Below are 49138 nucleotides of genomic sequence, written 5' to 3'. Positions count from 1 at the left end.
TCTTCGTCTTCTTTATGGAGTTTCCCGCTGCCGACAAAAGGCTGCTCGGGATGCTTCATGTACCGCTGCTTCCAGGTATAAAGCGAATTTACATTTATATCCAGCTCACGAGCTACTTGACTGGCAGGAATGCCACTCATTACACGCTTGACTGCTTCTTCCTTAAATTCATTGCTATAGGTCTTTTGTTTCGTGGACACTATCTCATCACCTCATGGTCTTATTTTACCATTCGTTTATAGTGTCCATCAAACGGGGTATAGGCCAATATTCCTGCACCCCACGCTCAGGCACGGCGTGCTCACATGGGATGAGGGGAATATCGACATCGCCCCGGAATATGTCTACGAACACAGCTATGCGTATGATGGGGTCGTGATCTGACGGCGGACCCTTGCACTGACCTCATGGCCGTTGTCACCTTCCACGTGACCGGCATGATGCTTGCCGATCTGGGATGGAACTGGCACGGAGCGCAGGCGCCTTTCGCGTTTGCGCTCCGTGCCATTCTTGTGTCGATCGGTCCGCGTGCCGGAGAAATACCTATCCAATAGGGAAATCCTATGATAGAATATAGAGAACCTAAGTAGGAGAGAGCAGGAGGACGTCATGACACTCACACAAATGCGCTATTTCTATGCGGTCTGTCAATGGCAGAACATCACGAAGGCGGCGGAGCATCTGCATGTCTCGCAGCCGACGGTCTCCGTCGCCATGCAGGCGATGGAGACGGAGACGGGGCTGAATCTCTTCCACCGCGAGGGGCGCAAGCTCCTGCTGACGCATGACGGCAGCAAGCTGCTTGGCAAGATCTCGCATATCCTCGACCAGGTGGAGCAGCTCGAGGCGGAGATCAGCGACCTCTCGCACAACCGCAACCATATCCGCATGGCGCTGCCGCTGCAGATCGGCACGCGCTTCCTGCCGCGCATCCTCGGCGAGTTCCGCGCGGCGCATCCGGAGATCGTGCTCGAGATCATCGAGACGGGCGGCATCAGCGCGCTGCACATGGTCGAGGATGAAAAGCTCGATCTCGCCATGACGAACTACGAGACGGGCTTCAGCAATAATCTCGTCTACCGGAAGCTCTTCTCCTGCGAGTGCTGCTTCGTGACGTATCCCGCACATCCGCTCGCAAAGCGGCAGAGCGTGAGCGTGGCAGAGCTCGCAGAGGAGCCGCTCGCGCTGCTCGACAGCAGCTTCTTCGTCTACCGCCTCGTGCACAGCGCCTACGCGGCGCTCAGCTGCAAGCCGCAGGTCATCCACTACTCGCCCTACCTCCACACGATCAAGAACCTCGTCAAGTCAGAGATCTGCTCCACGTTCCTCGCCGCGCCCGCCGTGCTGCCGGACGACGGCCTCGTCGCCATCCCGCTCGCGGAGCCCCTCCGTCTGAACTCCGGCCTCGTGACGAAGAAGGGGCGGCAGGTCTATGACGATGAGAAAAAGCTCATGCAGTTCCTGCGCAGGATCACCGAGGAGGAGCTGGCGGGGATACAGCGATAAAGACGAATGTCCCTGCGTGAAGGCTCTTTCTTGACGTAGGGAGAAAATATTTACCGTTTTTTATGGGAGAACTTGACAAGTTTACACCGATGCCCTATAATAAAGACAAGCAAAGGGAAAAGCAAGGCGGACAACCCGCCAGCGGAGATTGCAGTTCCCCGCGCCGCCGACATGAGACTGCTAAAGAAGGAGGGCGAGTCCGATGGGCTAGCGTAAGCACCCCATGGGAAACTACATGGAAAACATCATATCGAAGAAATGACCGCATTGGTGACGAGAAAGCCGATGCGGTCATTTACATTGCGCCCCCAAGAACCAAGCCCGCAGGGCGCAGGTGATTGGCATGGGCGCAAGTACGCCTAGTCGCGCAAGCGACCGGCGCCGAGGCGCAGCAAATCTATCCGAAGGGGTCAGTTGCCATCGCCGCAGGGCGCAGCGTGATTGGCATGGGCGCAAGTACGCCTGGTCGCGCCCGGTGCTGAGGAGCGGTACACGCAGTGTGAAGAGAGTGTTGCATGTGAGATATGCGCAGGCTCGCAGCAAGACGGGGCGGCGAGCGCCGGACGACGCACTCCGCGGTTCGTTCTCGTCGGCAATGTGGGGCGTGGTAGAGTGGAGGCTCATCGAGCCTCCAAATAGGCGGACCGCTGCGTTCACTGCCCGACACCCGCCGCCCCCCCTAGTCGCGCCTTGCGGATCCTGCGCACGTCGTTCCGCTCACCGAAAAATTCACCCGCAATTAATGAAATTCCTCTCGCAAACGCCTATGATAAAATTAAGGAACCACTGATTAATTCAGCACTCCGTCTTCACGCGTCTGCGCTGTCCTCTCGTCGTCGACAAATCTCAGCGTAGCTTCGGCTACGCCTGCGGTTTGTCTCCTAGTGAGATACAGCGCATCCACGTAAATCCGGAGCACTTCATTTAATCAGCGGTTCCTTAAGGAACCGCCTGGAGAGGCTGCTCGGTATCATTGACAGAGAGGATGTTTGCATGAGTCCAAGGATGAGACTTTATCTTACGGTGTTTCTCGGCGTGATGAGCGCGATGGCGCCGCTCGCGACGGATATGTATCTGCCGGCGCTGCCTGTCTTGCAGGCGGATTTCGGCGTCTCGGCATCGGTGGCGCAGCTCACGCTCACGATGACGATGCTCGGCATGGCGGCGGGGCAGATGCTCATGGGGCCGCTCTCCGACCGCTATGGGAGGAAACGGCCGCTCTTGCTCGGCATGCTGGGGTTCACGGCCGCGGCGGTCGGCTGCGCGGCGGCGGAGAGCGTGCCGCTCTTCCTGGCGTTCCGTTTCCTCATGGGCTTTGCCGGCGCGAGCGGCATCGTGATCTCGCGGGCGATCGCGCGCGACGTCTGCAAGGGGCCGGAGCTCACGCGTTTCTTTGCGATCCTCATGATGGTGAACGGGCTCGCGCCCGTCATCGCGCCGGTCATCGGCGGGCAGATCCTGCTCTTCAGCTCGTGGCGCGGTGTTTTCGTGCTGCTGATCGCCATCGGCCTCGTGCAGGCGGGGGCGACGCTCGTCTATCGTGAGACGCTTGCGCCGGAGCAGCGCATCGACGGGCTCGCGGCGTCCTTTCGGAAATTCCCCGAGCTGCTGCGGGACCGCTATATCGTCGGCCATTGTCTCGTGCAGTGCTTCGTCTTCGGCGCGTTCTTCGCCTATCTCGCGGGCTCGTCGTTCCTGTTCCAGAATATCTATCATGTGAGCCCGCAGACGTATAGCTATATTTTCGGCGGCATCGGCATCGGTCTGCTCATCGTCGGCATGGTGCCCGCACGGCTCGCGGGGCGCGTGCCGGACATTTCGCTGCTGCGCTGGTCGCTGACGATTCCCTTGGCGGGGGCGGTGCTCCTGCTCGCGGGCTTTCTCGCCGCGGCGCCCATCTGGTACACGATCCCCGTGCTGCTCGTGACCATCGTGCCGCTCTCCGTCATGGGCACGGCGAGCTTCTCGCTCGCGCTCTCGCGCCAGGGGAGGAACGCCGGCAGCACGAGCGCGCTCATCGGCTGTGCGCAGATGATCCTCGGCGGCGCCATGATGCCCGTCGTCGGCATCGCAGGCGACCAGACCGCCGTGCCCATGGGCATCATCATGCTCACCGGCTACCTGCTCGCGAACATCGTCTTCCGGAAGCTCATTGCCCCGGCGCACGTGGGAGAGAAACGGCGGCGGTGAGGGGGAAGATTGAAAGGATTGCACATCTGCTGGGAATCCGCTATAATACGAATAGAAAGAGGCATACCTGTCAGCGGTTCGCCCCGATTTCAAGCGATTTAAGAAAACCGTCTATCGTTGGAAGCGCCCAGGCGGTTTCCTTATGCCTTGATTGCAACGATGCATAAAAGTATGACAATCAGAAATGCAAGCAAATCGTATCTCGTCATAAGCATCGCCCCCGTTTCTGGGGTTTGATTGAACCGCCTACCGTTTGGTATGCCTCGTTTCTTATTCTAGCATGGATTGAAAACGTTGAGAAGGGCTGCTGTGCCGTGTGGTACAGCAGCCCTTCGTCATTCCTTTTCCTCCCCGTTTGACCCCGCCCCTTCCCTGCCGGTATAATGGACGCGCGGGCGCTTTGCGTCTGCGTGTGGTTTCGACGGTACGCGCCAGGAGGGCGCGACTGTACGGGGAGGTTTTTCTATGACAAGAGAAGAGAAGTATCGACAGGTGCGGCGGGAGGCTGGCGCGACGGGCGTGCTGCTCGCGCTGATCATTCTTTTCTGGTGCGCGGCGGGGTTCGGCCTCGCGGGGGTGCCGGTGTTCGTTTTTGGGCTGCCGCTCTGGGCGGTCATGGGGACGGTAGGTGTCTGGCTGTTCGCGATCGTGGGCGTCTACGTGCTCGTGCATGGCTGGTTTGCCGATATGAGCCTCGAGGATGAGGAGCAGACGAGGGGAGGCGATGCGCGATGATGCCGCAGACGGAGGGGAATCTTTTCGCGCTCGTGCCGCTCTTGCTCTTCATGGCGCTCATGCTCGCGATCGGCGTCTGGGTGCGGCGCGGCCGCGGCTTCGGCGAGGATTTCGTGCAGCAGTATTTCATCGGCAACCGGCGGCTCGGCGGCTTCGTGCTCGCGATGACGACGGTCGCGACGTACAGCTCCGTGAGCTCGTTCGTCGGCGGGCCGGGCATGGCGTGGAAGGTCGGCTTCGGCTGGATCTATATGGCGGTCGTGCAGGTGACGGCGATCTTCCTCGTGCTGGGGATTTTCGGCAAGCGCGTGGCGATGCTCTCGCGCCGCTTCGACGCGGTGACGGTCGTCGATATCATCCGCGAGCGGTTCGAGTCGAACGGGCTCGCGATGCTCGCGGCGCTCGTCATCGTGCTGTTTTTCTGCGGGACGATGACGGCGCAGTTCGTGGGCGGCGCGCGGCTGTTCGCGGCGGCGACGGGGTACAGCTATGAGATGGGGCTGTTGCTTTTCGGGCTCGTGGTCGTGCTCTATACGAGCATCGGCGGGTTCCGCGCGGTGGCGCTGACGGATACATGCTGCGCGCTCATGATGATGGTGGGCATCGTCGTGCTGCTCTACTATGTGCTCGCGGCGGGCGGCGGCTATCAGGCGATCCTCTCGGGGCTGCACGCGGAGCATCCGGAGCTTTTCGAGCCGCTCTCGGCGGGCAAGATGCCCCTGGGGCTTTATTTCACGCAGTGGCTCCTCGTGGGCATCTGCACGATCGCGCTGCCGCAGTCGGTCGTGCGCGGCATCAGCTACAAGGATACGCACAGCCTGCACCGCGCGATGCTCATCGGCACGGTGGTCGTCGGCTTCATGAACATCGGCGTGAATTTCACGGGCATCCTCGCGCACGGCGTGCTCGACGGGCCGGAGGCGAGCTACGGGAGCGTCGACAACATCATCCCGCTGACGATCGCGCGCGCCGTGCCGCCGGAGCTCGTGGGGCTCGCAATCATCGGGCCGCTCGCGGCGTCGATCTCGACGATCTCCGGCCTGCTCATCGTCGCGTCCTCGGCCATCGTGAAGGACGTCTATCTCGCGCACATGCGCGCGCAGGGGCGGACGGTGAAGGCCGTGCATCTCTCGCGTCTCTCCGTCGTCACGACGGCGGCGCTCGGCGTGCTCGTGTTCGCGCTCGCGCTCACGCCGCCGAGCCTCATCTGGATCATCAATATGTTCGCGTTCGGCGGGCTCGAGACGGCGTTCTTCTGGATGCTGCTTTTGGGCCTCTACTGGCGCGGCGCGAACCGGCTCGGCGCGCTGCTCTCGATGGCGGGCGGCACGGTCGCCTACTGCGCCGCGCAGGCCGCGGGCTTCAAACTCATGGGCCTGCACCAGATTACCATCGGCATCACGGTTTCGCTCGTGCTCTTCCTCCTCGGCGCGCGCCTCGGGCGGCCGACGAGCGCCGCGGTGCTCCAGGTGTTCTTCCCGGGGGCGCGGGGAGAGGAAAAAGGCTGAGGCATCTGTCCCTATCGCCTGAGGGATGGCCGCGTCTTTCGGCAAATGGCTGCCCGGGGCTTCCTCTGGCGGTTGCGCCCGCGCGCTGCCGCTCTCGGCAGGGCGCCGGATGAATCATTCCTCTGTGCAAAACGCCCCGGCGGCTCATTTGGCGAGCCGCCGGGGCGTTTTTGTCTGGCTTCTTATTTTTTCTCGTCTGTGTCCGCGGCGAAGGTCAGCGCCGACGTCATGAGCTCGAGGGAGGCGACGAGCACCTCCTCGCTCGTCGGCGGGTTGTCGAGATGGCCGATGGCCTCGCAGATGGCCTTGAGCTGGTTCGGATGCGGCTCGAGGATCGGATAGATGCTCGCGAAATACGGGATGAGCGTGAACGTGAGCGTGTCGAATGTCTCATCGCTCGACGCGGGGCACTGGCGGCGCAGGATGTGCTTGACCGTCGGGAAGACCTGCAGCATGATGCGGTTGAACGCGACGAGGTTCTCATAGCGCACGTTCTCCTCGAGCACCGTATGGCGGAGGGAGAAGAGCCGCAGCGTCTCGCGGTGCTCGATGAAATGATGGGCGAGCCGCTGGCAGAACGGCCTGCGCCTGAGCAGCTCGTCCCCGGGGAACATCGCCTCGAGCGACTGGTAGAAATGCTCGAGCCGCTGGCCGAGCAGATCGAGCAGCACCTCCTCGCGCGTCTGATAATAAGTATAGATCGTCTGCCGCGTGAAGGAGACCTGCTTGGCGATGTGCGAGAATGTCACATTGTCGAGCCCTCCTTCATGGAAAAGCTGCTCCGCGGCGCAGAGAATCTCCTGCCGCCGGCTTTCAATCTGCTCCTTTTTTCGTGCACGCTGGAATCTCATGGCGCCCTCCCGCTTCCTTTCATTTGCTTTTAGTATAATATGCCTAGAGATTCTCCGCAAGAGGGGAGATGGCGCGCAGGGAAACTTGTTCCTTTTTGAGGAATTTCTTCCAGGAAACTAATTTTTATAACGCCAATTATTAATCGACGTATTGCAAATTGTTAATTGACATAGCGCAAATAAAAGGCTATACTGTGAACTGTCAAGAGGCTTGAGGGACAACAAGGAAACGTGGACACTTGCAAAACATCCGACAAGCCTCCGACAGAATGGTTTTTCGTTTTGAAGGAGGAGTTCATCATGAAGAAGACTCTCGTATCCGCACTCACGACGGCCATCGTCGTCGGCGCTGCATCCACGACGTTTGCAGCAGCCAATCCGTTCTCCGATGTTCCGGCAGATCACTGGGCATATGATGCGGTATCCCAGCTCGCAGCCGACGGCGTCATCGACGGCTACGGCGACTCGACGTTCCAGGGCGACAAGAACATCACGCGCTATGAGATGGCGCAGATGGTCGCAAAGGCCATGGCGAAGACGGACGTCTCCGCGCAGGACAAGGCGCTCATCGACAAGCTCGCTGCTGAGTTCTCCGACGAGCTCAACAACCTCGGCGTCCGCGTCTCGAACCTTGAGCGCAATGCTGATAAGGTGAAGTGGAACGGCAAGATGGAGTACACCTACAAGAGCAACCGCATCGAGAACGAGGCGAAGAGCGGCAAGAACAAGACGAACAGCGACGAGCTCCTGTTCCGCCTCGAGCCGAGCGCTGAGGTCAACGACCACTGGCGTGTGAACGCACGCCTCGATGCGACGACGTACCTCGACAAGGACAGCGGCGAGGGAGATGACAAGGTCACGCTCAAGCGCATCTACGCGCAGGGCGACTACAAGAACTTCTCCACGCAGCTCGGTAAGTTCGAGCTCTACACGCCGGAGGAGGGCCTCGTCTTCGATGATGAGATGTCCGGTGCGAAGGTCACGTTCGGCAAGGATCTCAAGGCGAGCCTCTACGCTGGCCGCCTCGACCTCGGCGAATCCGCGATTGATGACAACACGGTGAAGACGGCTCTGAGCCAGACGTTCAATCAGGATAAGGCGAACATCCAGGGCATCACGCTCCAGTATGACAGCCCGGCGAGCAAGCTTTCGGGCGGCGCTGCCTACTACCATCTGAACAGCGAGGGCTTCAAGGATCTCACGGGCAGTAACTCCCGCGACAGCCTGAATCCTGGTGTTGTTTACCGCAACGGTGCCAACGACAGCGACGAGGCCAACATCTGGTCGCTGAACCTCGGCTACAACTTCGACGGCACGAGCCGCATCTCCGGCGCGTATGCGCAGAACACAGAGGCGGACAACCTCGACCACAGCTGGCAGGCCTTCTACAACTACAAAGGCGCGCAGGCTGAGAACAAGAACACCTGGGGCGCATACGCCGGCTACCGTTACCTCGGCACCTACACGAGCCTCTTCGGTACGCAGGATGCACAGATCGTCGGTGCGAAAGGCTGGGAGGTCGGCGCAGACTACACGCCGTTCAAGAACGTCGTGGCTTCCGCGAAGTACTTCAACGGCAAGGGCATCGAGTCCGACCGCGACGCGCAGACGCTCTGGGGTCGTGTCGACTTCCTCTTCTAATCTAGCTTCCTATCCTTTTATGAATCCCCAAATCATAAAATCCATATAGGTTGACCCTCGTGGGGGTGATGGCTATCATCCCCACGAGGGTTCTTTTTCTTGCTTTTCCACAGGCTTCTTTGTAAACTAAAAGCAAAGGAGGAGATTCCGCGAGACTTCGGAGACGGCGCACATATCATCTACGTGAATGGTGATTGCAGAGACGATACGCCCGCACGACGGCACGAAAGAGGCAGCGCCTCGATCCCTTGGTATCCGATTGGTACCTTGGCATCGAGGCGCTGCCTCTTTTCGTCGACGCGATTTGCGCGTCTTCAGACATACTGATTCTTGTCCGTCTTCTGCGGCTGACTGCGATAGTCCATATATTTCTTCGTCTCCGCGACGATGACGCCCGAGAGCGCGATGAGCGCGATGAGGTTCGGGATGGCCATGAGGCCGTTGACGATATCCGCGAGGATCCAGATGGCCTCGAGCTTGAGGAACGCGCCGGACGCGACGAGCACGATGAAGATGAGCCGGTAGGGCAGCACGCCCTTCGTGCCGAAGAGATAGATGCAGGCGCGCTCGCCGTAGTAGTTCCAGCCGAGGATCGTCGTGAACGCGAAGAGCACGAGCGAGAGCGTGAGCAGGCTGCCGCCGATGCTGCCATACGTCGTCATGAACGCGCTGTTCGTCATCGCCGCGCCCGCGGCATCGCCCTGCCAGACGCCCGTGAGCACGAGCGCGAGGCCCGTCATCGTGCAGATGATGATCGTATCGATGAACGTGCCCGTCATCGAGATGAGGCCCTGCTCTGCCGGCCACTTCGTCTTCGCGGCCGCCGCGGCGATCGGCGCGGAGCCGAGGCCGGACTCATTGGAGAATACGCCGCGCGCGATGCCGTTCTGCATCGCCATCATGATCGTCGAGCCGGCGAAGCCGCCGACGGCCGCCTGTCCCGTGAACGCGTCCTCGAGGATGAGCGCGATGGCCGCTGGCAGCTGGTCGATGTAGACGACGATGAGTCCGATGCAGATCGCGACGTAGAAGAGCGCCATGAACGGGATGATCTTCGACGCGACACGCGCGATGGACTGCAGGCCGCCGATCGTGATCGCCGCGATGAAGAACGTCAGGATCGCGTCCGTCGCCGCCTTCGGGAAGCCGAACGAGAGCTCCACGCTGTCGACGATGGCGTTGACCTGCGGGAACGTGCCGATGCCGAAAAACGCCACGCCGATGCACGCGAGCGCGAAGAACGTCGCGAGCGGCTTCCATTTCTCGCCCATGCCGTTTTTGATATAGAACATCGGGCCGCCGGCGATCTCGCCTTTCTCATCGACCGAGCGGTACTTGATCGCGAGCAGGCCCTCGGAATACTTCGTCGCCATGCCGAAGAACGCCGCCATCCACATCCAGAAGATCGCGCCTGGGCCGCCGACCTTCACTGCCGTCGCGACGCCGACGATATTGCCCGTGCCGACCGTCGCCGCGAGCGCCACGCAGAGCGCCTTGAAGCTCGAGACGTCGCCCTCGCCCTTGTTCTGCGCGCGGAAGATCAGCTTGAGCGCGAGCGGCAGGCGGAACACCTGCAAGAGATGCAGCCGCACCGTCAGAAAGATGCCCGTGCCGACGAGCAGCGTGATGAGCGGCGGGCCCCACATGAACGTGTCAATCGCGTTGAGCACCGGGATGAGAGATTCCATAGAAACAGCCTCCTGATAAGATTTGTCTTTACATAAAAGACAAACGTATGTAAAAAATAAAGACAGTTCCTATTGTAGCACATCTGTGGACATTTGTCTTGTTGTTCGGGAGAATTTTCTGCGCGCGTGCGGAGGTGGGGCGTCTCCGCCTCTGATGTCCGCGCTCGGCGGGCGGGGCACCCCTGCCGTCACGTCGGTTCCTCGTCCACGATCCCGACGAGCCGCAGCAGGTACACGGCATTCGTCGTCTCGCAGCGCCCTGCGCGCAGGCGGTAGTCGAACGCGATCTTCCCATCCTCGTAATGCTCCTCGAAATGGGCGTTCTCTATGGCAGCGCCGGGCACGGTGAGGTCGCAGAGCTCGAAGTCATGCGTCGAGACGAGCGTGATCGAGCGGTCGTTCGTGAGGTGGCGGAGCGCGGCGCGCGCGCCCGTGATGCGGTCGGCGCTGTTCGTCCCCTTGAAGATCTCATCGATGAGCAGGAGCAGCGGGCGCCCCGTCTTTTCCGCCTCGACCATCTCCTTGATGCGCAGCAGCTCCGCGTAGAACGTCGACACCCCGGCGGCGAGACTGTCATCCACGCGGATCGACGTATAGAGCGCGAGCGGCGAGAGGGAGAAGGAAGCCGCGCAGACCGGCGCGCCCGTCCAGGCAAGCAGCACATTCATGCCGATCGTCCGCAGCCACGTCGTCTTGCCGCTCATGTTCGAGCCCGTGATGATCGTCGTCCCCGCAGTGAGCGCGGCATCGTTCGGCACGGCTGCCTCCTCAGGCAGCAGCGGATTCTGGAGCGCCGTCGCGGTGAGGCGCGGCGCGCCCTCGAGGAACGTGGGGAACACCGTCTGCTCGCGCGCTGCCGCGAGCGTTGAGAGCGAGAGCAACACCTCCCACTCGTGCCAGACCGCGAGCTCCGCTGCGAGCCGCGCGCCCTCCCGGCGGCACCAGCGGCGAAAGAGCAGTCCCGCCGTGAAATCGAAAAGGAATATCCCGTTCGCGAGAACGTAAAAGAAGAAATTCCGCCGCCAGCTCACCGCTGCTGCGAGACGCGCGAGATGGCGAAGACTTTCGCTGGCCGTTCGGCAGGACGCGTCGGCCTGCCGCGCCTGTGCCGCGTCGGATGCGTTTCCTTGAACAGGCGCCTCCTCACGCCTGTCCTCCGGTGCGGCTGCGCCTTCGCGCAGCACGCGCTGGAGTGCCACGAGATGCGGACTCACGAAGGACGCGCGCTCCAGCGTGCGGAAGATCTCCCGGTACGCGCCGAGCGCCTGTGCGAGCGGCATGAGCAGGGCGAGCGCCTCCTCGCTCGCCCGCTCCGTTCCCCAGGTCAGCAGGAACGAGCCGCCGATGAGTGCGCCGGGAACGAGCCAGGGGACCGCGCCGCATCCCGCAGCGGCCAGCGCGAGGACATTGAGCGCCGGCAGCAGGAGCGAGGCGGCGAGACGCGGGCGTGAGAGGCGCTCCGGCTCCCGCGCGAGCGCTGCGAGCAGCGGCGAGAGATCCTGCCCCTCCGGCAGCAGCGCGCCGTATGACTCCAGTGACAACGCGAGCTGGGGATGCCGCAGCAGCTCCTCGATTGCCGCATGCCGCGCGGAGACGCGCGCGCGCGCCGCTCCGGCAGGCGCCTCCGTGCGGAACGCCGCCGCGAGCCGGTCGCGTCCCGCCCGCGTGCGCGCCCGGCAGAGATACTGATAGAGCGACGACGGCCCGAACACCTGCAGATCGACAAGCTGCGCGCCCGCCCCCGCGCGCCGCTCGGCCCCGTCCTCCGGGAGCGTCCGCCAGCGCCCGTCCAAGCGCGTCAGCACGCCGTCGAGCACCGCGAGTCGCGCCTCGAGCAAGAGAAGCTGCCGCACCGCGCGGCGGTACCGCATGACGAGACGCGCGAACACGAAAAGCAGCGCCGCGCCGAGCGCCCCCGCCGCCGCGTTCCCGTCATAGCCGCCCGCGAGCGCCAGCACCGCGAGAACAAACGTCGCGCCGCGCGCGATGACGAGCCAGTGCGCGCGCCGCAAGCAAGCCGTCTTTTCCGCGAGCGCCGACTCGCGGGCCGTCAGATAAAATTTCTTTAGCATAGAGACTCCTTTCTGCGAGAACCTTTTCCTCTATTATCGTATAGCCTCTCTCCGATGGCAATCCCCGGATCGCTCCATACCTGCCACTCCCGCTGCCGGACACCCTGCGCGCAGCATTGCACTGCAAAAGAAAAGATGATATAATCATCCATAAAGTCAATTTGAGTTTAATATAAAGGAGGTTCCCATGAATCACGACGAAGCCAAGATCCTGCCAGACGCACACCTCACTGCCGCGCGGCACACCTGCTGCGAGTCCGCCGCCCTCTGGGCATCGGACGCGGCGCCCGTATCGCTGCCCGCTGTCCCGGGCTGCATGGCCGCGCCCGATGCGCAGCCCTGCGCCCGCGCCGCCGCGGCGCCAGTGGCTGCCATCCCGTCTGTTGCGCCGCCGAGCACTCCCGCCGCACAGCCGTCCTGCGCCTACGCCGTTCCCACATCTGCCGCGCCCTGCGCCCGCGCCGCCGCCGTACCGTCCTGCGCCCCGGTGCGCAGCGCGCGCGCCGGCACCCTCGCGCCCGACGAACACATCGCCGCCATCCTGCCCATCTACGACGAGCACGGCCGCGGCGTTGCCGTCTATACGAGCGACGGCGGCTGCTGCGTCTACGGCCTGCGCCTGCGCACCATCCTCGCGCACCTCGCCGAGCGCAACTGCCGCACCCTGCCCCTGATCCGCCGCCGCATGCGCCTGCTCCTCGGCGGCCGCCAGGAACACCCGCTCCCCATCAGCCCGCAGCTCGTCCTCGTCCCCTGCAAAGTTCTCACCCCGCGTGTCCGGGGCGACGAAACCATCGGCTACTTCAGCCTCGCCCAGGTCGTCCGCCTGATCGCGCCGCCAGCTGCGCATGGCAACCCACCCGCACGGCGGCACGCGAAACAAGCGCGGGGCAAAGGCCGTCCCGTCCGCCACGGCGCGCCCTCCGCGCCAACTCGCGCCGCCCGCCATGCCGCGCCTTCCACACCGTCCCGTCTCGCCCTGCATGCCGCGCCCTCCGCGCCGCCCCGCCCCGCGGATGCCTACCCCGCCTACGAACTCGCCGACGGCCGCCGCATCCCCCTCCTCGCCACCCTCGCCACCGCCCGCATCCGCCTCGCCCTCGCCGCCTACGCGAAAGAACATATGTTCCCGCAGACGCGTGCGCGCGAGCGGTGAAGCCCTGACCTCCCCATATTGACACGATTACAGAGCTATCCAAAGCGCCGCGCACATCCGCGCTCCCGGGATAGCTCTTTTTGCATGTAAAAATTGCCACACAGATGAGTAATCATATTCGCACTTCAAATATAGGTGCAAATATGATATTATTATTTCAATAATAATATCATGAACCGGAATGGGGCGATGCTTGATGGCTTGTCAAAAGCCTCCTGCAAGACAAACTTTGACTGCCATACATAACAGCGAACATGCACGCAATATAAAAATTGTCGTCGCCACGCATAAACCCTATTGGATGCCGCGTGATGACATCTATATCCCGCTGGAAGTCGGAGCATCCATGAGACGTGATTATACTGACTATCTGCGTGATAATATCGGTGCGAATATCAGCTGCAAAAATGATACCTACTGCGAACTCACCGGCCTCTATTGGGCTTGGAAGAATCTGCATGCAGACTACAAGGGCATCGTCCACTATCGTCGTCATTTCGTGTCTGGATTTCCCAGGCGGGTCGCCAGTAAACGGTCAGCCATCCTGCGGCAGGAAGACTATGAGAAGATTTTCGCGCGCAGCGATATCCTCCTGCCGAGAAAACGTCATTACTATATCGAGACGAATGCATCTCACTATATCCATGCGCACCACAAAAAAGATCTCGCCACACTGGAGAACGTGATCCGTGAGCACGCACCGGACTATCTGCCTTGTTTTCAGCGTCAGATGCACCGCACATATGCACACATGTTCAATATGATGGTCATGCGCGCCGACCTGTTTGACCAGTATGCGGAATGGCTCTTTGCCATCCTCGGAGAAGTCGAGCGCTGCACGGATCTCACGGGTTACACCACCTACGAACGACGTGTCTACGGATTCCTCAGCGAGCTCTTGCCGGATGTCTGGATCGAGCGTCATGGCTACCCCTATCAGGAAGCGGAGGTCGCATTCATGGAGCATCAGAACTGGTTGAAAAAAGGCGCGAAATTCCTCATGAGAAAAGTCAAAGGAGAAATGAAATGAAAGCAGTCATCCTGGCAGGCGGTCTCGGCACGCGTATCAGTGAAGAATCTCAGTATAAGCCCAAACCCATGATCGAGATCGGCGGCAGGCCCATCCTCTGGCACATCATGAAAGAATACTCTCACTATGGCGTGCGGGATTTCGTCATATGTGCCGGCTACAAACAGCAGATGATCAAGGAATGGTTCAACAACTATTTCCTCTATACGAGTGATGTGACATTCGACTATTGCAACGGGAAGCAAGTCGTCCTGCACGAACAGCATTCCGAGCCATGGCGCGTGACCGTCGTCGATACCGGCCTCAGCACCATGACCGGCGGACGCATCCGCCGCATACAAAAATACATCGGCAACGAGACCTTCCTCATGACCTACGGAGACGGTGTCTGTGACGTCGACATCCGGAAACTCATCGCATTCCACCGCAGCCACGGAAAGATCGCGACACTCACCGCCGTCCACCTCGACCAGTCCAAAGGCGTCCTCGACATCGGCATCGAGGGTGCTGTCCGCGCGTTCCGCGAGAAATCCGCACAGGACAGCGCGCCCATCAATGCGGGCTATATGGTTCTCGAGCCGGAAGTCTTCCGCTACCTTGACGGGGACGATTGCATCTTCGAGCAGGCACCGCTCAAACAGCTCGCAGAAGACGGGCAGCTCATGAGCTACCAGCACAAAGGCTTCTGGCAATGTATGGATACGATGAGAGAGAAAAAGAAGCTCGAGGAAATGTGGAAAATGGGCAACGCTCCTTGGAAAGTGTGGGATGAATGAGAGAAGAAAGGAACTTTTGGCGCGGGAAACGCGTCTTCGTCACAGGACATACAGGATTCAAGGGCACATGGCTTGCGAAAATGCTCACTCTGCTCGGAGCGGAGGTAACAGGATATGCGCTGCGCCCGCTGACAGAGGAAGGACAACGTGTCTATGAGCAACTGGAGCTCGGCACTCTCTCTGATATCGATGGGGACATTCGCGACTTCGAGAAACTCTCGCAGGCAGTCCGGGCAGCACGCCCCGAGATTGTCCTGCACCTTGCGGCACAGCCGCTCGTCCTGGAAAGCTACCGCAGCCCGCGCATGACCTACGAGACCAATGTCATGGGAACCGTGAATATCCTCGAGAGCATCCGGCGAAGCGGAGGCGTGCGCTCGTTCCTCAACGTGACAACTGACAAAGTCTACCATAATCGGGAATGGTGCTGGGGCTATCGTGAAAACGAACCCCTTGACGGATTCGATCCCTACTCGAACAGCAAAAGCTGCTCGGAGCTCGTGACTCACAGCTATCAGAGTAGCTTTTTCTCGGATGGAGAGACCGCCATCTCCACCGCGCGCGCCGGCAACGTCATCGGCGGGGGAGACTTCTCCGCCAACCGCATCCTCCCGGACTGCATCCGCGCGGCCAGCCGCGGGGAACGCATCGAAGTACGAAACCCAAACTCCACCCGACCCTACCAGCATGTACTGGAGCCATTGGCCGCCTACCTCATGATCGCGCGGCGTCAGTATGAGGATCACAGCTATGCAGGCTGGTACAACGTCGGCCCTGACGACTGCGACTGCGTGACGACAGGAGATCTGGCGACGCTCTTCTGCAAGGCATGGGGGGATGGCGCGTCATGGGAGACAAAGCACTTGGACGCCCCGCACGAAGCCAATTTCCTCAAGCTCGACAGTACAAAACTCAAGACGACCTTTGGGTGGCAGCCCAGATGGCACATCGGGACAGCCATCGAGAAAACAGTCGAATGGGCAAAGGCATGGCAGCAGGGTATCCCTGCAGGAAAGATTATGGAGCGGCAGATCAAAGAGTTTTTAGAGAGGGAGACAACCGATGACGAAACAGGAAATGCATGATCAGATTCTCGCGCTGGTACGGGAATACTGTGAGCAATATCATCAGGAAAAACCTTGGCACAAGGGAGACCGCATCCCTTACGCGTCCCGCGTCTATGACCACGAAGAAATGGAAAATCTCGTTGACAGCGCGCTGGAATTCTGGCTGACATCGGGGCGCTACGTCAACGCGTTTGAAACACAACTGGCGAATTACCTGGGAGTACGGTTCGCGAGTGTCGTCAACTCCGGTTCGTCTGCGAACCTCCTCGCATTTATGACACTCACCTCGCCGCTCCTCGGCGAACGGCGCATCCGGCGCGGCGATGAGATCATCACCGTAGCGGCAGGCTTTCCAACGACAGTTTCTCCTATCGTGAACTACGGTGCTGTGCCGGTATTCGTCGATGTCACGATTCCGCAGTACAACATTGATGTCACACAGCTCGAGGCAGCATACTCGCCGCGGACGAAGGCCGTCATGCTCGCGCATACGCTCGGCAATCCGTTCGATCTCAAGGCAGTCAAAGCATTCTGCAACAAGCATAACCTCTGGCTCATTGAGGACAACTGCGATGCGCTCGGCTCAACCTATACAATTGACGGCAAGGAGTATTTCACAGGAACCATCGGCGACCTCGGCACGTCGAGCTTCTACCCGCCGCATCACATGACGATGGGGCAGGGCGGTGCGGTCTATACAGACAACCCTCTTCTGAACAAAATCCTTCGCTCCTTCCGGGATTGGGGACGCGATTGTGTCTGTGCCTCTGGTGAGGATAACCACTGCGGGCATCGTTTTGACGGACAGTATGGAGAACTTCCGAAAGGCTACGACCATAAATACGTCTACTCACATTTCGGGCTCAATCTCAACATCACGGACATGCAGGCTGCCGTCGGCTGCGCGCAGCTGAAGAAATTCCCGGGATTCGTCAAAAGGCGTCGCGAGAACTTCGACCGGCTGAAAAATGCACTCTCTGACATACAGGATAAACTCATCCTGCCGGAGACGGAAAAGAACAGTAAACCGAGCTGGTTCGGGTTCCTCATGACTTGCCAGGAAGGAATTGACCGCAAAAAAATCGTTCCCTATATCGAGAGCAAAGGCGTTCAGACACGCATGCTCTTTGCGGGGAATCTCATCAAGCATCCATGCTTTGACGAAATGCGCAAGAGCGGTACCGGCTACCGTGTTGTGGGGAGTCTCGCCAATACCGACCGCATCATGAAAGATACTTTCTGGGTGGGGGTCTATCCGGGGATGACAGAAGAAAAGCTGGACTATATGGTGCAGGTAATTCATGAATCTGTGAGGCAGTGAGTTTTCGGAGATGCGATTAAATGAAAAAGCTTTTACTTACCGGCCGGACGGGGTTTATCGGACGGAATATACTAGCTACATTAAAAGAATCTTTTGATGTTATTGCTCCCGTAAGACAAGACGTAGATTTGCTGGATGATAGCGCGGTAGTCCATTATTTGAACCGGGAGCAGTTTGATTTAGTTCTGCATTGTGCCAATCCAAATCCAGTAAAAAATCCAACTAGTGATGGGAAAATCGATATGCTGGAAGGTAGTTTGCGTCTTTTTATGAATTTTTATCAACATCAAGATTTGTTTGGTAAAATGATTTTCCTTGGATCGGGTGCCGAGTTTGATAAATCGCTGGATATGGTTCAGATAAAAGAGGATGATCTTGGACGATCCATTCCGCATGATGGATATGGATTTGCTAAATTCATTATGACATCGTTGGCACGGCAAAGTAGCAATATTTATAATGCTCGTATATTTGCCTGCTTTGGGCCATATGACCACGCATCAAAGTTTATCACTCATGTAATTCGCTGCTGTTTGCTCCAACAGCTGATAACGATTCGGCAGGACTGCTACTTTGATTATATTTATGTATCTGATCTAGGGAAAATATTGGTGCGCCTATTGCAGATGAATCTTAAATATCATGATTATAATGTATGCTCTGGTCAACGGAATGCCCTGCGAACGATTGCGGAAATCGTATGTGATCAGATGGGGTATGATAAAGGTAAAATTGTAATAAATCACGCCGGATGGAATAAGGAATATACCGGTAGCAATGAAAGGTTCATGCAGGAAAATCCTGATTTTACTTATTTGCCCTTAGAGGAAGGAATCAGTCGTCAGATTGCCTGGGAAAGGGGTCATCAATCGTTGTGGAAATGATAGTAGCGTGGGGTGTTGGATATGAATGATATTTGCATTTCGCCTTCTGTATCGGTGCGCGATGCGATTGATGCAGTCGATCGGGGTGGGCAGAAGACGGTTTTTGTTGTCGATAAGGAACGCCATCTGCTGGGACTATTTACAGATGGAGATATGCGGCGGTTCATTCTACATAATGGAGATATGCAGCAGCCCGTTGCTGTGGCGATGAATCCTCACCCAGTTGTTTTTCATACGAGAGAGGCTGCGTTAGAGGCTCGCGACCGAGAACGGATGGTTGTCTATCCGATTGTAAATGATGAGCATATCCTGTTAGATGCAGTATTCTGGGCAAAAAATAAAGGAAAGAATGTTATCAGTACTGCTTTAGTTGATGTACCGCTTGTCATGATGGCCGGTGGAAAGGGAACGCGCCTTTATCCCTATACGAAAGTTTTGCCAAAGCCGCTGATCCCGATTGGCGATATCACAATCAGTGAAAGAATCATTAATAATTTTGTTCGATATGGATGTCGGGATGTCTGGATGGTTCTGAATTACAAGGGTAACATGATCAAATCTTATTATGATGATCTCCACCCGGCCTATTCGATTCACTATGTAAAAGAAAAAGAATTTCTAGGAACCGGCGGCGGACTTAGTTTGCTGAAAGGGAAGGTTGCTTCTACAGTATTTGTGTCTAACTGCGATATTTTGGTCGATGCGGATCTAGAATGTATTTATAAGGTTCATAAGAAAAATCACAATAAAATCACGCTAGTATCCGTCATGAAGAACATGCAGATTCCCTATGGAGTAATCAATCTCGATGCTCAGGGGAATATCGAAAGTATGACGGAAAAACCGAAATTCTCCTTCTTGACAAATACAGGAGTATACGTGTTAGAGCCAGAGGTAATTGAAAGCATTCCCGATAACCATTTTATTCATCTTCCTGATATTGTACAGCGATATTTAGATGCGGGAGAACGTGTAGGAATTTTCCCTGTTTCAGAAAATATGTGGCTGGATATGGGACAGCTCAGTGAAATGGAAGACATGATAAAGAAACTCGGTTTATGAGGAAATAGGGGAAAGAAATGAAACAGAGAGTAGCGGATTATATTGCGGATTTTTTAGTCTCTAAGGGGATCGTTACCGTTTTTTCTGTCGTCGGTGGTGGTGCGATGCATCTCAATGACGCTTTTGGAAAGCATGAGAAACTGCAAGTTATTCATAATCATCATGAGCAGGCTAGTGCGATGGCGGCGGAAGGCTATGCCCGTGTGAATGAGCAGCCGGCTGCTGTCTGTGTGACGACGGGGCCGGGAGGGACGAATGCATTAACGGGGGTTTTGTGCGCCTGGCAGGATAACGTGCCGATGATGGTGATATCTGGGCAGGTACGGTATATGACGACCGTCGAATATTCTGGCCTTGATTTGCGCCAGATGGGTGAGCAAGAATATTATATCGTTCGTTCCGTAGCGCCCATGACGAAATATGCCTATACGGTTAGGAAGCCAACGGAAATCCGTTATGTCCTGGAAAAAGCTTACTATTCTATGATGCATGGGCGTCGTGGTCCGGTCTGGGTTGATGTTCCGCTTGATATCCAGGGGGCACCTGTCGAGACAGATCGCCTGGTGGGGTTTACGAAGCTGATTAGTCATGAGGACTATCAGCCTAAAGCGGAAGCTATTCTGAAAAAACTGCGCGAAGCAAAGGCACCGCTCATCCTTGCTGGTGCTTCAGTGCGGCGGTCGGGGGCATATGACGTGTTCCGTAAATTGATAGATAAGCTTCGTATTCCAATTGTGTCACCAACGTGCGTAGCTGATCTTTTGCCGCTTTCCTATCCGTATTATTTTCAAAACTTTGGTATTGTTGGGGGGAGAGCGGGGAATTTTCTCGTGCAAAATGCCGATGTGATTCTGTCTATCGGTTGTCGCCTGTCCTTTAATCAAATAGGCTTCAACTATCAGGCATTTGCACCGAAAGCCTACAAAATCGTGGTGGATGTTGATAGGGATGAACTTAGGAAGTCGACGCTCCGTATTGATATGCCGGTTCAGGCTGATCTCAAGTTGTTGCTGCAATCAATGAACCAATGTGTTGAAGCAGTTTGGCTGGAAAAAGCAGATTGGCTGGCTTATGCTCGTGATATGCATAAGCGCTTCTCGCTTATGTCAGCAGTCCATGACAAAGAGATGGGGGTGAATCCATATCGCGTAATTGATGTCTTAGTTAAAATGCTGGATTCTAAAGGAATCATCGTCACAGGCAACAGCTCTGGCAGTGCTTTTGCTCTGCATCATGGCATTGCTAAAGATGGGCAGCGGCTTTGGGGTAATCGTAACTGTGGGACAATGGGATACGATCTGCCGGCGGCTATGGGGGCGGCGGTTGCCAGGCAGGGAGATGTAGTCTGTTTGACGGGTGATGGCAGCATACAAATGAATCTGCAAGAGCTGCAGACCATCGTTTTGAATAAGATTCCGGTAAAAATCATGATTTATAACAATAATGGTTACATGGGCATTGTACGAACCCAAAAGAATTACTTTGATGGACATCTTACTGGATGTACTCCGGAGTCTGGCCTTGACTGTCCGGATTGGCAGAAAATCGCCTATGCCTATGGAATTCCTTATTGGCATGTACAAAACCGTATTGAATTGGAACAAGAAATTCCGGATTTTTTGCGGCAGCCGGGATTTGCCATGTGTGAGCTAGTAGAGGATTCCAGTCAGGGCCCGGCTTGGAAGACGACGAGTAAGAAATTGCCGGATGGCAATATGGTTTCCGCGCCGCTTGATGAGCTAGCTCCGAAACTTCCAGCGGAAGAATTTGGAAAGTATCATGACTGGGAAAAATGGAAGGGACAGGCATAATGGAGGAATATGGATTGAAAATACGTCGGAGATTCAGGCGGATGGAAAGACCGTATGTCGGCGTATCTATTGGCTGTGAAGTGATTGAGCTGGCGATGTGAATAAGGTATCGCTTTAAGATATATGGCATGGCGAGAAACTGCGCACCTGTAATATTTGTAGCTTGCGAGGGGCAGGATGGCTCTGTCGGTCAGGATTATTTGCGTCCGCTGCTTGAGAGGGCTCTACGCAAAGAATAATCTGGATGAAGTGAATCCTGAGATATTGCGTAGAGGCTAGAAACGTAATATAGCCATGTGATGAGAGACTCTGATTAAATCTATAGGAGAGTAGCATATCGATGAGAAAAATCTGTATTATTACAGGAACTCGTGCCGAATATGGACGGCTGCAGGGGCTCATGCAACAAGTTCAGGATGATGATGATTTAGAGCTTCAAATTATAGCTACGGCAATGCATTTGTCTCCCGAATTTGGTTTTACTTATCGGGAAATTGAAAGAGATGGATTCCATATCAATGAGAAGGTAGAGATGTTGCTTTCCAGTGATACGCCAGTTGGTGTCACAAAATCTATGGGGCTGGGGATTATCGGCTTTGCTGATGCACTGGAAAGGTTAAAGCCGGATATGGTCGTCATTTTGGGAGATCGCTATGAAGCATTGGGGGCGGCTGAGGCTGCGTTGCTTGCTAATATTCCGATAATCCATATTCATGGTGGAGAACTAACGGAGGGCGCTGTTGATAATGCGATACGTCATGCGATTACAAAGCTGGCTCAGGTTCATTTTGTGAGTGAGAGCGAATATTATCATCGTGTATTACAAATGGGAGAGGATCCCCGATTCGTTTTTGAGACAGGAGCATTAGGGAATGATAATATCGTCAATGCCAAATTGCTGACAAAAGAAGAACTGGCTGAATCGTTACATATTCAGTTAGAAAAACCTTTTTTTCTTGTGACATATCATCCTGTTACGATTGAGTCTTGTGCTACGAGAAATCCTTTGTTGGAGCTATTTGCTGCTTTAGATGCGTTTTCACAATATCAAGTTATATTTACAAAGTCTAATAGTGATGCTGGAGGGCGCCTGATTAATCAGCAGATAGACCGTTATGCGCAGGAAAATCCGGGGCGGGTATGGGCCTTTCAGTCCTTGGGGCAGATTCGGTATCTGAGCGCGATGAAACATTGTATGGCTGTGGTAGGAAATTCCTCTAGCGGTGTTTTAGAGGCGCCTCTTTTTCATGTTCCAACGGTGAATATTGGTGCCAGGCAGGGGGGGCGCAAAAGATATATATCAATCATAGATTGTCAGGAAAAAAAGTTAGAAATTGTATCAGCAATTAAAAAAGCACTATCTGATCAATTTCGTCAAGATATTGCCGAGATCTATCTTCCGCATACAGATGGAAAGGTAGCAGAAACAATGAAAGACATCATGAAAAATATCGACTTAACGAATATTTGCGCTAAAAGATTTATCGATTGGGAAAGGAAATGAGTTTGATGCATACCTATATCATCGCTGAGGCAGGTGTCAATCATAATGGCTCGCTCAAGAGGGCTTTGGAAATGGTCGATATGGCTGCTGAAGCTGGTGCGGATGCAATTAAGTTTCAGCTTTTCAAGACTGAGCAGCTTATGACGCATGATGCACCGAAAGCAGCGTATCAAAAAGTGACCACAGGGGTCACAGGCAATCAATTTGATATGACGAAAAAGCTGGAACTGGGGATTGAGGATCATGTAGCATTGGTGAAGCATTGTCAGCAGCTGCATATTGACTATCTTGCCACGCCTTTTGATGAGGATAGCCTGCATCAGTTGATTGATGTATGCCATGTAAATTGTATAAAGATTCCTTCTGGTGAAATCACGAATGCGCCGTTTCTTTTTGCTGCTGGACGCACGGGGTGTAAAATCATTCTTTCTACTGGTATGGCGACGCTGGGAGAAGTGGAAAATGCGTTGGCCGTTTTGGCGTACGGCTATCGATATGAGCGGGAACCAAATGATCTGTCCGATTGTATTTCTTTTTATGCTCAGGATGAAGCACAGAAAATTTTGCAGGACAAAGTAACTCTGTTCCATTGTACGACAGAGTATCCGGCACCGTATGAGTCAGTACATCTGGCTTGTATGCAGACGATGCGGACAGCCTTTGGGCTCCCTGTAGGGTATTCTGATCACACGCGGGGAATATATATATCGTTGGCTGCGGTTGCCCTGGGAGCCTGCATAATTGAAAAGCATTTTACTTTGAACAGGAATCTACCAGGCCCGGATCAAAAAGCCTCTATCGAACCAGATGAGTTGCGACAGATGGTGGAAGGTATTCGTGCGATTGAACTGGCAGTAGGTGATAGCATCAAGAAGCCAGCAGCCGTTGAGTTAAAAAATATGGCGATTGCTCGGAAAAGCTTGGTTGCAGCCAAGACAATCCACAAGGGAGATTTGTTTACACCAGAAAATTTGATGGCGAAACGTCCTGGTGATGGCGTGTCGCCAATGAAATACTGGGAAATTTTAGGGAGGAACGCAGCGTATGATTTCCTTCCTGATGAAAAGGTGAAAATATAATGGAAAAACCACTTATTATTGCTGGTGCTGGACGGCACGCGCTTGCGTTGGTTGATATGCTGCAGGAAATGGGGAAAACGATACTGGGATTTTCCGATCCTGATGAAACGAAATGGGGAACCGATATCCTGAATGTTCCTGTATTAGGGAGTGATGAGGATATCATTCATCGTTTCCCGCCTAGCGAAATTGATATTGTGAATGGCGTTGGATCAATCAGGTCGCTATCCTTGAGAAAGAAAATTTACTGCATGTATAAGCAATATGGTTACAGTTTTGTAAGTGTGATCCATCCATCAGCAATCATATCGTCGCATGCACACTTAGGAGAAGGGGTGCAGATTTTTGCTGGCGCAATTGTTTATGCGATGGTAAGCATAGGAGATGACTCTATCATCAATACCAAAGCGAATGTGAGTTGTGAATCAGTAATCGGGAATCATGTTCACGTTGCGCCGGGAGTTGTAATCAGTGGCGGCGTTACGGTAGATGATGAGGCGCATGTAGGAACAGGATCAGTCATTATTCAGGGGGCACACATTGGGAGAAGCGCTTTGATAGGAGCGGGGGCAGTCGTCCTGCATGAAGTGAAAAGTGGAAAAATTTATGTCGGAGTGCCAGCAAGGGAGATAGATTATCATGATGCGGACTGAGGGGTGGAAAGAAATAGAGGATCGGCAGCTATCTGAATATGGATATCAGATAAAGGCACAGGTTTTACAAGGATTTACCCATCGTCAGGCAGGTTTTAGCGTGGTACTTCTAGGTGATAGTTTGACGGACTACGGTGAGTGGAGCGAATTTGAATGGGCTGATAATATTCAGATTTATAATCGGGGGATTGCGGGTGATACTTGCCGCGGGATGCGGAATAGACTGGACTCGATAGAAAAACTCTCACCTGATTGCTTGTTTTTGATGGCAGGAATTAATAATTTAAGTGTTGCTCAACCACTTCATGTGGCTGAAAGGGAATATAAATTACTCGTTGAAACCATTGTACAAAAATTGCCGAGTTGCCAAAAGTATATTTTTTCAATACTCCCGATCAACAATCAGATATATAAAAATCGGCATATTCCCGATAATACAATGGTTATAAAGTTTAATGAATTTATTCGTAAATTTGCCAATGAAAAACATATTCCGTATTTGGATCTTTATACAAAAATGATAAATTCTTCTGGTTTGCTAGAGGAAGAATTTACGGTTGATGGATGTCACTTAAGTGCCAAGGGATATGAAGTGTGGTATAGCGTTGTTCGTCAAGTATTATTAACTCAGGGCATAACCAATAAAGGATAGCCGAAACGAATTAGAAGGAGAATATCGTATGTTTTTTCGATGTGCTAGATACATTGCGAAAAAAAGGTACTATTTTATTGGTGCTAGCGTTGTTCTATTTCTTTTTTTACGATTATATTGCCTTGATCAGGATTTGCCGCCTTTTGGTGTGGGGGAATATCAGCCGATCGATGAGGGCTGCTATGCTCAGTTGGCGTTAAATTATATAAATTATGGTGATATCAATCCTAATCATGTTTTACCAGACGAATTACAGGTTTTCATTGGTGAACAGATGATTATGAATGTGGTAGGGAATATGGGGGTTCTGATAGGGTTATTGACATTAGGAGATAACTATTATGGGCTTCGTGTTCCTTATGTGTTTTTTTCTTCATGTTCCTTTGCTTTAATAGCAGTCAACCTATATCAGCTGCGGAGATTGTATGGGCGGCGAACTTTTTTAGAAATGGCCTTGCTAGGAGGTATCTTGCTTTATCTGGCAATCGATTTTACGATGACTCTGTCAGGGCGGGTCGTAGAGCCTTCTGGAGTTCGCTTATTATGTGTGCAGGCATTGATCTTTTTGATGCTTTCTATCCAGAATATCAAGTTACGGTATTTTTTCCTTGGGCTTCTGTCTGTCCTTTCAGTTTTTCTAGTATATATCACGAATTTCTTTGTTTGTTTGGCTTTGTTATTTTTACTGCTTTTGGAGATTCACTGGTATAGTTGGAAATCATCGCGTGTAAATGTTTTTTCAGCTTTATTGGGAGGAGTACTGGCTTTCGGGATTGGCGAGTGGTATTATCACTCGTTTTGGGACGTTGGTGCTATTGCCAATGCATTAAGCAGCGTCGTTGGATTTACTCAGGGGGCGAGTGGGTCAAGCAACTATTCTTTAGGTGGCTGGTTTATAATTTTTAAGCATGCTGTTAGTTTTTGCGGAGCTCATTCTAATATTTACAGTATATCGGTTTTTGCAATTTTTCTGTTTTACGTATTGGATGTGATTTGGCGAAGCTGGAAGACAAAAGATGAAAAGATGATTTATATTCTTTTGTTATTCGGAATGTTTTTTTTGCAAACCCTGGCTTCTGATGACTATATCGTACGCAAGTATGTTCTGATTTATCCTATCATTTGGCTGGTGCTATATTATCGTTTTTTGATCCGTGGGAAATTACGGCAGTATACAACTTTCTTTTCGTGGAAAGAACGAAACCGGCGGCGTATTTTTGCTCTAATTTTAGCAATTTGTCTTGGCGCGGTCGCTTTTCGTCTGTTTGTGGTGCGCGATTCAACACGAGCTGATATAGATTGCTTTACAAGAGATTTATTGCTGATTCCTGCTTTCGTTCTGATTGGATATTTTATTTATCTTTTGGATGCTCCACGTATTAGGACGAATCGTCGCCATATCGTGATGATTTCTTCTATGCTTGTTTTATCTATTTTTGTGAATTTGACATTGCTGGGACGTTATGTTATTTGGAATCCAACATTTTCTGATCGTGATATTATGATTGACTTGCAGCAGTATGATCATCAGTACATTTTAGGTGAATATGAGCACGTGTATTCGCTTTATAATCATATTTTACCGATTCAAAATACCAATGATTATTATGCAACACTGATCAATCAAAACCATGAGTTTTTGTTTTGCGCCTATGGAGAAGATTATGATGGCGGATTACGTTATTATTTTGATAATATTATGTTTGCTGATAGCGAATATACAGTTGTGCCTGTTCATATATATGAGCGTGAATATCAATGCTTTGGTCACAAGAAACCGTTAGCTATTTATCGCTTCATTCCCAAAAATGAAGTAAAAAAATATTATCATGAGTTGTCGATATATTATCAGAATGTGCGCGATAACTTGCAAAAGCAATATATTGCTGAATATCAGCGGTTGTACTTGATAGATAAAAACAAAGCAAAAAAATGGTTGCAAATAGATTACTTAAAGGATGCGGATTTACATGAATGGGAGAAAGAAGCAATTCGTAGAGGCTCCTATAGATATTATGAATTAAAGGACGAAGATCCTCTGGGTGTATTTTATCGAGATATGCAGAATGAACAACTAAAAAAAATAGATCAAAAAAGGCAGAACATAAGAGAAACGAGTTTATTTTAGAAGGGGGAGGGAATTGGCATATGAAAAAAATAGGTATTGAAATTCCTTGTTTTAATGAGGAAGGTAATGTAGAAGTTGTTTATCAACAAGTTAGCAAGCAGATGAAAATGTTGCCGATATATGATTATGAGATCCTATTTATAGATAATCATTCTGACGATAAAACACCGCAAATCTTACGTGATATTGCTGAGAAAGATAAACATGTAAAAGTGATTTTCAACTTACGTAATTATGGCGCTGAACGTTCGGATGTTCATGGTTTCTTTCATACAGATGGTGATGCTGTAATTTGTATGGCTTGTGATTTGCAGACTCCAGCCAGTTTGCTCCCTGCTTTTTTGCGCGAGTGGGAGAAAGGAGCAAAGGTCGTCTGGGCGCAGAAAATCAATAGTGAAGAATCGTGGTTCATGTGGAAAATAAGGTCGCTTTATTATTACATCATTCGAAAAATGTCTAGCGTAAAGCAGTATGATCAGATTACTGGATTCGGACTCTATGATCGGGAGGTCATTGAGTATATTCGTCGGGCACATGACCCAAATCCGTTATTTCGCAATATTGTTCCTGAACTTGGTTTTGAGCCAGCATTGATTCCTTTCGAGCAACCAGCGCGTCATAGCGGAAGGTCAAGCTATAATTTTTTCAGCTATTACAATTTGGCAATGGCGTCTTTGATTAATACATCGCGCGTCCCCCTGCACCTTGCTACATTGGTAGGTTTTCTGATTGGAGGAGTGAGCTTCCTGATCGGCGCGATTTATCTCGTTTTAAAACTTGCCTTTTGGCAGTATTTCCCTATGGGAACTGCGCCTATTTTGATCGGGATGTTTTTCTTAGGAGGAGTGCAGCTTTGCTTTATTGGTTTTGTAGGAGCGTATGTAGGAGAGATATTGGCACGACTTACGCACTATCCGAGAGTTATAGAAAGAGAGCGGTTGAACTTTGACAATGACGCAGAACAAGGCTCCGTTGGCTGAAAGGATTCAAGCTCGATTTCCCTGGACGGTATCATTCTTTTTTCGGTTTCCCTGGCTGACGCAGTTTTTTAATTTTTCTATCGTAGGAGCTATCAATTTCGTTTTGTCATATGCGCTTTATGGTGGCGGCGTTTATATCGGTCTGCATCACCAAATAGCGAATCAGATTGCTTTCTGGGTGACAATCTTAAATGGATATCTTTTGAATAAGTTCTGGGTTTTCGGTAGTGGACACAGCGGCCGTACGCAGGCAGAAGCAATCAGGTATCTGACAGTATATGGAACGAACTATGTGTTGGGAATCTTCCTGCTTTATCTCTACGTCGATGTATGGGGGCTCAGCAAGTATCTAGCTCCGATTATCGCTATGCCGATTACGATTCCATTGAATTATATTTTGAATCGTAAGTGGATTTTTGCTGAAAGAAGGAAACAAGGATGAAGCAACGTAATGGAGTGATTGATTTTATGCGGTTTATTTTTGCCCTATTAGTAATCCTCCATCATGCGATTCTATTTCATAAACCGATTATTGCTGGCTACATAGGTGTAGAGTTTTTCTTTATGGTCACGGGATGGCTGATGGCTGAAAAGCAGATGTCTTCCTGGGGGGGGCAACTGCTTTCTCTTAGGGCATTTTTCCATAAGGCTGCGGGGTTCTATCCAGAATATCTGATTGCGACATTGGTTAGTTATATTTTATATACTAGTTTTATGGGTGAGCAATCTCTTTTTTCCTTATTCAGCGATTTATTTTTACTGCAGATGTTTGGGTTTCCTGCAGTATCTTTCACTGGAACGATGTGGTATCTTTCAGCAATGATGATAGCTTTCCCAATCATGAGTGTTGCTTTGGAATACATTGATCGGAGATTTCCAGCCATAGGCATTATTGTTGTATTGACTATATATGGCGGATATTCATTCCGTTATCATATGGTTGGGACGGTTCTTGATCCATTGGCAGGTGGTTTTCTACAGGCAGGTGTTTTACGAGCAATTGCTGGAATGTGGCTTGGCGTTCTGTTGCATCATGGCAGTCTCTATTTACGGCAGCAGCATCTGACAAAGTGGGGAACAGTGATTCTGACGATATTAGAGATTTTTGGCTACGTAGGTACGATATATCTGGCGATTCATTTTCGAGCGACTGCTTCGGTGTGGGATTTTGTGATGACAGTGTTGATTGCTTTAGCAGTATGCATTTCTTTTAGTAAAAAAAGCTATCTTTTTTCGCTTTTCCAACATTATTGGGTGAATGTATTGGGAGTATTCAGTTTAAATCTGTTTTTGAATCATTTTTATTTTGGTGTATTAGTCAAAATTTGGTTTCCGACACTACATCCGGATAAGCAACTGATAATTTATATTCTCTGTGCGTTTCTTTGTTCCTTTGTGAATTTGTATTTAGCAAAATGCTTGCGTACTATTTTACAACGTGCCGGGAGGATTTGTTTTTCTCTGGAACAGACGTGACAATGGGAACTTGGGACATCTACTGTGTTTAGAAGGCGGTGATGTATCTTGCATTGCTGCTGGCGTTGTTGGTGGTCGTTTTTGTATTATCAATGCGCTTGCACGATGGGCGCTTTGCCAGTTTTTGCTAAGGAGTAATGTCGCTATGTCGTTTCGTAGTTCCCGGTTATATATGGCGGCGGTTTGTTATCTGTCACTGCCGGTTTTCGTGTTCTTTTTTTGCTGGTTGCGGCTTGGTGCGGGGGTGCTGGCAGGACTGTCGTTTTTGGCGGGCTTGTTTTTTCTGATGCGCGCGATATGGCGGTATTTCGCGGAGGCAGTGTTTGCCTTCAGGCGGGAGCATGTGGCGGCTTTTATCGTCGTTTTTATTTGGCTGCTGAGTACAGCGCACGGTGATTTCATCGGGACGGTTGGTGTGGATATTCCCTACCGCGATGCGATGTATCATGATTTGATCGCGTATCCGTGGCCGCTCATTTATGAGTATGAGGGCACAGGCTATGCATTTGTGTATTATCATGCGTTCTGGCTGGTGCCGGCGGGGGTTTCGTATCTTTTGGGGCTTGGCTGGACGGGCAGTCATGTGGTGCTGTTCGCTTGGACGTATCTGGGGCTCTGTCTGGCGGTGCTGATGCTTTGCGAGCTTTTGCAGGCGCGGCGGAGGGGGCATGTGCTGTTCGTGTGCCTGTTGTTTCTTTTTTGGAGTGCGCCGTGTCTGCTGGGGATGATCGTGAAGAGCGTGTTCGCGCAGACGGCGCTCTATATCCCGGATACGCCGGGGGTGTATGCCTGGCAGTTCGCGGGCGGGATGGATCATGGATATCGCCTGGATTATTTTTCGCGGACTACGCGTGATGGTATCGAGAATACATATAACCAATATGTGGCGATGTTCTTGGTGTCCGCGATGTTTTTGCGGTTTCGTTTCCAGTGGCATTTGATGGCGGCGGTTTCTCTGCTACTGCTGCCGTTCTCACCGTTCGGATTTGTCGGCTTGGCTCTCTTGGCTGCTGGCTGGCTCGTCGCTGGCGGGGCGGCTGGTGTGCGGGGGCTTTTCCGCAGGGAGGTCGTTTTTTTGGCGCTGGCGCTGTGTCCGATTTACGGCTGTTATTATTTCAGCAACAGTATGGTGGATGACGGAGCGGCGGGCAGTCTTTTCTATGTGCCGCTGGCAGCCTATGGCGTCGTGCGCGTCGGTACGTTGCTGCTCTATTTGGCGTTGTATTTTGCTTTGTATCTGTATCTGGTGCGTTGGGATCTTCTGGGAGGTGCGCGTTTCCGCTATTGGTGGATTCTTGGTGTGGCTGCTGTTTTGCCGATTTTCCGCGTCGGGAAGATGGGGGATTTGCTCTGGGGAGGCTCCGGGCCGGTCTTTTTCGTGGTGATGGTGCTGGTCATGCGGCAGGTGCTCGCGGCGTGGGAGCGGAGGCGGTTCTGGGGCAGGGATTTGCTGCTGGCTGTCGTGCTCGGGGTGGCGGTGCTGACGCCGTGTATGCAGATGGTGTCGACGTTTCGTGGCTGCGTGCTATCGAGGCAGGTCATGGTGTATCCGGATCCGGAGCAGGTGCAGGGTTCCTTTGTGGGGCATGCGCCGGAGGAGATCGGGAATTTCCTCGCCCGTGGGTATGAGGATGCGTTGTTTTACCGTTATTTGGCGAAAGCGGGGGTATGATGGAAGAGCTGTATTCATTTGTCGATACGGAGGATGCGGAGCGGCGCGCGCTCTATGTGCGCGGTGATGGGCGGAACGCGGGGGATGGATGTTTTGGCTTGCGGGCCGGCGAGGTCGCGGATTTTTTTACGTATTTCAATTCCTTCAGTCTGATGAAATGGCGCAGGTATACGTCACTGCGTGCGCTCTTCCTGCGTGTGTGTCTTGAGGGTGAGGCTGTTGTCGAGGTGGTTGGGAGAACGGCCTCTTCTGAGGCCGTGCTGGCGCGGGAGGTTGTGACCGACGGTGTGCAGCAGATCGCCATTCCCGAGAATGAGGCTGTGCTGGTCGGGGTGCGGATAGAGGCACGGAGAGACTGTTTGCTCCGCAGGCTTGCGTGGTGCGGGCGCTTTGATGCCTATCGTCAGAAACGGATCGGCGCGGTGATTTGTACGTTTCGGCGCGAGGCGTATGTGAAGAGGACGATGGAGGTGCTGCGCGCTTTCCAGGAGACGCATGACTGGCTGGATGTCCTGGTGGTGGATAACGGGCGGACGCTTCCTCTCGTGGAGTCGCGGCGGTTCCGCGTGATCGGAAATCCAAACTATGGGGGCAGCGGCGGTTTCACGCGGGGGATGATGGAGTATGTGCAGCGCGGCGGTGTGGATGCTGTCTTGCTGATGGATGATGATATTTCGCTGGAGACGGGAGTTCTTGAGCGCATGCAGAGCTTGCTCAGCGGTGTGTGTCCGGAGTATGCGGAGAGTTTTTTGGGCGGCGCGATGCTGGATATGCAGCACCCGGCGGTACAGGTGGAAAATACAGGGTTCTGGAATGGGATCCGGTTTCATTCGTTGGGCAGGGGGCGTAATCTTTCTTTGAAGGAGGAGCTCCTGCGCAATGAGCTCGAAGACCAGAGGGAGAATCAGTATGCGGCATGGTGGTTTTGCGTGATGCCGCTTTCGCGGATCGAGACATTGGGCTATCCTCTTCCTGTATTCCTCAAGGGTGATGATATGGAGTACGGCATGAGGAATCAGCGCCCTTTGATGTGCATGAATGGGATCGGTGTGTGGCATGAGGCGTTTGAGAAGAAGGTAAGTGACGTTGTGAATTATTTTTCTGACCGCAATATGCTGATATTGAATCTGTTTGCGGGAGGATGCGCGCGCTGGAAAACGATGGTTATGATCTTTGGGCGCTTGACGAAGCGGTTGATCAGGCGTGGTGCAGGCTGGGGAGTGGTGCGCATGTTTTCGCTGGCACTACAGGATTTTCGCAGGGGGCCGGAGGCTTTGACGCGGCTGCCTGCGGATGAGAAGTTCGCCTTGGTGAAGTCGTATGGGGAAGGCAGCGGGACATGGCGGTTTTTCGGCAGGATTTTCTGTGATATTTGGCATATTTTCCGGGAGTATGCGCAGCTGACGCGCACGTATCGGGCGTTTCGTCAGGCGCGGCTGGGGGATGGCCGCTTTTGGACGGCGTATTTGCGGCTGAGGATGGAAGAGAAGGGATCGGTATGAAGCTCCTCCATTCGGCATTGAAGAAAAATTTATTGGCGATGTTTACTTTGAAAGGCGCTGAGTATCTGGCGTCTTTTATTACGTTGCCGTATTTGCTGCGCGTCCTCGGCCCTGAGCTCTATGGTACGCTGACGTTCTATCAGGTGGTGATGGGCTATGTGGTTCTTTTCGCAGACTATGGATTCCCATTGACGGCGCCGAGGGATTTGGCACAGTCGTCAGAGGCGGAGATTCCGCGGGTGTTTTCTGCTGTGCTGGGGACGCGTCTGGCCCTGATGGCGGTGGGGGTGGCCTTTGTCTGCGGCATGGTGCTGCTCCTGCCGGATGGGAGCGGGGCGGAGCTGCTTTTGTGGATGCTGCCCGCGCTCATTGGCGGTGCGATGTTTCCTTCTTGGTATTTCCAGGGGATCCAGAAGATGAAGTATATTACGATACTGAGTGTGTCTGCCCGCTGCATGGGGGCGGCAGGGGTGTTCCTGTGGGTACGAGGGGCGCAGGAGGTTCATTGGGCGGCGTTCTTTTTGGCTGTGCCGCAGCTGATTGCGGGGATCCTGGCGCTCGGCTTGCTGTTGGTGCGCGCGCGGCGGCTTTTTTGCAGGCCGTCCTGGGAGATGATGCGGCGGGAGTTGGTGGGCGGATGGAGCGTGTTTCTGTCAACGCTTTTTATGCAGGCGTATACGAACGGGAATCTGCTGATCCTGCGGTTTTTGACGGATGATTATGTGGTCGGGTGTTACGCGGCGGCGCATAAATTTATCGAGGCGGTGAAGGGGCTGCTGCTCCCCATTTCCAATGCTGTGTATCCGCATGTCTCGCAGTTGGCGATGCAGTCTCGCAGGCAGGCTGTTTCCTTTCTGCGGCGTATGCTGATGATGGTTGGCGGCGGTATGGGCGCTGTGTCGGTAGCGGTCTGCGCGGGGGCGGAGGAGATCGTGTTCCTCTTGATGGGGAGGGTCTATCCGGAGTCTGTGACGATTTTGCGGATTTTGAGTCTCGTCCCTTTCCTGGTCGGTATGAGCAATGTACTCGGGATACAGACGATGCTGGCGTTCCGGATGCAGCAGTTGTTTCAGCGGATTGTCATGTGTTCGGCGGTCTTGAATGTGTGTGTCGTCTGGTGGATGATCCTCCTATGGCAGGGGGCGGGACTGGCGGTGATGGTGGTGGTGGTGGAAGGATTCGTGACGCTTGCGATGGGCGTGCTCCTGCATCGGGCGGGGTTGGTCGTGTAGCGTAGCTGCTGGCAGTGTGGTATGATATGGGCAGATCATTTTGATGGGAGATGGCAGGATGCAGGTTACTGAGACGAAGCTCAAGGGTGTCTATGTCGTGGAGCCGCAGGTGTTCGGCGATGCGCGCGGGTGGTTTATGGAGTCGTGGTCGAAGCGGAAGCTCAGTGCGGCGGGGATCGATGTGGAGTTTGTGCAGGACAACCAGTCGTATTCCGCGGAGAAGGGGACGCTGCGCGGGCTGCACTATCAGCTGAATCCGATGTGCCAGGCGAAGCTCCTGCGTGCGACGCGCGGGACGATTTTCGATGTGGCGGTGGATATCCGCAAGGGATCGCCGCAGTATGGCAAGTGGGTCGGCGTGGAGCTCTCGGCGGAGAACAAGAAGCAGCTTTTCATCCCGCGCGGGTTCGCGCATGGTTTCATTACGTTGACAGATGATGTCGAGGTGCAGTACAAGGCGGACAATTACTACGCGCCGGAGTGCGACGGGAATATCCGCTGGGATGATCCGGATATCGCAGTCGCCTGGCCCATCGAGCCGGTGATCCTGTCGGATAAGGATACGAAGGCGCCGACGCTCAGGGAGCGGGCGGCGGAGTCGCTGAATTTCGTGTATGAGGGGTAGGTGTGTCGCGGCGGACGGCGGGCTGGGCTGCTTCGTTTCCCATCGGGTCCTTGCGGAACAGATGCTGGTAGCGGCGGTATAATTTCGCGGACAGCCCGTACATACCGTACGCAATCACGCCGAGCAGGAATGTGAAGGATGCCCATTTCAGCAGGTGGAGGCTGAAGACGGCAGATCCATCAGCGAGGGTGGCAATCCAGTTCCTATGGTGCCAGAGGCTGTAGAAAAATTCGTTGTCATGGAGCAGGTAGATCATGAAGGTGGCCTTGCCCAGGTAGTTGATGACGCGGCTCTGGGGGAGCGTGAGGCGGCGGAAGAGCTCGAACATGCAGACGGCGATGGCGATGACGACGATGGTGAAGTTATCGTAAGACGGGATGACGGGGACAGGCAGTTTGTCGCCGCCTTGGCGCAAAAAAGAGAGGATTTTGTTTTCTGTCAGATTGTAGCCGGAAAGCAGTACGAGGCCGTTGATCAGGACGATGATGCTGACAAAGGCGGCACTCTTGATGGTTCGGAACGGCTCGAAGCGTTTGATGAAGCCGCCGAGCGCGTAGAGCAGCAGGCCGGTGAGTACGGTTCCAAGCCCTGCGGCCAGGGCTTCCACCCTTCCGCGTGACCAGGAGAATTGGATGAAGGCGAAGAGGGTCAAGAGGAATGCGGCATATTTTTCACGATCCAGTTGATGCAGAAAGTTGTTGAAGAACAGCGCGCCGCAGGTGACGACAAGGAAATAGTAGCCGGCGAACCAGCTCATCCCGTTGAAGATGCCGATGCCCTGCATGTTCATGGGGAAACCGGGGTTCATGAGGTGGATGAGTGGCGGGATGCAGACGAGTAGCAGGGAGGCAAATCCCAGCTGCAGGAGCAGCTTTTGTGCAATCCGGCCCAGTTTGATGTTCGTGCTTTCCCGGTTCGCCATGAAATATCCGGAAATCAGGATAAATATCGCGTTCGAAATGATCCCCAGCGTATTCAGCCAATCGAGCAAGAGTAGTCTCTTATGGAAGATGGGCTGCGTGAAATAGGAGACCATGGGGGTGCCTGCGTTGTTGAGCTGCGGGACGATGCAATGGCAGGTGATATGAAAAAGAACAATCATGAACATGGCCACGACGCGCAGCATCTCGATGTTGGAGCTTCTTGCTTTCTTCGTTTCGTTCATTTTGTGGTACGATCCTTCCTTTTTGTTTGTACACCCTTGAAGTATAACAGTTTATCGGGGGGGGACAAGAGGAAGGCGTTTCTGCTGTATGGCAGAGGATTCATCCCGTGGGAGATTGATCGTATGGCTGGAGCGTTTTCGCACGTAAAAAGCTCCAGCAGGATTTTCGCTGGAGCTGAGTGGTGAGAGGGCATTCCGCGTGTTTGCGGGCGCTGAGTGCTAGGCGAGGGCGGAACGCGCGCAGTCGAGCGCGCTCCGAATGACGTCGTCCATATCGTAGTAGCGATATTCCGCGAGGCGGCCGCCGAAGATGGTGCCGTCTTCTTTTTTTGCCAAGGCGGCGTAACGGGAATAGAGCGCTTGGTTTTCGGCGTCGTTGACGGGATAGTAGGCTTCCTCGCCAGGGTGCCAGTCCGCCGGGTATTCTCGCGTGATGTAGGTGACGGGCTGCGTGCCGAACTCGAAGTGTTTGTGTTCGATGATGCGCGTGTAGGGAATCTCGCGGGCCGTGTAGTTCATCACGGCGACGCCCTGATGGTTTTCTTCCTCGAGACGTTCTGTTTCGAAGCGGAGGCCGCGGTAGGCGAGCGTGCCGAGCGCGTAGCCGAAATATGCGTCGATTGCCCCTGTGTAGACGATCGTGCGCGCGGCGTCGCGGTAGCGCTCCCGTATGGTGGGGAGGTTGTAGTCTTCGCCCGTGCGCACCTCGATGCCGTCGAGCAGGGCATGGATGAGGCGGTTGTAGCCGCCGACGGGGATGCCCTGGTAGCGGTCGTTGAAGTAGTTGTTGTCGAAGGAGTAGCGGACGGGCAGGCGGCGGATGATGAAGGCGGGCAGCTCCGTGCAGCTGCGTCCCCATTGCTTCTCGGTGTAGCCCTTGATGAGCTTCGTGTAGATGTCCGTTCCGATGAGAGAGATGGCCTGTTCCTCGAGGTTCTGCGGCTCCTTGATGCCGGCAGCGCGGCGCTGTTCTTCGATCTTTGCCGCAGCTTCCGCCGGCGTTGTGACGCCCCACATTTTCGCAAAGGTGTTCATGTTGAACGGGAGGTTGTAGAGTTCTCCGCGGTAGTTCGCGACGGGGGAGTTGATGTAGTTGTTGAACGATACGAAACGGTTGACATAGTCCCAGACTTCACGGTCTGAGGTATGAAAGATATGCGCGCCGTATTTGTGGATGCGGATGCCTTCTTTTTCTTCGCAATAGACATTGCCGCCGACATGGGAACGACGCTCCAGCATGAGCACGCGCTTTCCCGCGCTGTGTGCCTCGTGGGCAAAGACAGCACCAAAGAGGCCGCTGCCGATGATGAGAAAATCGTACATGAATATCCCTCCTAGTGATTTCTTTAGTATATCATACTTTTCTTTTAGATGATATTTTTCTAGCCCTGCCGCGCTTTCATATGGTATAATAAGAGAAATGTTGGACGAAGGTTGTTACGTTCCCTGGAGGTCATGATGGAAGAGAAGATTCTGGCAGCGCTTGCGCAGCTCAATGGAAAATTTGATACGATGCAGTCGGATATGGCTGAGATGAAGGCGGATATTGCAGGCTTGAAGACGGATGTCGCCGGTTTGAAGACGGATGTCGCAGGCTTGAAGGCCGATATGGCCGAGGTGAAGGCAGAGCAGAAGTCGATGAAGGCAGATATTGCCGAGTTGAAGACGGATGTCGCCGGTTTGAAAACGGATGTCGCCAGCTTGAAGAAGGAGCAGGAAGGGATGGCGGCGCAGTTGCATGAGAATCATATGTTGCTCACGGCGGTGCGCGAGGCGCAGGATGTGCAGGGCGCGGAGCTCGACCGGCTGAACATGACGACGGCGAGCAGGCAGTCGGTGGAGCGCCTCAAGACGACGCTGGCGACGCAGCTGTCTGCGATGAGCGAGGCGGTGGTGAATGCCTGAGGGCGTCGGCGCGGAGGCAGTAGGTATGGGACGACGGTTGCGTGGTGAGCGGCTGTTCGAGGTAGCGCGGTTCTGTTTTGTGGGCGGGATGTGTTTCCTCATTGATTATGGGCTGCTTTTTGCCTGCACGGAGTATGGCGGGATTCCTTATCTCTGGTCGTCGGGAATCTCGTTTTCTGTGTCGGTGTTGGTGAATTACTGGCTGTGCCTCGCGTATGTGTTCCGCGGGGCAGGGCAGCAGTCGCGGCGTCAGCGGGTGCTGTTCCTCGGATCGAGCGTTGCGGGGCTGGGGATCAACCAGGTCGTGATGTGGGCGCTCGTCGATGGGCTGGGCGTGTATTACATGGTGGCAAAGCTGTTCGCGACGGGGGTCGTGACGTTCTGGAATTATGTGATGAAGCGCAAGGCAATCCGCGGGTAGCGGCGCAGGATCTGTTGCCGCTGCGGCTTGTGCCGCAGGGAAGGTGCTGGCGGCCTGAGGTGCCGGGGTGCTGATGGTGCAGACGGCTGGCGCGGTTTGCGGCAGGGATGGTTCGTCCGGGGGCAGCGCGGGCGCTGTTGATGCCCGGGGGAGCGGCTGATAGGGAAGATGTGGTGGCTGTGCACGTGGGTGCACGGCTTTTTGCTGTGTAAATCCCCAAGAGCGCAAGCCGCAGGCGCAGCGCGATCAGCTGGAAATGCGTTCCGGACGGGCGCACAATGTCCAAAGCGGACGTTTGTGCGCTGCGTTTGCTATGTGGATTTTTCTGGACGGGCAGGCGCGGGCGGTTGTTGCTCTGCCCGCTGCGGTCTGGCGCATGCCTTGCGCTGGGACGCACGGAGGGGGCAGCCTGGGTGGCTGCCCCCTCCTGAGGTTCCTGAGGTTCAATGTTCGCTTTCTTCGCCGTAGTCGGTGGTCTTGGCGTAGGCGAGGTATTCTTCTATGATTTCCTGCGTGGTCTTGGTGTCGCTGAATTTTTTCGTGCGCGCTTTCTGACATTCTTCGCAGGCGAGTTCGAGGGCTTTTTCGTAGAGGTGGATGGTGTCGATGGCGGCCTCTACGCCGCGGGCGCCGTAGATGTCGCCGAGGTTCATGAGGCCGTTGTAGTCGTGCTCGAGGGCGTCGAGCATGACTTCGCGTGTCATTTGTTTTTTCAGCATGATGTATCTCCCCTTTTGGCGTTGATTGCGCGGAGGCATGTCCGCCCAGGCTTGAGGGGGCGGAGCGCGCTGGCTTGCCGCGCACGGGCGGTCTGTGCCGCCTGTGCGGGCGGGCGCGCGACCGGCGGCTTCTCCTCGCAATTCTTATTGGTTTCTATTCGACTTTCTTTTTGTGAGTCCTGCTTGTTTGGTCTATCATAACTAAATAGAATCATTCCGCGCGTCTGATTGACGGGGCAGGGTGGGCGGTATAGAATGTTTGATAGGACTGGGGCGTGGCCGGAGGTGCCGGTGTGTCCCGTGGAGCGCGGCTCTGGCACGTGCTTGGGAGGTGTGGTGTGATGGAGAAGGAGCAGGCGGCAGCGGCGGTGCGCGCGTTCCTCGCGGCGCTCGATGTGGATGTCAGCGCGCGGGGGATGGAGCGGACGCCGGAGCGCGTGGCGGAGATGTATGGCTATCTTTTCGGCGGGCTGGGCCGCGATGCCGCCGCTGTCCTGGGCGCGACGTTCGAGACGGGGGCGACGGGGCTGGTGGCGGTGCAGCGGATCCCGTTCTCGTCGCTTTGCGAGCATCATCTCGTGCCGTTCTACGGCTCCATGGATCTTGTTTACCAGCCGCACGCGGGGCGCGTCGCGGGGTTCAGCCGGTTCGTGGAGGCGGTGGATGTGCTCGCGCGACGGCCGCAGCTGCAGGAGCGCCTGACGCGCGAGGTCGCGGAGACGGTGATGCGGGGGCTCGCGGCGGATGGTGTGCTCGTGGTCTGCCGCGCGCATCAGTTCTGCATGGCGCTCCGGGAGGGCGGCACGCACGATACGCTCACGACGACGAGCGAGGCGCTCGGCGCGCTCGCGGAGCCCGCGCTTGCGGCGCAGGCGTGGGCGCTGCTCGGCGGCGCGGGGAAAGAGGATGCTTGAGGAGGAGACAGTATGAACGATCGGCCCATCTATACATATCATTTCGCTGACGGCAAGGAGCTCACGGTCGGAGGGCGCACGCTCGTGATGGGGATTCTCAATGTGACGCCGGATTCGTTCTCGGACGGCGGCAGGTTCGATACGGTGGAAAAGGCGCGCGCGCATATGCGCGAGATGGTGGCGGACGGCGCGGATCTCATCGATATCGGCGCGGAGTCGACGCGGCCGGGGTCAGCGGCGCTGACGCCGGAGGAGGAGCAGGCGCGGCTGCTGCCGTTCCTCGAGGCGATCGTGCCGGAGTGCCCGGTGCCGATCTCTGTGGATACGTATCACGCGGCGACGGCGCGGGCGGCGGCATCTGCCGGCGTGCATATCCTCAATGATATCTGGGGCCTCCAGTACGAGGAGGAGCCGGGGGAGATGGCGCGCGTGGCCGCGGAGACGGGGCTGCCGGTCATCGTGATGCACAATCAGCACGGCAAGTCGTATGCGGGGGATGTCATCGAGACGATGCAGGGCTTTTTCCGCCGTTCGCTCGCCATCGCGCGGGAGGCGGGGGTGAAAAGGGAGCAGGTCATCCTCGATCCGGGCATCGGGTTCGGCAAGGATACGGCGGCGAATCTGCTCGTGCAGCGGCGCCTCGCAGAGCTGCTCGCGGTGGACGGCGTGCGCTATCCGATGCTCTTCGCGTCCTCGCGCAAGCGGTTCATCGCGGATACGCTGGGGCTCCCGGTCGATGAGCGCATGGAGGCGACGGGCGCGTCGTGCGTGCTCGCGCTCGCGGCAGGGGCCGATATGGTGCGCGTGCACGATGTGAAGCCGATCGCGCGTATGTGCCGCATGGCGGATTTCATCCTGGGCCGGGAGGCGTATCATGCGCAGTGAGCAGACGGGGGACAGGATCTCCCTCGAGGGCATGCGGTTCTACGGCTATCATGGCTGTCTGCCGGAGGAGCGGGCGCGGGGGCAGGCGTTCCTCGTGGATGTCGTGCTCACGCTGCCGCTCGCGGCGGCGGGGGCGTCGGATGATCTCGCGGCGACGGTGAACTACGCGGAGGTGTTCGCTCTGGCGCGCTCCGTCGTGGAGGGCGCGCCGTGCCGTCTCATCGAGGCGGTGGCGGAGCGCATCGCGCGTGGCGTCCTCGCGCGGTTCGCGCGCGTCGAGGCGGTGCGCGTGACGGTGCACAAGCCGGCGGCGCCGCTGCCCGGGGTGTTCCATGACGCGGCGGTGACGGTCGTGCGCGCGCGGGACGCGGAGGCGCGCGCATGACGGGCGGCGATGACTGCGTCCGTCGGGAGGAGCCTGCGGCACTGTGCGGCGGCACGCGCATGCCGGAGGGCGCGGCGTGGACGTGCTATCTCTCCCTCGGTGCGAATCTCGGCGCGCGGGCGCAGGCGCTGCGCGAGGCACTGCGGCGGCTCGCGCAGCTGCCGGGGACGCGGCTTTCGCGCGCGTCCTCGTTCTATGAGACGGCGCCATGGGGGAAGACGGATCAGCCGCCGTTCCTCAACGGCGCCGCGTGCCTCTCGACGCGGCTCGCGCCGGAGGCGCTGCTCGCCGCCTGCCAGGAGATCGAGCGGGCGCTCGGGCGCGTGCGCCATGAGCACTGGGGCGCGCGCACGCTCGACATCGACCTCGTCTATGGCGTGCGCGGGGGGCAGGTGGTGCGCGCGGCGACGCCGCGGCTCACGCTGCCGCATCCGTATCTTTTGGAGCGGGCGTTCGTGCTCGTGCCGCTCGCGGAGATCGCGCCGGCGCTCGTGCTCGCGGGGCGGCCGATCGCTGCCTGGTGCGAGGAGAACGGCGCGCAGCAGGTGCGCCGGAGCGCGGCGCTCGCGCGGCCGTGGCCGCTGCGGCTCATCGCCTGCATCGACCGCGGGCGGGGGCTCGGGCGCGCGGGCAGGCTGCTCTATGAGCTGCCGGAGGATCTCGCGCGGTTCCGCGCGCTGACGCGGACGCCGGGGAGCGTGCTCGTCATGGGCCGCCGCACGGCGGAGAGCCTGCCCGGCGGCAGGCCGCTTGCGGGACGGCTCCATCTCGTGCTCTCGCGGCGCATGGCGGCAGACGGCGCGCGGTTCGTGCGCTGGACGGCGGAGAGCCTGCCGGGCGGCCGCTTGGCATCGGCTGCCCCGCGGGGCGGGATCTGGACGCCGGGAGAGGCGGACAGGGAGGCGCTGACCGCCGGGCCGCGGAGTGCGGGGCGGGGGCCAGAGGAGGAGTCTCCTGGCGCTGACGCGTCAGCAGGCGCACCGCATGGCCCGCGCGAGGATGTCTTTCATCTGCTGCCGGATGTCTCCGCCCTGCGCGCGGCCCTCGGCGCGCTCTGGCAGGCGGCGCCGCGGCGGCCCGTCTGGGTGATCGGCGGCGCGGCTGTTTACCGCGCGCTGCTGCCCTTCGTGGGGGAGGCGTACCTCACGGAGGTGGCGGCGGAGCGGCCCGCGGACGCGTTCCTGCCGGAGCTTGCGGGCTTTTCCCTCGCGGAGCGCCGCCCCGCCGCGACGCCGGGCGTGACGTTCTCGCTGTACCGTAGGAAGGAAGGTTTCGTTGATGGAGATTTTTCATAACGATTGGGCGCCACTGCTGAATCCGGAGCTCGAGAAGCCGTATTACAAGAAGCTGCGCGAGTTCCTCATCCACGAGTACCGGACGACGCGCGTCTACCCCGACATGTTCGCGATCTTCAATGCGCTCCACTATACGAGCTATGCGGCGACGAAGGTCGTCATCCTCGGACAGGATCCTTACCACGGGCCGGGGCAGGCGCACGGGCTCTCGTTCTCGGTCCTGCCGGGCGTCGAGCCGCCGCCGAGCCTCCTCAATATCTTCAAGGAGCTGCAGACGGACCTCGGCTGCCGCATCCCGAACAACGGCTGCCTGAAGCCCTGGGCGGATCAGGGCGTGCTGCTCCTCAACACGGTGCTCACGGTGCGCGAGCATCAGGCGAACTCCCATCACGGGCAGGGCTGGGAGATCTTCACGGACCGCATCATCGAGCTGCTCAACGAGCGTGAGAAACCGATGGCGTTCATCCTCTGGGGGTCGCCCGCGCGGCGCAAGAAGGCGATGATCACGAATCCGCGCCACTACATCGTCGAGTCGCCGCACCCGAGCCCGCTCTCCGCGAGCCGCGGCTTTTTCGGCAGTCGGCCGTTCTCCCGTGTGAACCAGTTCCTCGAGAGCTGCGGCGAGACGCCCATCGACTGGCAGCTGCCGGATGTCTGAGGTGCGGGATGCAGGCGCCGTTTTCTCAGACCTGCCGCTTGATTTAAGCGTATGAAACGCTTCGGATAAGACAGCAGCAAGGAAGAATCGCTTCCTTGCTGCTGTCTTATCGCGTATAATAGAGGAGACTGCTGGACAGGAGGAGACATCATGGAACAGGATCTGGAGGAAAAGCGCGCGCGGCTCGCGGCGGAGCTGGTATCTTGCGGCTCGGTGGCGGTGGCGTTTTCCGGCGGTGTGGACTCGACGCTCTTGCTCGCGGCGGCGCAGGAGGCGCTCGGGGCGCGGGCGGTGGCGTTTACGGCGGCGTCGCCGTTCGTGCCGCAGCGCGAGGTGGAGGAGGCGGCGGCGTTCTGTGCGCAGCGCGGCATCGCGCATGTCGTCGTGCCGTTCGATACGCTCGCGGTGCCGGGCGTTGCGGCGAATCCTGCGGATCGCTGCTATCTCTGCAAGCATGCGCTCTTCACGCGGCTCAAGGAGCTCGCGGCAGAGCGCGGCCTGCGCGCGGTCGTCGACGGCTCGAATCTCGACGATGACGGCGACTACCGGCCGGGGCGGCGCGCGCTCGCGGAGCTCGATATCAAGAGTCCGCTCCACGCGGCGGGCTTTCATAAAGCGGATATCCGCGCGCTCTCTCGCGCGCTCGGTCTCGCGACCTGGGACAAGCCGTCGATGGCGTGCCTTGCGTCGCGCTTCGCCTACGGGGAGCAGCTCACGCGCGAGGGGCTTTCGCGCGTGAACCGCGCGGAGGAGTTCCTGCTGGGGCTGGGGTTCCGCCAGCTGCGCGTGCGCGTGCATGAGGGCGGACGGCTCGCGCGCATCGAGCTGCTGCCGGAGGATATCGCGCGGCTCTTCACGGAGGGGCTCGTGGATCGCGTGCAGGAGGCGCTGGCGGCGCTCGGCTTTGCCTATGTCTCGCTCGATCTGCGCGGCTTCCGCTCGGGCAGCATGAACGAGGGGCTCGCGCACGAGGAGCGGCAGGACGGCTGACGGGCGGGCAGGTTCCGCGGTGCAGGGCGAGGAACCTGCATGCGAAGGAGCGGCATGACGCGCAGAACGTTGGCGTGATGATATGGCATCCGCCAGGATGCGCGTATGAGGAGGAATATTTATGAAAATCATGGCAATCAACGGAAGCCCGCGCCGTGCGGAGAACACGGCGCGACTGCTGCACAAGGCATTGGAAGGGGCCGCTTCGCTCGGAGCAGAGACGGAGTATATCGACCTCTACCCGCTGAAGTACAAGGGATGTCTGAGCTGCTTTTACTGCAAGCGCAAGGACAAGGAGCACGGTGTCTGCATCGTCAAGGACGATCTCACAGCTGTGCTGGAGCGCGCCAAGCAGGCAGATGCCCTGCTGTTCGGATCACCGATCTACTTCATGAACCTGACCTCGGGCATGCAGGCGTTCTTGGAGCGTTTCTTCTTCTCGCAGTACATCTACAGCAAGGAAATCCCTTCGGTACTCGGGAAGACCATCCCCTCTGCATTCCTCTACACGATGAATGCGACGGAGGAACAGGCAGACGCATTCCACCTGAAGGACAGCCTGGCCGCTTACGAAATGGCGGCAGCCAATATCCTCGGAGCAAAGCCCTATCTGTTCTACGATTGCAACACACTGCAGTTCAAGGATTACAGCAAGTACGAATCCTCGATTTTCTCCGAAGAGGAAAAGCGCGCATATCATGAGAAGCACCATGCCGAAGTCGCAGAACAAGCATATGATTTGGGCAAGAACTTGATTCTGGATGCACAGAACTTGTGAGAATGACACGAAAAAAGCGCTCATACGAGCGCTTTTTTCGTGCGATTTTCCGAGAAGAAGTCGTTTACTCCATGATATGGTGGTAGACGTAGGCCGCGATGGCAGCCTGCAGCAGGACGAGCACGGCGAGCAGCGTGAAAGCGGCGTAAAGGCTCGTCTGATGGGCGATGAAGCCGATGGTGGCAGGCCCCATGAGAATGCCGAGATAGCCGAGCGTGCTGACGGCTGGCACAGCGAGGCTGATGGGCATGACATGCTGTTTGCCGAGCAGCGAGAAGAAGACGGGCACGACATTGGCGCAGCCGACACCGATGCAGAAAAAGCCGAGGTAGAGCAGGAGGACTGTCGGCGCAAAGATGATGAGCAGGAAGCCCGCGACGGCGAGCAGGCTGCCGCCGATGACGACGCGCTCCTGTCCGAGCTTCTGCACCGTCCAGTCGCCGAGCAGGCGCATGGTCAGCATGGCCGCCGAAAAGACAGTGAAACCTGTGCCCGCCAGCGCCATGTCAAAGTGACGAACCGTCGTGAGGAAGACACCGCCCCAGTCCATGATAGCGCCCTCGACGAGAAAGGCGATGCAGGCGATGATGCCGACGAAGGTCACGATGCCTTTCGGCAGGGCGAGCAGCTTGCCGCCAGCATCACCGCCGTACGGCAGCAGATGGCGCGAGGCCGCGAGCGTCACGAGCACCATGATGGCAGCCGCAATCCCCGTCGAGACGAGAGGCGTCAGCGAGAACGTGCCGACCCAGATGCCGAAGAGCCCCGCGCCAGCAAAGCCGCCGACACTCCAGAGCGCGTGCATGCCGCTCATGAGGCGTCGCCCCGCCGCCTTCTCGACAATGACGGCCTGGATGTTGACGACGACGTCGATGCAGCCCATCGTCGCGCCGAAGATCAGCAGCAGCGGTACTGCCAGGTGGAATGAGGACACCGTGGAGAGCGCGAGCAGCAGTGCTCCATAGACGAGCCCTGCTGCCGTCAACACCTTGCGGCAGCCGAGCCGCACCGCCGCCGCGCCCGAGAGCGGCATCGTCAACAGAGAGCCAATGCCGATGCACAAGAGCAGCATGCCGAGCACATCCTCCGCGATGCCGAGCCGCGCCTTTAACAGCGGCACCAAAGGCGCCCAGGAAGCAGCACCAAATCCTCCGACAAAAAAGATTGCCCGCGTCGCATGTTGTTCCGCCAGACCAGGCCTTTCATATTCTTGCATCACACAACCATCCTCCCCTTTCGTAAATATGGTAAACACGCCTATTGTAGCATAGGCAGCCACTTTTTGCCATTCCCTTTCGCACAGGGATGAAGCGAGCCATACAAAACGCCGGTACCAGACGTTTCACCGTACCGGACGTTTCTTCTCGCGGCAGGCGCGAGATGATTTTCTGTTTGGCGCATGGTATCATAGTAGCAGAAGAAGGAAGTTTTTGTTGCTTGGAGGACTGACATGGTGAAGATCACAGGGTATTACCAGCTGCCGGGCAGGTTGCCGCAGGCGGTGGATTTTTCGGAGCTTTTCGACCGTTCGTTCATGCGGCGGTTCACGCATTGCCGCTCGTTCGAGCGGTTCCTCGCGGGCGGGCGTTTCCGCGTGCGCTCACAGGCGGAGTTCGAGGCGCTGCCGGAGGAGGAGATGGACGCGTATGTGCGGCGCGCGACGCGGTTCGGCTCGTGGAAGGAGATGCTCGACACGGCGACGGATCTCTACGCGCGGCGGCAGCTGCTGCGGGAGTGAGGGGGCGCGCCGCCGCCTGGGCCGCGCGAAAGATGCCCTGCCGGCGCATCGCGCCGCGCTGACGAGGGGCGCGCTGCCCGCGTCAGCGGTATCGCGGGAGGCTGCCGCGTCCGCGGCGCTGAGCGGCCAAGGCGGATTTTTGGCGGCGTCATCCCCCTTGGGGGCTTCCGTTGGGGCGTTTCCTGCGTTAAGATGAAAAAGAAGTTATTATGTCTTTCGCAGGGAAATGCGGCGTTGCGGTTTCCAAAGGAATCGCTGATTCATTGGGCGATGTATTCTTTCTTTGCCCATGCCGTCGAACGGTTTAGGAATCACTGATTCATGCAAAGATTTTTCCACTTACGGTTGAGTGGGTGAGAACATACCTTCTCCTCAGGGGGCGCTCTAGGCGCGGGCTGCCAGTGGCAGCCCCGGGAGGGGGACCGCGCAGCGGTGGAAGAGGGGTGGCACGGCGGGAGATCCTGCCGGGAACATCCTTTCCGCCGCCGCTGCGCTTGACGCTCATCAGCATTTCCCTGCGTGTCCCGTCCCGCTGCGGTCAGCCGGGCGGCAGAGGAGGAGAGCCATTGCATATTCCAGAGAACTATCTGAGTCCGCAGACGTGCGCGGTGATGGGGGCGGCGATGCTGCCCGTCTGGCTCATCGCGGTGAGCAAGGTGAAAAAGGAGATCCCGCGGGAGCGGCTGCCGCTGCTCGGCATCGGCGCGGCGTTCTCTTTTCTAGCGATGATGTTCAATCTGCCGCTGCCGGGCGGCACGACGGGGCACGCCGTGGGCGGCGTGTTGCTCGCGCTGCTCTTCGGCCCGTGGGGCGCGTGCCTCGCGGTGAGCACGGCGCTCTTCGTGCAGGCGCTCTTTTTCGGGGATGGCGGCATCCTCGCGTTCGGCGCGAACTGCTTCAACATGGCGTTCGCGCTGCCGTTCGCGGGCTGGGCAGTCGCGCGCGCGGTGCGCCGCGTGCTGCCGGAGCATGCGCTCGTGGCGGCGGGCGCGGGCGCCTACGCGGGCATCAACCTCGCGGCGCTGCTCGCGGCCATCGAGTTCGGCGTCCAGCCGCTGCTCTTCCACGACGCGGCGGGGCAGGCGCTCTACTGCCCGTATCCGCTCTCCGTTTCCATCCCCGCGATGATGGTCGGTCATCTGACGCTGTTCGGCTTCGCGGAGGTCGTGTTCACGACGGCGGTGCTCGCCTATCTGAAAAAGGCGGCGCCGGAGCTCGCGTCCGGCGCGCGCGCCCGTGCGCCGCGCGCGGTCTACGGCCTGCTCGCGCTGCTCATCGCGGCGACGCCGCTCGGCCTGCTCGCCGCGGGCACGGCCTGGGGCGAGTGGGACGCGGAGGAGCTTCGGGAGACGGCGGAGCTCGGCGCGCCGCTCGGCTATACGCCGGCGGGCATGGCGCAGGGCTTCGAGCTCCCCGCGCTGCTGCCGGACTATGCGGTCGCTGGCATGCCCGAGGCGCTCGGCTATATCCTTTCCGCCGTGATCGGCACGGCGCTGCTCGTGATTTTCTTCAAGCTCGTAGCGACGCTGCGGCGGCCGCATACGGATTATGGCGCGCCGTCCGCGGGGTGCTGAAAGAGGCGGTTTTCATGGAACTTCCGGCCTGGGCCTGCAAAGATGAGGCATATCGGCCGACGCGAGATCGGGACGCGTTCTTGTCCCGGTCTTTTTTGCGTGTGATGCAGGCGCTCGCGGCGCTGCGGCTCAGCGGTGCGCGCGCGCTCAGTTGGTCGCCGCAGGGGCTTTTGGCGCTGCTTTTCTGCTGGGTGCTCCTCACAGCGCTCGCGGCGGGGCTGCCGTTCCTCGGCTGCCAGCTCGCACTGCTGCTCGCGGCGCTGATGTTTTGCGACGGGCGCTGCCTCCGGCGCGTGCTCGGCGCGGCGCTCGCGGCGGCGGTCTTTTCGCTGCTGCTCGCGGCGCCGGCGGTCTTTTGGGGCGCTGGGCGCGCGCTGCTCCTGCCCGTCAAGTCGTTTCTGACGCTGGGGGCGGTGCTGCTCGTGGGGGAGACGGTGCCCTGGCACGCGCTCACGGGGGCGCTCGCGTCGCTGCGCGTGCCGCAGACGGTGATCTTCCTGCTCGATACGACGCTGCGGGCCATCTTCCTGCTCGGCGAGGAGGCGGGGGCGCTGCTCACGGCGCTCAAGCTGCGCTCCGTGGGGCGCAACCGCAGGAAGCAGCGCGCGGCGGGCGCCGTGCTCGGCACGCTTTTCCTGCGCGCGCAGCGCCTCTCGGAGGCGACGTATGAGGCGATGGTCTGCCGCGGCTTCACGGGGGAGTATCCGCGCGCCCGCGCGGCGGCGGGGGGCGGCGCGGCGGGCGTGCTGCTGCCGCTGCTCGCCGCTGCTTTTGATGTCTTGCTGTTTCTCTGGCTGGAGGGTGCGCTCGCGCGCTGGGGGGTGTTTGGATGATCGAGCTTACGGATGTCTGCTATGCCTATGACGGCGTGCCCGCGCTCCGCCATGTGACCGCCGCGGCGGCGAACGGG

At 56.6% G+C, this 49138-nt stretch carries 46 protein-coding genes (1 of these 46 running past the window's edge); 37 read left to right on the top strand and 9 right to left on the bottom strand.

Going from position 1 to position 49138, the window contains the following annotated elements; genetic code table 11:
• Positions 1-200, bottom strand: a 200-nt coding sequence (locus F599_RS15070; RefSeq protein WP_026327979.1) for a transposase, incomplete at its 3' end; no start/stop codon positions are given.
• Positions 201-609: 409 nt separating this feature from the next.
• Between F599_RS15070 and F599_RS0104060 the strand changes: the two genes are divergently transcribed.
• The 4 genes from F599_RS0104060 (at position 610) to panF (ending at position 5939) form a co-directional block, all read left to right on the top strand.
• A complete protein-coding gene (locus F599_RS0104060; protein ID WP_026327798.1) occupies positions 610-1506 on the top strand; it encodes a LysR family transcriptional regulator in 897 nt (298 codons plus the stop codon).
• A gap of 1005 nt (positions 1507-2511) precedes the next feature.
• Positions 2512-3696: a multidrug effflux MFS transporter gene (locus F599_RS0104050; protein ID WP_019542256.1), complete on the top strand. Its 1185-nt coding sequence runs from the start codon at positions 2512-2514 to the stop codon at positions 3694-3696.
• A 465-nt stretch (positions 3697-4161) separates the two neighbouring features.
• Positions 4162-4431, top strand: coding sequence for a YhdT family protein (locus tag F599_RS0104045; protein ID WP_019542255.1), 270 nt, complete (start codon positions 4162-4164; stop codon positions 4429-4431).
• Positions 4428-5939, top strand: a complete 1512-nt coding sequence (panF, locus tag F599_RS0104040; protein ID WP_019542254.1) for a sodium/pantothenate symporter — start codon at positions 4428-4430, stop codon at positions 5937-5939. Before F599_RS0104045 ends, panF begins: the two co-directional genes overlap by 4 nt.
• Before the next feature lie 182 nt (positions 5940-6121).
• On the opposite strand, the gene F599_RS0104035 is transcribed toward panF, so the two are convergent.
• The gene (locus F599_RS0104035; protein ID WP_019542253.1) at positions 6122-6790 is read right to left on the bottom strand and encodes a TetR/AcrR family transcriptional regulator; all 669 of its coding nucleotides are present in this window, start codon (positions 6788-6790) and stop codon (positions 6122-6124) included.
• Positions 6791-7090: 300 nt separating this feature from the next.
• On the opposite strand from F599_RS0104035, the gene F599_RS0104030 reads away from it, so the two are divergent.
• Positions 7091-8431: an S-layer homology domain-containing protein gene (locus F599_RS0104030; protein ID WP_020700485.1), complete on the top strand. Its 1341-nt coding sequence runs from the start codon at positions 7091-7093 to the stop codon at positions 8429-8431.
• Positions 8432-8745: 314 nt separating this feature from the next.
• Here the strand turns inward: F599_RS0104030 and F599_RS0104025 are convergent, their stop codons facing one another.
• From F599_RS0104025 to F599_RS15990, 3 genes are all read right to left on the bottom strand, one after another.
• Positions 8746-10119, bottom strand: coding sequence for an alanine/glycine:cation symporter family protein (locus tag F599_RS0104025; protein WP_019542251.1), 1374 nt, complete (start codon positions 10117-10119; stop codon positions 8746-8748).
• Positions 10120-10307: 188 nt separating this feature from the next.
• Complete coding sequence (locus F599_RS16165; RefSeq protein ID WP_277613093.1) at positions 10308-11399, bottom strand: MutS family DNA mismatch repair protein; 1092 nt, start codon at positions 11397-11399, stop codon at positions 10308-10310.
• 652 nt (positions 11400-12051) lie between these two features.
• Positions 12052-13314, bottom strand: coding sequence for a hypothetical protein (locus F599_RS15990; RefSeq protein ID WP_244869328.1), 1263 nt, complete (start codon positions 13312-13314; stop codon positions 12052-12054).
• A gap of 229 nt (positions 13315-13543) precedes the next feature.
• Between F599_RS15990 and F599_RS0104010 the strand changes: the two genes are divergently transcribed.
• The 19 genes from F599_RS0104010 to rfbC all read left to right on the top strand — a co-directional run bounded on the left by F599_RS0104010 (position 13544) and on the right by rfbC (position 34801).
• On the top strand, positions 13544-14377 hold the full coding sequence (locus tag F599_RS0104010) for a DUF4422 domain-containing protein (protein WP_071592836.1): 834 nt from the start codon (positions 13544-13546) through the stop codon (positions 14375-14377).
• Positions 14374-15153 carry a glucose-1-phosphate cytidylyltransferase gene (gene rfbF, locus F599_RS0104005; protein WP_019542246.1) on the top strand — a complete coding sequence of 260 codons (780 nt, stop codon included), beginning with the start codon at positions 14374-14376 and terminating at the stop codon, positions 15151-15153. Before F599_RS0104010 ends, rfbF begins: the two co-directional genes overlap by 4 nt.
• Positions 15150-16238 (top strand): CDP-glucose 4,6-dehydratase, encoded by a 1089-nt coding sequence (gene rfbG, locus F599_RS0104000; RefSeq protein WP_019542245.1) that lies wholly within the window; start codon positions 15150-15152, stop codon positions 16236-16238. Before rfbF ends, rfbG begins: the two co-directional genes overlap by 4 nt.
• Complete coding sequence (gene rfbH, locus F599_RS0103995) at positions 16216-17541, top strand: lipopolysaccharide biosynthesis protein RfbH (RefSeq protein ID WP_019542244.1); 1326 nt, start codon at positions 16216-16218, stop codon at positions 17539-17541. Before rfbG ends, rfbH begins: the two co-directional genes overlap by 23 nt.
• Positions 17542-17561: 20 nt before the next feature.
• A complete protein-coding gene (locus F599_RS13525) occupies positions 17562-18425 on the top strand; it encodes an NAD-dependent epimerase/dehydratase family protein (protein WP_019542243.1) in 864 nt (287 codons plus the stop codon).
• 21 nt (positions 18426-18446) lie between these two features.
• Positions 18447-19487: a sugar phosphate nucleotidyltransferase gene (locus F599_RS0103985; protein WP_019542242.1), complete on the top strand. Its 1041-nt coding sequence runs from the start codon at positions 18447-18449 to the stop codon at positions 19485-19487.
• Positions 19488-19504: 17 nt separating this feature from the next.
• Positions 19505-21298, top strand: coding sequence for a thiamine pyrophosphate-binding protein (locus F599_RS0103980; protein ID WP_019542241.1), 1794 nt, complete (start codon positions 19505-19507; stop codon positions 21296-21298).
• 340 nt (positions 21299-21638) lie between these two features.
• Complete coding sequence (gene neuC / locus F599_RS0103975; RefSeq protein WP_019542240.1) at positions 21639-22802, top strand: UDP-N-acetylglucosamine 2-epimerase; 1164 nt, start codon at positions 21639-21641, stop codon at positions 22800-22802.
• 5 nt (positions 22803-22807) lie between these two features.
• A complete protein-coding gene (neuB, locus tag F599_RS0103970) occupies positions 22808-23881 on the top strand; it encodes an N-acetylneuraminate synthase (protein ID WP_019542239.1) in 1074 nt (357 codons plus the stop codon).
• Positions 23881-24534, top strand: a complete 654-nt coding sequence (locus tag F599_RS0103965) for an acetyltransferase (protein ID WP_019542238.1) — start codon at positions 23881-23883, stop codon at positions 24532-24534. Before neuB ends, F599_RS0103965 begins: the two co-directional genes overlap by 1 nt.
• Positions 24521-25186 carry a GDSL-type esterase/lipase family protein gene (locus tag F599_RS13520; protein WP_019542237.1) on the top strand — a complete coding sequence of 222 codons (666 nt, stop codon included), beginning with the start codon at positions 24521-24523 and terminating at the stop codon, positions 25184-25186. The genes F599_RS0103965 and F599_RS13520 overlap by 14 nt, the downstream gene beginning before the upstream one ends.
• A 28-nt stretch (positions 25187-25214) precedes the next feature.
• Positions 25215-27314 (top strand): hypothetical protein, encoded by a 2100-nt coding sequence (locus tag F599_RS13515; protein ID WP_019542236.1) that lies wholly within the window; start codon positions 25215-25217, stop codon positions 27312-27314.
• 20 nt (positions 27315-27334) lie between these two features.
• Complete coding sequence (locus F599_RS0103950; RefSeq protein WP_019542235.1) at positions 27335-28294, top strand: glycosyltransferase family 2 protein; 960 nt, start codon at positions 27335-27337, stop codon at positions 28292-28294.
• Positions 28266-28736 carry a GtrA family protein gene (locus F599_RS13510; protein ID WP_019542234.1) on the top strand — a complete coding sequence of 157 codons (471 nt, stop codon included), beginning with the start codon at positions 28266-28268 and terminating at the stop codon, positions 28734-28736. The genes F599_RS0103950 and F599_RS13510 overlap by 29 nt, the downstream gene beginning before the upstream one ends.
• Positions 28733-29770 carry an acyltransferase family protein gene (locus F599_RS0103940; protein WP_019542233.1) on the top strand — a complete coding sequence of 346 codons (1038 nt, stop codon included), beginning with the start codon at positions 28733-28735 and terminating at the stop codon, positions 29768-29770. The genes F599_RS13510 and F599_RS0103940 overlap by 4 nt, the downstream gene beginning before the upstream one ends.
• 145 nt (positions 29771-29915) lie before the next feature.
• Entirely contained in the window at positions 29916-31442 is a 1527-nt protein-coding gene (locus tag F599_RS0103935; protein ID WP_019542232.1) for a hypothetical protein, read from the top strand.
• Positions 31439-32944: a glycosyltransferase gene (locus tag F599_RS0103930; protein WP_019542231.1), complete on the top strand. Its 1506-nt coding sequence runs from the start codon at positions 31439-31441 to the stop codon at positions 32942-32944. The genes F599_RS0103935 and F599_RS0103930 overlap by 4 nt, the downstream gene beginning before the upstream one ends.
• Positions 32941-34176: a flippase gene (locus F599_RS0103925; protein WP_019542230.1), complete on the top strand. Its 1236-nt coding sequence runs from the start codon at positions 32941-32943 to the stop codon at positions 34174-34176. Before F599_RS0103930 ends, F599_RS0103925 begins: the two co-directional genes overlap by 4 nt.
• Before the next feature lie 58 nt (positions 34177-34234).
• The gene (rfbC, locus tag F599_RS0103920) at positions 34235-34801 is read left to right on the top strand and encodes a dTDP-4-dehydrorhamnose 3,5-epimerase (RefSeq protein WP_019542229.1); all 567 of its coding nucleotides are present in this window, start codon (positions 34235-34237) and stop codon (positions 34799-34801) included.
• Here rfbC and F599_RS0103915 read toward each other — a convergent pair.
• Positions 34755-35966 (bottom strand): acyltransferase family protein, encoded by a 1212-nt coding sequence (locus F599_RS0103915; protein ID WP_019542228.1) that lies wholly within the window; start codon positions 35964-35966, stop codon positions 34755-34757. The genes rfbC and F599_RS0103915 overlap by 47 nt on opposite strands.
• A gap of 219 nt (positions 35967-36185) precedes the next feature.
• Entirely contained in the window at positions 36186-37289 is a 1104-nt protein-coding gene (gene glf, locus F599_RS0103910; RefSeq protein ID WP_019542227.1) for a UDP-galactopyranose mutase, read from the bottom strand.
• Positions 37290-37424: 135 nt separating this feature from the next.
• Here glf and F599_RS15835 point away from each other — a divergent pair, with 135 nt between their 5' ends.
• Together F599_RS15835 and F599_RS0103900 are read left to right on the top strand one after the other, a co-directional pair.
• Complete coding sequence (locus F599_RS15835) at positions 37425-37871, top strand: hypothetical protein (protein ID WP_019542226.1); 447 nt, start codon at positions 37425-37427, stop codon at positions 37869-37871.
• A 25-nt stretch (positions 37872-37896) separates the two neighbouring features.
• A complete protein-coding gene (locus tag F599_RS0103900) occupies positions 37897-38292 on the top strand; it encodes a GtrA family protein (protein ID WP_026327794.1) in 396 nt (131 codons plus the stop codon).
• A 443-nt stretch (positions 38293-38735) separates the two neighbouring features.
• On the opposite strand, the gene F599_RS0103895 is transcribed toward F599_RS0103900, so the two are convergent.
• Positions 38736-39011: a hypothetical protein gene (locus F599_RS0103895; RefSeq protein WP_019542224.1), complete on the bottom strand. Its 276-nt coding sequence runs from the start codon at positions 39009-39011 to the stop codon at positions 38736-38738.
• A 341-nt stretch (positions 39012-39352) separates the two neighbouring features.
• On the opposite strand from F599_RS0103895, the gene folE reads away from it, so the two are divergent.
• The 7 genes from folE to F599_RS0103860 all read left to right on the top strand — a co-directional run bounded on the left by folE (position 39353) and on the right by F599_RS0103860 (position 44916).
• Entirely contained in the window at positions 39353-39925 is a 573-nt protein-coding gene (gene folE / locus F599_RS0103890) for a GTP cyclohydrolase I (RefSeq protein ID WP_019542223.1), read from the top strand.
• 12 nt (positions 39926-39937) lie between these two features.
• A complete protein-coding gene (folP, locus tag F599_RS0103885) occupies positions 39938-40810 on the top strand; it encodes a dihydropteroate synthase (RefSeq protein ID WP_019542222.1) in 873 nt (290 codons plus the stop codon).
• On the top strand, positions 40800-41195 hold the full coding sequence (folB, locus tag F599_RS0103880; protein ID WP_019542221.1) for a dihydroneopterin aldolase: 396 nt from the start codon (positions 40800-40802) through the stop codon (positions 41193-41195). The genes folP and folB overlap by 11 nt, the downstream gene beginning before the upstream one ends.
• The gene (folK, locus tag F599_RS15830; RefSeq protein WP_019542220.1) at positions 41192-42490 is read left to right on the top strand and encodes a 2-amino-4-hydroxy-6-hydroxymethyldihydropteridine diphosphokinase; all 1299 of its coding nucleotides are present in this window, start codon (positions 41192-41194) and stop codon (positions 42488-42490) included. The genes folB and folK overlap by 4 nt, the downstream gene beginning before the upstream one ends.
• Positions 42474-43148 (top strand): uracil-DNA glycosylase, encoded by a 675-nt coding sequence (locus F599_RS0103870; protein ID WP_019542219.1) that lies wholly within the window; start codon positions 42474-42476, stop codon positions 43146-43148. Before folK ends, F599_RS0103870 begins: the two co-directional genes overlap by 17 nt.
• Positions 43149-43298: 150 nt before the next feature.
• Positions 43299-44138 (top strand): ATP-dependent sacrificial sulfur transferase LarE, encoded by an 840-nt coding sequence (gene larE, locus F599_RS0103865; RefSeq protein WP_019542218.1) that lies wholly within the window; start codon positions 43299-43301, stop codon positions 44136-44138.
• Positions 44139-44259: 121 nt separating this feature from the next.
• Positions 44260-44916, top strand: coding sequence for a flavodoxin family protein (locus tag F599_RS0103860; RefSeq protein WP_019542217.1), 657 nt, complete (start codon positions 44260-44262; stop codon positions 44914-44916).
• Between the two features lie 64 nt (positions 44917-44980).
• On the opposite strand, the gene F599_RS0103855 is transcribed toward F599_RS0103860, so the two are convergent.
• Positions 44981-46132, bottom strand: coding sequence for an MFS transporter (locus F599_RS0103855; RefSeq protein WP_026327793.1), 1152 nt, complete (start codon positions 46130-46132; stop codon positions 44981-44983).
• Between the two features lie 234 nt (positions 46133-46366).
• Between F599_RS0103855 and F599_RS0103850 the strand changes: the two genes are divergently transcribed.
• The 4 genes from F599_RS0103850 to F599_RS0103835 form a co-directional block, all read left to right on the top strand.
• On the top strand, positions 46367-46654 hold the full coding sequence (locus tag F599_RS0103850) for a hypothetical protein (protein ID WP_019542215.1): 288 nt from the start codon (positions 46367-46369) through the stop codon (positions 46652-46654).
• Between the two features lie 566 nt (positions 46655-47220).
• On the top strand, positions 47221-48228 hold the full coding sequence (gene cbiM, locus F599_RS0103845; RefSeq protein WP_019542214.1) for a cobalt transporter CbiM: 1008 nt from the start codon (positions 47221-47223) through the stop codon (positions 48226-48228).
• Positions 48229-48242: 14 nt separating this feature from the next.
• Complete coding sequence (locus F599_RS0103840) at positions 48243-49061, top strand: energy-coupling factor transporter transmembrane component T (RefSeq protein WP_019542213.1); 819 nt, start codon at positions 48243-48245, stop codon at positions 49059-49061.
• A protein-coding gene (locus tag F599_RS0103835) for an energy-coupling factor ABC transporter ATP-binding protein (RefSeq protein ID WP_019542212.1) crosses the window boundary here: on the top strand, positions 49058-49138 show its 5' portion. The gene runs 591 nt beyond the window's last position; only the first 81 of its 672 coding nucleotides appear in the window; the start codon lies at positions 49058-49060; its stop codon lies off the right edge, out of view. Before F599_RS0103840 ends, F599_RS0103835 begins: the two co-directional genes overlap by 4 nt.

It is taken from the genome of Selenomonas bovis DSM 23594 (genome assembly GCF_000381005.1).
Lineage (GTDB): Bacteria > Bacillota > Negativicutes > Selenomonadales > Selenomonadaceae > Selenomonas_C > Selenomonas_C bovis.
The sequence above is the reverse complement of the archived record's forward strand: the minus strand, read 5'-3'. Positions and strand labels throughout refer to the sequence as shown.

Bases quoted from the DNA above. Each gene is read 5' to 3' on its own strand.
- F599_RS0104060 (WP_026327798.1), top strand. From the start codon at position 610: ATGACACTCACACAAATGCGCTATTTCTATGCGGTCTGTCAATGGCAG.
- F599_RS0104050 (WP_019542256.1), top strand. From the start codon at position 2,512: ATGAGACTTTATCTTACGGTGTTTCTCGGCGTGATGAGCGCGATGGCG.
- F599_RS0104045 (WP_019542255.1), top strand. From the start codon at position 4,162: ATGACAAGAGAAGAGAAGTATCGACAGGTGCGGCGGGAGGCTGGCGCG.
- panF (WP_019542254.1), top strand. From the start codon at position 4,428: ATGATGCCGCAGACGGAGGGGAATCTTTTCGCGCTCGTGCCGCTCTTG.
- F599_RS0104035 (WP_019542253.1), bottom strand. From the start codon at position 6,790: ATGAGATTCCAGCGTGCACGAAAAAAGGAGCAGATTGAAAGCCGGCGG.
- F599_RS0104030 (WP_020700485.1), top strand. From the start codon at position 7,091: ATGAAGAAGACTCTCGTATCCGCACTCACGACGGCCATCGTCGTCGGC.
- F599_RS0104025 (WP_019542251.1), bottom strand. From the start codon at position 10,119: ATGGAATCTCTCATCCCGGTGCTCAACGCGATTGACACGTTCATGTGG.
- F599_RS16165 (WP_277613093.1), bottom strand. From the start codon at position 11,399: ATGCCGCTCGCACAGGCGCTCGGCGCGTACCGGGAGATCTTCCGCACG.
- F599_RS15990 (WP_244869328.1), bottom strand. From the start codon at position 13,314: ATGTTCTTTCGCGTAGGCGGCGAGGGCGAGGCGGATGCGGGCGGTGGC.
- F599_RS0104010 (WP_071592836.1), top strand. From the start codon at position 13,544: ATGGCTTGTCAAAAGCCTCCTGCAAGACAAACTTTGACTGCCATACAT.
- rfbF (WP_019542246.1), top strand. From the start codon at position 14,374: ATGAAAGCAGTCATCCTGGCAGGCGGTCTCGGCACGCGTATCAGTGAA.
- rfbG (WP_019542245.1), top strand. From the start codon at position 15,150: ATGAGAGAAGAAAGGAACTTTTGGCGCGGGAAACGCGTCTTCGTCACA.
- rfbH (WP_019542244.1), top strand. From the start codon at position 16,216: ATGACGAAACAGGAAATGCATGATCAGATTCTCGCGCTGGTACGGGAA.
- F599_RS13525 (WP_019542243.1), top strand. From the start codon at position 17,562: ATGAAAAAGCTTTTACTTACCGGCCGGACGGGGTTTATCGGACGGAAT.
- F599_RS0103985 (WP_019542242.1), top strand. From the start codon at position 18,447: ATGAATGATATTTGCATTTCGCCTTCTGTATCGGTGCGCGATGCGATT.
- F599_RS0103980 (WP_019542241.1), top strand. From the start codon at position 19,505: ATGAAACAGAGAGTAGCGGATTATATTGCGGATTTTTTAGTCTCTAAG.
- neuC (WP_019542240.1), top strand. From the start codon at position 21,639: ATGAGAAAAATCTGTATTATTACAGGAACTCGTGCCGAATATGGACGG.
- neuB (WP_019542239.1), top strand. From the start codon at position 22,808: ATGCATACCTATATCATCGCTGAGGCAGGTGTCAATCATAATGGCTCG.
- F599_RS0103965 (WP_019542238.1), top strand. From the start codon at position 23,881: ATGGAAAAACCACTTATTATTGCTGGTGCTGGACGGCACGCGCTTGCG.
- F599_RS13520 (WP_019542237.1), top strand. From the start codon at position 24,521: ATGATGCGGACTGAGGGGTGGAAAGAAATAGAGGATCGGCAGCTATCT.
- F599_RS13515 (WP_019542236.1), top strand. From the start codon at position 25,215: ATGTTTTTTCGATGTGCTAGATACATTGCGAAAAAAAGGTACTATTTT.
- F599_RS0103950 (WP_019542235.1), top strand. From the start codon at position 27,335: ATGAAAAAAATAGGTATTGAAATTCCTTGTTTTAATGAGGAAGGTAAT.
- F599_RS13510 (WP_019542234.1), top strand. From the start codon at position 28,266: ATGACGCAGAACAAGGCTCCGTTGGCTGAAAGGATTCAAGCTCGATTT.
- F599_RS0103940 (WP_019542233.1), top strand. From the start codon at position 28,733: ATGAAGCAACGTAATGGAGTGATTGATTTTATGCGGTTTATTTTTGCC.
- F599_RS0103935 (WP_019542232.1), top strand. From the start codon at position 29,916: ATGTCGTTTCGTAGTTCCCGGTTATATATGGCGGCGGTTTGTTATCTG.
- F599_RS0103930 (WP_019542231.1), top strand. From the start codon at position 31,439: ATGATGGAAGAGCTGTATTCATTTGTCGATACGGAGGATGCGGAGCGG.
- F599_RS0103925 (WP_019542230.1), top strand. From the start codon at position 32,941: ATGAAGCTCCTCCATTCGGCATTGAAGAAAAATTTATTGGCGATGTTT.
- rfbC (WP_019542229.1), top strand. From the start codon at position 34,235: ATGCAGGTTACTGAGACGAAGCTCAAGGGTGTCTATGTCGTGGAGCCG.
- F599_RS0103915 (WP_019542228.1), bottom strand. From the start codon at position 35,966: ATGAACGAAACGAAGAAAGCAAGAAGCTCCAACATCGAGATGCTGCGC.
- glf (WP_019542227.1), bottom strand. From the start codon at position 37,289: ATGTACGATTTTCTCATCATCGGCAGCGGCCTCTTTGGTGCTGTCTTT.
- F599_RS15835 (WP_019542226.1), top strand. From the start codon at position 37,425: ATGGAAGAGAAGATTCTGGCAGCGCTTGCGCAGCTCAATGGAAAATTT.
- F599_RS0103900 (WP_026327794.1), top strand. From the start codon at position 37,897: ATGGGACGACGGTTGCGTGGTGAGCGGCTGTTCGAGGTAGCGCGGTTC.
- F599_RS0103895 (WP_019542224.1), bottom strand. From the start codon at position 39,011: ATGCTGAAAAAACAAATGACACGCGAAGTCATGCTCGACGCCCTCGAG.
- folE (WP_019542223.1), top strand. From the start codon at position 39,353: ATGGAGAAGGAGCAGGCGGCAGCGGCGGTGCGCGCGTTCCTCGCGGCG.
- folP (WP_019542222.1), top strand. From the start codon at position 39,938: ATGAACGATCGGCCCATCTATACATATCATTTCGCTGACGGCAAGGAG.
- folB (WP_019542221.1), top strand. From the start codon at position 40,800: ATGCGCAGTGAGCAGACGGGGGACAGGATCTCCCTCGAGGGCATGCGG.
- folK (WP_019542220.1), top strand. From the start codon at position 41,192: ATGACGGGCGGCGATGACTGCGTCCGTCGGGAGGAGCCTGCGGCACTG.
- F599_RS0103870 (WP_019542219.1), top strand. From the start codon at position 42,474: ATGGAGATTTTTCATAACGATTGGGCGCCACTGCTGAATCCGGAGCTC.
- larE (WP_019542218.1), top strand. From the start codon at position 43,299: ATGGAACAGGATCTGGAGGAAAAGCGCGCGCGGCTCGCGGCGGAGCTG.
- F599_RS0103860 (WP_019542217.1), top strand. From the start codon at position 44,260: ATGAAAATCATGGCAATCAACGGAAGCCCGCGCCGTGCGGAGAACACG.
- F599_RS0103855 (WP_026327793.1), bottom strand. From the start codon at position 46,132: ATGCAAGAATATGAAAGGCCTGGTCTGGCGGAACAACATGCGACGCGG.
- F599_RS0103850 (WP_019542215.1), top strand. From the start codon at position 46,367: ATGGTGAAGATCACAGGGTATTACCAGCTGCCGGGCAGGTTGCCGCAG.
- F599_RS0103840 (WP_019542213.1), top strand. From the start codon at position 48,243: ATGGAACTTCCGGCCTGGGCCTGCAAAGATGAGGCATATCGGCCGACG.